General features: G+C 60.0%; 48 protein-coding genes (1 of these 48 running past the window's edge). 25 read left to right on the top strand and 23 right to left on the bottom strand.

What is annotated here, in order from left to right:
* The 6 genes from J2D75_RS04995 to pqqE form a co-directional block, all read left to right on the top strand.
* Positions 1 to 465 carry the 3' portion of an exodeoxyribonuclease III gene (locus J2D75_RS04995; RefSeq protein WP_207853450.1) on the top strand. 309 nt of this gene lie to the left of the window's left edge, so only the last 465 of its 774 coding nucleotides appear in the window; its start codon lies beyond the left edge, outside the window; the stop codon is at positions 463 to 465.
* Between the two features lie 169 nt (positions 466 to 634).
* Positions 635 to 715 (top strand): pyrroloquinoline quinone precursor peptide PqqA, encoded by an 81-nt coding sequence (gene pqqA, locus J2D75_RS04990; protein WP_035370857.1) that lies wholly within the window; start codon positions 635 to 637, stop codon positions 713 to 715.
* 95 nt (positions 716 to 810) lie between these two features.
* Entirely contained in the window at positions 811 to 1,722 is a 912-nt protein-coding gene (gene pqqB, locus J2D75_RS04985; RefSeq protein WP_207853448.1) for a pyrroloquinoline quinone biosynthesis protein PqqB, read from the top strand.
* Positions 1,719 to 2,474: a pyrroloquinoline-quinone synthase PqqC gene (gene pqqC, locus J2D75_RS04980; protein WP_207853446.1), complete on the top strand. Its 756-nt coding sequence runs from the start codon at positions 1,719 to 1,721 to the stop codon at positions 2,472 to 2,474. Before pqqB ends, pqqC begins: the two co-directional genes overlap by 4 nt.
* Positions 2,471 to 2,770, top strand: coding sequence for a pyrroloquinoline quinone biosynthesis peptide chaperone PqqD (pqqD, locus tag J2D75_RS04975; protein ID WP_243428514.1), 300 nt, complete (start codon positions 2,471 to 2,473; stop codon positions 2,768 to 2,770). Before pqqC ends, pqqD begins: the two co-directional genes overlap by 4 nt.
* Entirely contained in the window at positions 2,767 to 3,852 is a 1,086-nt protein-coding gene (gene pqqE / locus J2D75_RS04970; protein ID WP_207853444.1) for a pyrroloquinoline quinone biosynthesis protein PqqE, read from the top strand. The genes pqqD and pqqE overlap by 4 nt, the downstream gene beginning before the upstream one ends.
* Before the next feature lie 2 nt (positions 3,853 to 3,854).
* Here pqqE and J2D75_RS04965 read toward each other — a convergent pair whose 3' ends face one another.
* Genes J2D75_RS04965 through J2D75_RS04955 form a run of 3 tightly spaced genes read right to left on the bottom strand, consistent with a single transcriptional unit; the run spans position 3,855 to position 9,490 of the window.
* Complete coding sequence (locus J2D75_RS04965) at positions 3,855 to 6,959, bottom strand: efflux RND transporter permease subunit (RefSeq protein WP_207853442.1); 3,105 nt, start codon at positions 6,957 to 6,959, stop codon at positions 3,855 to 3,857.
* 3 nt (positions 6,960 to 6,962) lie between these two features.
* Complete coding sequence (locus J2D75_RS04960; RefSeq protein ID WP_207853440.1) at positions 6,963 to 8,168, bottom strand: efflux RND transporter periplasmic adaptor subunit; 1,206 nt, start codon at positions 8,166 to 8,168, stop codon at positions 6,963 to 6,965.
* A complete protein-coding gene (locus J2D75_RS04955; protein WP_265782903.1) occupies positions 8,165 to 9,490 on the bottom strand; it encodes a TolC family protein in 1,326 nt (441 codons plus the stop codon). The genes J2D75_RS04960 and J2D75_RS04955 overlap by 4 nt, the downstream gene beginning before the upstream one ends.
* A gap of 204 nt (positions 9,491 to 9,694) precedes the next feature.
* On the opposite strand from J2D75_RS04955, the gene J2D75_RS04950 reads away from it, so the two are divergent.
* The gene (locus J2D75_RS04950; RefSeq protein WP_207853439.1) at positions 9,695 to 10,219 is read left to right on the top strand and encodes a hypothetical protein; all 525 of its coding nucleotides are present in this window, start codon (positions 9,695 to 9,697) and stop codon (positions 10,217 to 10,219) included.
* Between the two features lie 221 nt (positions 10,220 to 10,440).
* On the opposite strand, the gene J2D75_RS04945 is transcribed toward J2D75_RS04950, so the two are convergent.
* Together J2D75_RS04945 and J2D75_RS04940 are read right to left on the bottom strand one after the other, a co-directional pair.
* Positions 10,441 to 11,445, bottom strand: a complete 1,005-nt coding sequence (locus J2D75_RS04945; RefSeq protein WP_207853438.1) for a ferritin-like domain-containing protein — start codon at positions 11,443 to 11,445, stop codon at positions 10,441 to 10,443.
* Positions 11,446 to 11,590: 145 nt separating this feature from the next.
* Positions 11,591 to 12,277, bottom strand: coding sequence for an ATP-dependent Clp protease proteolytic subunit (locus J2D75_RS04940; protein WP_207853437.1), 687 nt, complete (start codon positions 12,275 to 12,277; stop codon positions 11,591 to 11,593).
* A gap of 128 nt (positions 12,278 to 12,405) precedes the next feature.
* Here J2D75_RS04940 and J2D75_RS04935 point away from each other — a divergent pair, with 128 nt between their 5' ends.
* The 5 genes from J2D75_RS04935 to recJ all read left to right on the top strand — a co-directional run bounded on the left by J2D75_RS04935 (position 12,406) and on the right by recJ (position 19,276).
* The gene (locus J2D75_RS04935; RefSeq protein WP_243428513.1) at positions 12,406 to 13,596 is read left to right on the top strand and encodes a hypothetical protein; all 1,191 of its coding nucleotides are present in this window, start codon (positions 12,406 to 12,408) and stop codon (positions 13,594 to 13,596) included.
* A 204-nt stretch (positions 13,597 to 13,800) separates the two neighbouring features.
* Positions 13,801 to 15,036: an LL-diaminopimelate aminotransferase gene (locus J2D75_RS04930; RefSeq protein ID WP_207853436.1), complete on the top strand. Its 1,236-nt coding sequence runs from the start codon at positions 13,801 to 13,803 to the stop codon at positions 15,034 to 15,036.
* Complete coding sequence (locus J2D75_RS04925; RefSeq protein WP_207853435.1) at positions 15,033 to 16,352, top strand: homoserine dehydrogenase; 1,320 nt, start codon at positions 15,033 to 15,035, stop codon at positions 16,350 to 16,352. The genes J2D75_RS04930 and J2D75_RS04925 overlap by 4 nt, the downstream gene beginning before the upstream one ends.
* A 123-nt stretch (positions 16,353 to 16,475) precedes the next feature.
* The gene (glpX, locus tag J2D75_RS04920) at positions 16,476 to 17,459 is read left to right on the top strand and encodes a class II fructose-bisphosphatase (RefSeq protein WP_207853434.1); all 984 of its coding nucleotides are present in this window, start codon (positions 16,476 to 16,478) and stop codon (positions 17,457 to 17,459) included.
* Between the two features lie 5 nt (positions 17,460 to 17,464).
* Positions 17,465 to 19,276: a single-stranded-DNA-specific exonuclease RecJ gene (gene recJ, locus J2D75_RS04915; RefSeq protein ID WP_207853433.1), complete on the top strand. Its 1,812-nt coding sequence runs from the start codon at positions 17,465 to 17,467 to the stop codon at positions 19,274 to 19,276.
* 34 nt (positions 19,277 to 19,310) lie between these two features.
* On the opposite strand, the gene rpoH is transcribed toward recJ, so the two are convergent.
* Complete coding sequence (rpoH, locus tag J2D75_RS04910) at positions 19,311 to 20,198, bottom strand: RNA polymerase sigma factor RpoH (protein ID WP_207853432.1); 888 nt, start codon at positions 20,196 to 20,198, stop codon at positions 19,311 to 19,313.
* Between the two features lie 330 nt (positions 20,199 to 20,528).
* The gene (locus J2D75_RS04905; RefSeq protein WP_456304229.1) at positions 20,529 to 21,518 is read right to left on the bottom strand and encodes an RluA family pseudouridine synthase; all 990 of its coding nucleotides are present in this window, start codon (positions 21,516 to 21,518) and stop codon (positions 20,529 to 20,531) included.
* Positions 21,519 to 21,710: 192 nt separating this feature from the next.
* Between J2D75_RS04905 and J2D75_RS04900 the strand changes: the two genes are divergently transcribed.
* Entirely contained in the window at positions 21,711 to 22,814 is a 1,104-nt protein-coding gene (locus tag J2D75_RS04900) for a FecCD family ABC transporter permease (RefSeq protein ID WP_207853431.1), read from the top strand.
* Positions 22,811 to 23,638, top strand: a complete 828-nt coding sequence (locus J2D75_RS04895) for an ABC transporter ATP-binding protein (RefSeq protein WP_207853429.1) — start codon at positions 22,811 to 22,813, stop codon at positions 23,636 to 23,638. Before J2D75_RS04900 ends, J2D75_RS04895 begins: the two co-directional genes overlap by 4 nt.
* On the opposite strand, the gene J2D75_RS04890 is transcribed toward J2D75_RS04895, so the two are convergent.
* Positions 23,617 to 25,113 (bottom strand): protein adenylyltransferase SelO, encoded by a 1,497-nt coding sequence (locus tag J2D75_RS04890; RefSeq protein WP_408736742.1) that lies wholly within the window; start codon positions 25,111 to 25,113, stop codon positions 23,617 to 23,619. The genes J2D75_RS04895 and J2D75_RS04890 overlap by 22 nt on opposite strands.
* A gap of 231 nt (positions 25,114 to 25,344) precedes the next feature.
* On the opposite strand from J2D75_RS04890, the gene J2D75_RS04885 reads away from it, so the two are divergent.
* Positions 25,345 to 26,448 (top strand): branched-chain amino acid aminotransferase, encoded by a 1,104-nt coding sequence (locus J2D75_RS04885; protein WP_207853428.1) that lies wholly within the window; start codon positions 25,345 to 25,347, stop codon positions 26,446 to 26,448.
* Between the two features lie 129 nt (positions 26,449 to 26,577).
* On the opposite strand, the gene J2D75_RS04880 is transcribed toward J2D75_RS04885, so the two are convergent.
* On the bottom strand, positions 26,578 to 28,719 hold the full coding sequence (locus J2D75_RS04880; protein ID WP_207853792.1) for a TonB-dependent siderophore receptor: 2,142 nt from the start codon (positions 28,717 to 28,719) through the stop codon (positions 26,578 to 26,580).
* A gap of 375 nt (positions 28,720 to 29,094) precedes the next feature.
* Here J2D75_RS04880 and polA point away from each other — a divergent pair, with 375 nt between their 5' ends.
* The 3 genes from polA to J2D75_RS04865 all read left to right on the top strand — a co-directional run bounded on the left by polA (position 29,095) and on the right by J2D75_RS04865 (position 33,452).
* Positions 29,095 to 31,935, top strand: coding sequence for a DNA polymerase I (gene polA, locus J2D75_RS04875; RefSeq protein WP_243428511.1), 2,841 nt, complete (start codon positions 29,095 to 29,097; stop codon positions 31,933 to 31,935).
* 126 nt (positions 31,936 to 32,061) lie between these two features.
* Complete coding sequence (locus J2D75_RS04870; RefSeq protein ID WP_408736741.1) at positions 32,062 to 32,655, top strand: SCO family protein; 594 nt, start codon at positions 32,062 to 32,064, stop codon at positions 32,653 to 32,655.
* Between the two features lie 17 nt (positions 32,656 to 32,672).
* A complete protein-coding gene (locus J2D75_RS04865; RefSeq protein ID WP_207853424.1) occupies positions 32,673 to 33,452 on the top strand; it encodes a lysophospholipid acyltransferase family protein in 780 nt (259 codons plus the stop codon).
* Positions 33,453 to 33,464: 12 nt separating this feature from the next.
* On the opposite strand, the gene J2D75_RS04860 is transcribed toward J2D75_RS04865, so the two are convergent.
* The 5 genes from J2D75_RS04860 to J2D75_RS04840 form a co-directional block, all read right to left on the bottom strand.
* Positions 33,465 to 34,382 carry a type II secretion system F family protein gene (locus J2D75_RS04860; RefSeq protein ID WP_207853422.1) on the bottom strand — a complete coding sequence of 306 codons (918 nt, stop codon included), beginning with the start codon at positions 34,380 to 34,382 and terminating at the stop codon, positions 33,465 to 33,467.
* Position 34,383: 1 nt separating this feature from the next.
* Positions 34,384 to 35,352 carry a type II secretion system F family protein gene (locus tag J2D75_RS04855; RefSeq protein WP_207853420.1) on the bottom strand — a complete coding sequence of 323 codons (969 nt, stop codon included), beginning with the start codon at positions 35,350 to 35,352 and terminating at the stop codon, positions 34,384 to 34,386.
* Positions 35,349 to 36,782 (bottom strand): CpaF family protein, encoded by a 1,434-nt coding sequence (locus tag J2D75_RS04850; protein WP_243428510.1) that lies wholly within the window; start codon positions 36,780 to 36,782, stop codon positions 35,349 to 35,351. Before J2D75_RS04850 ends, J2D75_RS04855 begins: the two co-directional genes overlap by 4 nt.
* Positions 36,782 to 38,014 carry an AAA family ATPase gene (locus tag J2D75_RS04845; RefSeq protein ID WP_207853418.1) on the bottom strand — a complete coding sequence of 411 codons (1,233 nt, stop codon included), beginning with the start codon at positions 38,012 to 38,014 and terminating at the stop codon, positions 36,782 to 36,784. Before J2D75_RS04845 ends, J2D75_RS04850 begins: the two co-directional genes overlap by 1 nt.
* 155 nt (positions 38,015 to 38,169) lie before the next feature.
* Positions 38,170 to 38,361, bottom strand: coding sequence for a Flp family type IVb pilin (locus tag J2D75_RS04840; RefSeq protein ID WP_207853416.1), 192 nt, complete (start codon positions 38,359 to 38,361; stop codon positions 38,170 to 38,172).
* Positions 38,362 to 38,524: 163 nt separating this feature from the next.
* Here J2D75_RS04840 and J2D75_RS04835 point away from each other — a divergent pair, with 163 nt between their 5' ends.
* Positions 38,525 to 39,289, top strand: a complete 765-nt coding sequence (locus tag J2D75_RS04835) for a glutamine amidotransferase-related protein (protein WP_207853414.1) — start codon at positions 38,525 to 38,527, stop codon at positions 39,287 to 39,289.
* Positions 39,290 to 39,298: 9 nt separating this feature from the next.
* Here J2D75_RS04835 and J2D75_RS14635 read toward each other — a convergent pair whose 3' ends face one another.
* The 3 genes from J2D75_RS14635 to J2D75_RS04820 all read right to left on the bottom strand — a co-directional run bounded on the left by J2D75_RS14635 (position 39,299) and on the right by J2D75_RS04820 (position 43,911).
* Positions 39,299 to 40,279, bottom strand: coding sequence for a helix-turn-helix domain-containing protein (locus J2D75_RS14635; protein ID WP_265782905.1), 981 nt, complete (start codon positions 40,277 to 40,279; stop codon positions 39,299 to 39,301).
* 170 nt (positions 40,280 to 40,449) lie between these two features.
* On the bottom strand, positions 40,450 to 41,346 hold the full coding sequence (locus tag J2D75_RS04825) for a transporter (protein WP_207853412.1): 897 nt from the start codon (positions 41,344 to 41,346) through the stop codon (positions 40,450 to 40,452).
* A gap of 114 nt (positions 41,347 to 41,460) precedes the next feature.
* Positions 41,461 to 43,911 (bottom strand): membrane-bound PQQ-dependent dehydrogenase, glucose/quinate/shikimate family, encoded by a 2,451-nt coding sequence (locus J2D75_RS04820; RefSeq protein ID WP_207853410.1) that lies wholly within the window; start codon positions 43,909 to 43,911, stop codon positions 41,461 to 41,463.
* A gap of 565 nt (positions 43,912 to 44,476) precedes the next feature.
* Between J2D75_RS04820 and J2D75_RS04815 the strand changes: the two genes are divergently transcribed.
* From J2D75_RS04815 to J2D75_RS04800, 4 genes are read left to right on the top strand one after another with little or no spacing between them, the layout of a single operon-like run.
* Positions 44,477 to 45,748, top strand: a complete 1,272-nt coding sequence (locus J2D75_RS04815) for a glycosyltransferase (RefSeq protein WP_207853408.1) — start codon at positions 44,477 to 44,479, stop codon at positions 45,746 to 45,748.
* Positions 45,696 to 46,577, top strand: coding sequence for an LPS export ABC transporter ATP-binding protein (lptB, locus tag J2D75_RS04810; RefSeq protein WP_243428509.1), 882 nt, complete (start codon positions 45,696 to 45,698; stop codon positions 46,575 to 46,577). The genes J2D75_RS04815 and lptB overlap by 53 nt, the downstream gene beginning before the upstream one ends.
* On the top strand, positions 46,574 to 47,779 hold the full coding sequence (locus J2D75_RS04805) for an LptF/LptG family permease (RefSeq protein WP_207853406.1): 1,206 nt from the start codon (positions 46,574 to 46,576) through the stop codon (positions 47,777 to 47,779). The genes lptB and J2D75_RS04805 overlap by 4 nt, the downstream gene beginning before the upstream one ends.
* A gap of 4 nt (positions 47,780 to 47,783) precedes the next feature.
* Entirely contained in the window at positions 47,784 to 48,935 is a 1,152-nt protein-coding gene (locus tag J2D75_RS04800) for an LptF/LptG family permease (protein ID WP_207853404.1), read from the top strand.
* A 17-nt stretch (positions 48,936 to 48,952) separates the two neighbouring features.
* Here the strand turns inward: J2D75_RS04800 and J2D75_RS14630 are convergent, their stop codons facing one another.
* Together J2D75_RS14630 and J2D75_RS04790 are read right to left on the bottom strand one after the other, a co-directional pair.
* Positions 48,953 to 50,116 (bottom strand): glycosyltransferase, encoded by a 1,164-nt coding sequence (locus J2D75_RS14630; RefSeq protein ID WP_207853402.1) that lies wholly within the window; start codon positions 50,114 to 50,116, stop codon positions 48,953 to 48,955.
* The gene (locus J2D75_RS04790; RefSeq protein WP_243428508.1) at positions 50,113 to 51,318 is read right to left on the bottom strand and encodes a glycosyltransferase family 4 protein; all 1,206 of its coding nucleotides are present in this window, start codon (positions 51,316 to 51,318) and stop codon (positions 50,113 to 50,115) included. Before J2D75_RS04790 ends, J2D75_RS14630 begins: the two co-directional genes overlap by 4 nt.
* Positions 51,319 to 51,654: 336 nt before the next feature.
* On the opposite strand from J2D75_RS04790, the gene J2D75_RS04785 reads away from it, so the two are divergent.
* A complete protein-coding gene (locus J2D75_RS04785; protein ID WP_207853400.1) occupies positions 51,655 to 52,587 on the top strand; it encodes a hypothetical protein in 933 nt (310 codons plus the stop codon).
* Positions 52,588 to 52,902: 315 nt separating this feature from the next.
* Here the strand turns inward: J2D75_RS04785 and J2D75_RS04780 are convergent, their stop codons facing one another.
* Both J2D75_RS04780 and J2D75_RS04775 read right to left on the bottom strand, forming a co-directional pair.
* A complete protein-coding gene (locus J2D75_RS04780; protein ID WP_207853398.1) occupies positions 52,903 to 53,592 on the bottom strand; it encodes a quinone oxidoreductase family protein in 690 nt (229 codons plus the stop codon).
* 404 nt (positions 53,593 to 53,996) lie between these two features.
* On the bottom strand, positions 53,997 to 55,145 hold the full coding sequence (locus J2D75_RS04775; protein WP_207853396.1) for an MFS transporter: 1,149 nt from the start codon (positions 55,143 to 55,145) through the stop codon (positions 53,997 to 53,999).
* Positions 55,146 to 55,416: 271 nt separating this feature from the next.
* Between J2D75_RS04775 and J2D75_RS04770 the strand changes: the two genes are divergently transcribed.
* Positions 55,417 to 56,469, top strand: coding sequence for an arginase family protein (locus tag J2D75_RS04770; protein WP_243428507.1), 1,053 nt, complete (start codon positions 55,417 to 55,419; stop codon positions 56,467 to 56,469).
* A 42-nt stretch (positions 56,470 to 56,511) separates the two neighbouring features.
* Here J2D75_RS04770 and J2D75_RS04765 read toward each other — a convergent pair whose 3' ends face one another.
* Together J2D75_RS04765 and J2D75_RS04760 are read right to left on the bottom strand one after the other, a co-directional pair.
* Positions 56,512 to 57,402, bottom strand: a complete 891-nt coding sequence (locus tag J2D75_RS04765; protein ID WP_207853394.1) for a LysR substrate-binding domain-containing protein — start codon at positions 57,400 to 57,402, stop codon at positions 56,512 to 56,514.
* 73 nt (positions 57,403 to 57,475) lie between these two features.
* A partial coding sequence (locus J2D75_RS04760) for a hypothetical protein (RefSeq protein ID WP_207853392.1) occupies positions 57,476 to 57,671 on the bottom strand: 196 nt, incomplete at its 5' end.

The raw sequence follows: 57,671 nt of genomic DNA, 5'->3' as shown, positions 1-57,671 counted from the left end.
TACCTGCCTAACGGCAACTCAGGCGGAGAGGCAGGCTACGCCACCAAGCTGGCCTTTGCCGCGGCCCTGCATGACCGTGCCGAAGCCCTACTGCGGGCGAATACGGATTTTGTGCTGGCCGGAGATTACAATATCTGCCCAACAGCCGAAGACTGCGCCCCCGGCGCACTGGGGCCGGACGATGCGCTGGTGCGCCCGCAAAGCCGCGCCGCATGGCGGCGCCTGCGCTGGCTGGGCCTGACAGACGCCCTACGCGCCCTGCACCCTCAGGGAGCTGCCTATACGTTCTGGGACTATCAGGCCCGGGCATGGGAACGCGACAGCGGCCTGCGGATCGACCACATGCTGCTCTCCCCCCGTGTGGCCGAACGCCTGCACACGGCCACACCCGACCGGGATGAACGCGACAAGACACGCCCGTCAGATCACGTGCCGCTGATCGTGACGCTGTCAGAGCGGCCCTGACGTTCACACTAACGTGATAAACCCCTTCCGACTCCCTGCGTTGCACCGTCAGGGGTTGCAAGGGCCGGTTTTTTGGCCACACTAAACCCCCAACAACGGTGCCAGACACCGGACAGCCGTCCGGCTACGGCGCCGCCGTTGATGCCAAATCGAGACAGGGAGAAGACCCATGGCCTGGAACGCACCGAAAGTTACGGAAATTCCGCTGGGCGCAGAAATCAACAGCTACGTCTGCGGTCAGAAGAAATAAGACGGAACACAGTTCCTTCTGTATTTCAGCCGTCAGCCCCGGACAGGCGATCCCGTTCGGAGCTGACGGTTTTTTTTTGACTGGACTGTAGGCTGATGCTCGATATCGTTGTTCTAGGCGCTGCGGCTGGCGGTGGCTTTCCCCAATGGAACTCCAACGCGCCAGCATGCCAGCGCGCCCGCGCGGGAGACCCCGCAGCCCCGGCCCGCACGCAGGCTTCCATCGCGGTCAGTGGTGATGGTGTTTCGTGGTATGTGCTCAATGCCTCGCCCGATCTGCGTGCCCAGATCAACGCCACACCGGACATGCACCCCAAGGAAGGCCTGCGCTCCACCCCTATCCGGGGCGTGTTCCTGACCAGTGGTGAAATTGACGCCATCATCGGGCTGCTGACCCTGCGTGAACGCCAGCCTTTTGGCCTTTACGCCACGGAGCAGGTGCTCGGCCAGCTTACGGCCAACCCCATCTTTAGTGCGCTGGACAGCAGCATTGTGCCGCGCAACACGCTGGTGCTTGGCCAGCCTGTGCCGCTTGAGCCTGCGGGCCTGTCCATTACGCCCTTTGCCGTGCCGGGCAAGGTACCACTCTACGCGGAACAGGGTGAAAACCCGGCTGAAGTGCTGACCAACGGCGAAAATATCGGCCTTGAAATCACAGATGGCCGCGCCCGCGCCCTGTTCATTCCCGGCTGCGCACTCATGACCGATGCCCTGCGCGCGCGCATTCGCGGCGCGGATGCGGTATTTTTCGATGGCACGCTCTGGACTGATGACGAGATGATCCGCGCTGGGCTTGGCAGCAAAACAGGCCGCCGCATGGGCCACATGTCCATTGCGGACACACCAGATGGTACCATCGAGAGCTTCCGCTCACTCGATGTCAGGCGTAAAATCCTCATTCACATCAACAATTCCAACCCTGTTCTGCTGGCCGAAACGCCTGAACGTGCCGCGGCTGAACAGGCCGGGTGGGATGTTGCTTTCGACGGTATGAAGATCACATTATGAGCACCACAAAAGCCCCTGCCCGCCTCCTGTCCCCCGAGGAACTGGAAGCCGCCCTGCGCGCCATTGGCGCCGAACGTTACCACAACCTGCACCCGTTCCACCGTGCCCTGCATGATGGCAGGCTGAACAAGGCGCAGGTGCAGGCCTGGGCGCTGAACCGCTATTATTATCAGGCGTGCATTCCCGCCAAGGACGCCACCCTGCTCGCACGCCTGCCCACTACGGAACTGCGCCGTGAATGGCGCCGCCGCCTTGAAGACCACGACGGCACAGCCCCCGAAACCGGTGGCGTCGCCCGCTGGCTGAAGCTCACCGATGGTCTGGGCCTTGATCGGGATTATGTGGAGTCACTCGAAGGCTTGCTGCCCGGCACACGCTTTGCGGTGGATGCCTATGTGCATTTTGTGGGCGAGCGCTCGATTCTCGAAGCCATTGCCTCATCCCTGACCGAACTGTTCTCGCCCACCATCATCAGCGAGCGCGTATCGGGCATGCTGCGCAACTATAGCTTCATTACCGAAGAAACACTGGCCTATTTCAAGCCCCGGCTGACACAGGCACCGCAGGATTCGGCCTTTGCACTGGCCTATGTGAAAGAACACGCCCGCACCGCCGAACAGCAGCAGGCCGTGCTGGCGGCGCTGCGCTTCAAGTGCGATGTGCTGTGGTCCATGCTGGATGCGCTGGATTATGCCTATGTTGCACCGGGCCGTATTCCGCCGGGGTCTTTCCGCCCCGACACCACGGCATGACAGGGTCGCTCACCCCGCCTCCGATGACGGAAGACTGCGTGCCGCGCTTTGCGCGTGGCACGCGCCTTCAATACGACCGCGTGCGTGAAACATGGTTCATTCAGGCACCTGAACGGGCTTTTCTGGCCGATGCCATCGCGGTGGAAGTGCTGCAACTGGTTGATGGCGCGCGCGCACTGGCCGTGGTAATCGACACACTGGCTGAAAAATTCGATGCGCCGCGTACGGTTATCACACAAGATGTGCTGACCCTTGTGAACGACCTCGCGGCCCGACAGGTGCTGGTGCGAGCATGACTACCCCCCCTCCCATGAGCCTGCTTGCGGAACTGACTCATCGTTGCCCGCTGCAATGCCCCTACTGCTCCAACCCCCTGCGGCTTGACCCACGCACATCCGAACTGGACACCGCCACATGGCGGCGCGTGATGGATGAAGCAGCGGCCATGGGTGTGTTACAGGTGCATTTTTCGGGTGGCGAACCCATGGCCCGGCCAGACCTGCCCGATCTGGTACGCCATGCCCAAAGCGTGGGGCTTTACTCGAACCTGATTACATCAGGCGTGCTGCTTAACCCGACCTCACTCGCTGCTCTGGCGGATGCCGGGCTGGATCATATCCAGCTTTCCTTTCAGGATGCCTTGCCAGACCCCGCAGATCGGGTGGCCAATATGGCGGGCGCTCATGCCAAGAAACTCGAAGCCGCCCGGCTGATTGTTGCCGAAGGCATGCCGCTTACGCTCAATTTTGTCATCCACCGGCAGAATGCCGAGCGTGTGCCCGCCATGCTGTTGCTGGCGGAGCAACTGGGGGCGCGCCGGGTAGAAATTGCCCATACCCAGTATTACGGCTGGGGGCTGCTCAACCGCGATGCCCTTCTGCCCGACCGCGACCAGCTTGCCCTGACCGAACAGGCCGTGACAGAAGCCCGCACCCGCCTTGCCGGGCGCATGACCATTGATTTCGTCACCCCCGATTATTACGCTGAAGAACCCAAGCCCTGCATGGGCGGCTGGGGCCAGCGGTTCCTGAACATCTCTCCCACAGGGCGCGTGCTGCCCTGCCACGCGGCAGAGAGCATCCCCAACGTTGAGTTTCCCTCCGTGGCCGATGCTTCGCTGACAGATATATGGGAAAATGCGCCGCTCTTTACGATGTTCCGTGGCACGGACTGGATGCCCGAGCCCTGCCGCTCCTGCCCGGCCCAGACACTGGACTGGGGCGGATGCCGCTGTCAGGCGCTAGCACTGGCGGGCAAGGCAGATGCCGCAGACCCCGTATGCCATAAAGCCCCGGATCACGGGCTGGTGGAGCGCGCCATTACCACACGCCCCGCAACCCCTCCGGCCTTTCGTTACCGCCGTTACGGTAACGCCTGACCTTACGCCCGCTTTTTACGATCGCGCCCATACAGGGCGGCATACAGGGTGGGCAGCACCAGCAGGGTCAGGAAGGTACACGACACCAGCCCCCCGATCACCACGGTTGCCAGTGGTTTTTCCACCTCCGCCCCTTCGCTCATGGAAAACGCCATGGGAAAAAAGCCAAGGCAGGCCACCGTAGCCGTAGCCATGACAGGGCGGAAGCGATCCTGCACCGCCGCAACAGCCGCCCGGAAAGGCGTTGCCCCTTCCTTCTTGAGATCGCGCATATAGGACACCAGAACCAGCCCGTTCATGGTGGCCACGCCAAACAACGCAATAAAGCCAACACCGGCCGAAATGCTGAACGGCATGCCCCGCAGATAAAGAGCCAGAATGCCGCCCGTTGCCGCAAACGGCAGGTTGACGAACACAAGGGCTGCCAGCCCAAGCTCGCCCAGCGCCATGACCAGCAGCAGGAAAATAAGCGCCAGCATGACCGGCACCACAACCTCCAGCCGCGCAACAGCAGTTTGCAGGTTACGAAACTGCCCGCTCCATTCCAGACGGTAGCCGGGGGGCAACGGCACCTGTTCGCGCACCGCAGCTTGCGCCGCCTGCACGAAGGAACTCAGGTCACGCCCACGCACATTGGCCTGCACCATGCTGCGCCGCATGCCCTGTTCACGCCGGATGGCAGGAGGCCCATCATTGAGAATAATGTGCGCGACCTGCGAGAGGTCGATGGTTTTATCATCCCGGGTGATAATGGGCAGCGTGCGGATGTCTTCCAGATTTTCACGCGCGTCTGGCTGAATACGCACTTCGGTAGGAATAAGCGCATCATTGACAGCAACCGGCGGGCCGTAATGGCCGCCCAAGGCTTCCACCGCGTCAATCACGGAGGAAGTTTCAACATTCATGCGCGCCGCCGCCGTACGGTTTACGTCGATATGCAGGTACGGAATGGTACCGACATCCTGTGGCGCGACATCCGCAGCACCCGGCACCTTGCTAACAACTTCGGCAATCCGGGTTGAAAGTCTGGCCAGCTCCTTCAGATCCGGCCCGTAAACCCCGATAGCAATCTGTGAGCGCACACCGGAAAGCAGGTCGTCCATCCGCATCTGGATCGGCTGGCTCCAGTTATACAGCGAGCCGGGATTATCGTGTGTCAGGGCGGCGTTAAAGGCTTTAACCAGCCCTTCCTGCGTGGTGGCGGTCTTCCACTCCTCGCGGGGTTTGAGCAGGATATAGGTATCGCTCTGCTCTCCGCCCTGCGGGTCTGTGGGGATCGCCGCCGTGCCGGTCACGCTCACCACCGAACGAATATCAGGGAAACGCCGCAGCGTACGCTCTATGGCCTGCGCCGAACGCAGCGAAGCATCGAGCGAAATCCCCGGCGGCCGGGTGGAGGTCACGATTAGGTCGCCCTCCTGCAACTGGGGAATAAACTCGCCACCCAGCCGGGTTGCCAACCCACAACAAACCAGCAGGAACACCACCGCTATCGCCACGACCTCGCGCGTGTGCTTCATGCACCAGGCAGACGCCGGGCGAAACGCACGCCACAAAAACGCGATGAAACGCGTATGGTGGGGGTCGTCATGGGGGTGTCCGTCGTCATCGTCCTTCTTGGCCGCAACGGATTTGCCCGAGCCAAGCCAGACACACAAAGCCGGCACACAAACCAGCGAATAGATCAGTGATGCCACCAGTGCGAGAATAACCGTTTCCGCCATGGGCCTGAACATGCGCCCTTCCACGCCCTGTAGCGTGAGGATAGGCAGATACACCATGGCAATGATCAGCACCGCAAACACAACCGGCCGCATAACGCTGCGCACGGTGTACAGCACGGTCTGCATCAGAGGCTCGGCGGGTCTGCGGCGGTGCAGCACGTTTTCGACAATAACGAGCGAGCTATCCACCACCATACCAAAGTCAATCGCGCCCAGACTGAGCAGATTGGCCGAAATGCCAAGGTGACGCATCCCCACCATGGCCGCCACCAGCGAGAACGGAATAACGGAAATAATGATGATAGAGGCCCGCGCATCGCCAATAACCAGCAGCAGCACCGCCAGCACCAGAAACGCCCCCACCACCAGATTTTCGCGCACGGTATCAATGGTTTTGGCAGTCAGCGCCGCACGGCTGTAATATGGCTCCAGTGTCACGCCTTCAGGCAGGGTCGCCTGAATTTGTGGTAGTTCCCGGCTGAGAGCCGCAAGCGTTGAGCGCGCACTGGCCCCCTGCTGAAGCAGCACGACCGCACTCACAATCTCGCCGCTGCCATCGCGCGTGACACCCCCCAGACGCGGGCGACGACCTTTGCGCACCGTGCCGATATCACGCATATGGATAACAGCCCCATTTGGCCCGCTTTTGACCTGCACCTCGCCCAGTTCGTTCAGATCATCAATCAGGGAGCGGCCAACAATGACATGCTGTTCGTCATTATGTTCGATCCATGCGCCACCCGCGACCTCGTTGCCCGTATCCAGCGCGTGAAACACATCGCTGACTGACACCTTGTACTGGCGCAATGCCTCGGGGTTGATGGCGACCTCGTAAGTCTGCGATGCGCCGCCATTGACGTTCACATCCACCACCCCATCCACCAGACGCAGACGGGGCACCACGTTCCAGACCATCAGGCGGTTGAGGTCTTCCAGCGCCTGTTCCTTGCCCTTGATCTGCAGGTGCAGGATTTCCCCCATACCCGTTGCCAGAGGGGCCAGATCAATGCTCAGCCCCGGCACGCTCACGCTCTCACGGGCAAGAGGCAGGCGCTGCACCACCATTTCGCGGTCGCGGTAAATATCCGTGCCTTCATCAAACTGCAGATACAGCACGGCAACCCCGGTGCGCGAAACCGAGCGCATACCGCTCAGCCCCACCACACCGGACATGACTTTTTCAATGGGAGCGGTAACGAGTTTTTCGACCTCTTCCGTAGCGAGGCCCGGCGCCTGCACCGTTACCAGCACCTGTGTGGGCGAAATATCGGGCACGGGTTCAACCGGCAGGCTCCACAAATCGGCCAGTCCGGCCACCATCAGCAGCCCTACGACACAGAACAGAAAAACCCGTTTTTCAATAAACCAGCGGAAAAGCGCCATGAATTAGCCCGCCCCGCTCTGAGTGGAAAGAATGACCTGTGATTTGAGAACGAAGCTGCCCTGTGTCACCACCGTCTCACCAGCCTTGACGCCACGCAGCAGAACGATGTTGCCATCAAGCGATGGGCCGGTTTCCACCGGGCGCACCGCGTAACGCCCCGGCGCCACCCGCACAAACACCACCGGCTGGCCGTTCAGGGTCTGTACGGCGGCTTCGGGTACGATAATGCCGTTGACCTCATCGTGGAAAAACAGTCGTGTCCGCACCAGCATGCCGGGCTTGAGCCTGTTGGCGGGATTATCCAGCAGGCTACGCACCAGCACATGCTGGGTGCCGGGGTCCACACTCCCCTCAACCGCATCCACGCGCGAAGCCAGCGGTGGTTCTCCTTCTACAATCCATGTGTGCTGCCTGTTGCCCACCAGCACGCTGCGGGCATCAACATCATTCACCTGCGAGACAACCCAGACATGCGACAGGTCATCCACTTCGATCGGAGGGGGGCCTCCGGCTGTCATGTCCTGCCCACTCACCACCGACACATGGCTCACCACCCCATCAATGGGAGACACCACAACGGACTGCCCGCCTTCCACTTTTTCCATACCGGAACTGTAGCGGCGCACATGCTCGGAAGCACGGCGGGAATCCGCCTCGCGCTCCTGCACCAGTGCTCGGGCCGCACGCCAGGCTTCCTGCCGGCGTTCCACTTCCCCCACCGACAGCGCACCGCCCTTGAGCTGCTGCCCGCGCTCATAAAGCTGGCGGGCGTTACGCTCCTCAGCCCGGGCGGCCCGCAGCGAGGCTTCGTCCGATGTATTCTGAAAGATTTCGTCTCGCAGGGTGAAGTTCTCATACGCCAGCAACGGCTGACCTTTGCTAACCACCTGCCCCGGCACAACCGCTACGGAAATGACGCGGCCATCCCCTACGGGGCGAATACGCACAATCCGCCGTTCATCCGCCGCGACATAGGCTGGCGCATCGGTATGGCGCGGCAGACTGCCCGCAACCGCTGTGGCGGTATGAATATTTTCAGCCTGAAGAGCCTCATCGGAAATATCCACCAGCACCGGAGCAACAACCGCTGGCGCCGCCACAGGTTTGGAAGGGGGTGTCTGAGCCTGAGCCAAAGGCAGGAGAGCGGCAGAAAACAGAACGCAGGATAGCAGGCAGGCCGCAGGCCACGGGAAGGCTTTAAAGGTCATGGGGTCTGCCCTGTCATAAGAATGATACGCGCGATGGTGGTACGCATGGTGGCCTCCGCCTGAGCCTGCCTGTCTGCCGCATCAAGCGCCGTGCGCCGCGCACGCAGATATTCCACCAAGGGCAGTTCTCCTGCTTTCCATGCGCGGGACAGATCCGAGGCGCGCAGGTCTGACTGCTCCTGCCCCAGACGGGCATGCCGCACCTGCGTTGCCGCGGCAGCAAGCTGTGCTCTTAGCTGGCGGTATTCAGCCATAACCTTACGATGCGCCAGAACCTTATCTGCCTCGGCGCGGCTGACCGCCTGCATTTCCTTCATGACCAGCGGAGTGTTGACCGCCTCGCTAGGCAGGCCCACCTGAAACTGTACGCCAACCTGCGTATCCCATGGGCTTTCATACTGCTCCTGACGGCTGAGCATGACCCCCACCTGCGGGTTGGGCATGTAGGAATGACGCGCCACGCTGTAGCTGGCCTGTGCTTTTTTCAGTTGGGCATCCGCCAGCTTGATCCGCGGATCCTGCTCCACATCGAGTTGGTAGCCATCACGCGCCAGACGCCGTCCATCAATAGAGCCGAGATCGGGCAGGTTATCACGCCCTGTCAGGGCTTCCAGTTCTGCCCGCACGCCTTCAAGCTGCTGGCCCATATCAGCCAGCGTGCCATCGACATCCGCTTTTTCAGCAACGGCGGCCTCACGGTCGGCACCGGAAACCTCGCCCGCCGTCCATGCGTGTTCTACATCCTGCGTGGTCTGCTCCAGCACATGGCTGACAGCGGACAGGTTATTCAGCCGGGCGGACAACACCGCCCCCTGCCCCGCCAGATCCACCACCCGTGCGGCTACGGCCAGCCTTTGCACCTGCATTTGCCAGTTGGCGACTTTTTCATCCGCCTTGGCAGCGTTTTCCGTGGCTGTGCCCTGTCCGGGCAACCAGAACGGCACGGAAATGCTGCCCTGATAGGTGGTGTACCCCACCTTGCTGCCGATAAAATGGTCATCATAATACTGGCCAGCGACTGTCGGCCCGCCAGAAAACCAAGACCGCGCGGCAGAAGCACGCCGCTGGGCCGAGGTGCTGTCCGCCATGTAAGCCCCCTGCTCGGGGTCGAACAGCCATGCGGCAACAATGGCATCATGCAGGCTGAACGGAGCTGAAGCCGTGGGCGCGGCCACAACCGTTACATGCTCCGTCAGGCGGGCTGTAACGCTGGCTGTGGCCCCATAAAGTTTCGATTCCGAAACGCATAGGAGAAAGGGAAAAGCCCCAACCCCCACAACAGAACGCCATGACAGGGCCGGAAGCAAAGACGGACATCGCACGAGAGCAGAACCACCCTTGGAATTGTTACAAAGCAGGACAGAAACAAATTAAACCGGACAGATGACGGCTATATGAACGGAAATTTTATAAAAAAAAATTCATATTGTCACGCCGCAATTCCATATTGCCTTGAACTGGCTTCTGCGGCTTCAATATATAAATACATGAGAATGACCCCACGGGGATCACAGGAGCGCAACGCCATGACGGAAGAAAGAGAGTGTAAACGCCTTGGCGTCCACACCCTGTTTTCGGCCCTTCTGCTGTTATCCGCCCTCTTCGCTGGCACGCCTCTTGCCGCGGCGCAGGATTATAAAATGACCTGCCCGAACGAGCACAAGAGCATGCGCCTATCGGTATCGGGTAATTATCATGGCTACCCTTTTTCCGAGGTGGAAAAAGCCGCGCTGCAAAGTGTCGCCTGCCCGGATGACACCGCCTCCCGCAAGGCATTGCGCAATCTGGCCGCCGAGAACCTTCAGGTCAATGTCACCATCCAGCGTTATGCAGGCCAGACCCTGCGCGGCTTTGTCGCTGTCACACTTCGTTCCGGTGGGGCAACGCTTTCCAGCAGCTCATCATCCCTTTCGCAGTTTGCCAACAGCCTGCCGCCCAGTGCGCTGAGCGATAATATCTACACCACCATCCAGCGCGTATGGGACAATCTGGAATACCAGCAGGAACAGGATCCTGCGGCTACCCAGAAAGCACTCGAACACGTTTCGTAAACAACCCGCCTCTGTTTTACGGCCTGCCGTCATGGTTACAAACCGTACCCCATGCACGACACCCCAGCGCGTGATCACTTAATAAAATACGGCAGAACAGACAGCCAGTGACAGATTTATGTCACGCCCACGCAGCCCTGCCGCCAGAGCCAGTGTATAAAAAAACGGCCTCCCCATCACTGGAGAGGCCGTTTTTTACTGGCTGACAAATCTGAAACTGTTCAGCGCCGGTTGGCTTTCACCACTTCGCTGGCAAACTCCCAACAACGCCCGGCACCACGCAGCATACGCGCGATAAAGGGAGCAGATGTCGGGCGGAGCAGGCGGGAATCATAGCCAGAAAAACGCCGCTCATCTTCCTGCAGGCACAAGTCCATGAAATCGGGCAGGGTAATGTCGATATTGGCGACATCCTTGGTGCCCGTAACGGTAAAGTTGTTGTCCTGCGTATGCACCTCACCCTTGTCATCAACGGTGCGGACAAGGCTGATGCGCTCATAGGCCAGAAAACCCCAGACCGCCCACACCTTGAGTTCGAAATACGGACGACGCCACCAGGGCATGGTTGCGCGATACCAGGCCAGCCAGTTGGCGAACAGAAGGATATGGCGACATTCTTCCTGCATGATCGGCTCGAACGTGTCCGTCAGCTCCTGCGGGAAAAACCCGGAGCGCTTGGCCAGTTCAAACATGCCAAATGCAAAGAAGCTATCCACACATTCCGAAAAACCGGTGACAAGATAAGCCCACTCAGGGTCCTTCGGCTCGATGTACGGCGGTTCGGGAGCCATAGGAATGTTATAGGCGGCCACCATCTTGGCCAGCACTTCCTTATGCCGGTTTTCTTCCCACGCATTACGCGAGATGGCGTCCTTTACATCCGGGTCGCTCACCAGCGCGGCATAGGCCGCCATACGCAGCCGGGCCTTGCCCTCGGTCTGTACGGCAATATCCCAGATCGGCAGGGAGACAATCTTGTGCAGCGTCTCGGGATCGAGCTTGGGCCACTCAATTACGGAGGGCCGATACGGATTGAACGTGTCACGGAACATCTCAGCCATGGCGCGTTTATGTGCATCAGACCCCGGCTTGAGCCGCCCCGTAACAGGGCTTTGCCAATGACGCGCACGGTAATCCGCCTGCGCGACCGCTTCCGCGCTGGGCGGCGGGGGCAGATCGTCCATGCTGTCGGGGAGTTTGGAGTAAATCTCGCTCAGAGAACCCATAGTGAGGAACCTGTCTTTTATTGAGGAACCCCCGGCAGGCTGGCCCAGCCCGAAGCAGCCGGACCACGCGAGAGGTTCATGACCCTAAACAGGCAGCGCCTCCCCGCCGTTTAAAAAGCGGGAATGGCGCGGCGCTGGTTCCGCCTTAGTGCAGATCGGAAAAGCGGGAAATGATCTTTGTCACTAAACCGTATTCTATCGCTTCCTGAGCGGACATCCAGTAATTGCGATCGGTGTCCTTGGCGATCTTTTCGTATGTATGGCCGGTTTCCACCGCAAAAATACGGTTGAGCCGCTCACGCATCTTGAGGATTTCGCGGGCTTCGATGTCGATATCGGTTGCAGGCCCACGTACGCCACCCATCGGCTGATGCAGCAGAAAACGCGTGTTGGGCAGGCAGAATCGACGATCCTTGTGCCCGGCTGCAAAAATGAGCGCACCCGCAGAGGCAACCCACCCCGTACCGATCAGGTTGACCGGCGCAATCGAATCGACAAAGCGGATCATGTCATGGATCGTGTCACCACTTTCCACATGACCGCCGGGGGAATTGACATAGACATTGATGGGCTTGTCGGATTCCCCGGCCAGCGCCAGCAGGCGGCCCGTTACGTCACGGGCGATCTTGTCATTGATCCCACCGAAAATCAGCACTGTCCGCCGCTTGAAGAGCTTGTGCTCCAGTTCGCCCTGCGGTGCGCCGGAAGACTTTTCCTCGTTTTCCTTTTCCGGGGTTTCCGGGTTTTCGGGTTCGTCGTCCAGTCTGATGGCGTCACGGGAAAAAATACCCGGCATGGCTGTCTCCGCGCATTGTTCTGTGTCTGTGTTCATGGCCCTATCCTGCGCCGCTGTCGCCTGCCTGCCAAGGGGCAATCACGCAGCGTCTCGCCACGGATGGGGTAAAAGGCTAAGGTGCGGGCCATTTCCGCACGCGTTACCAATGGAGCACGCGCCCGACCATGCCCCAGACCGGCCCCCAGCCGCATGGCCCCTACCAGCCAGCCAGCCCCGAACCCGCCCCCTGCTCTGGCCTGATACAACGGCCTGCGCGCGCCGGAGCGGCCCTGCTGGCCCTGTTGCTGACCACGGGTTGCCACCACCGGGGCTTCACCGACAGCACCGTGGAGCTGCTACAGAGTATGCGCGGCGGGGTTGTGGCAGGGCAGCGCCCGCCACCACCCGGGCAGTATTCCCCTTACCCACATGTCGGGCTGACCCCCACAACACCACCAAGCCTGCCTTCAGCCGGGGCCCGCGCCCTACTGACCAGCAGGCTTATCAGCAACCGCAACCTCACCTACCGCACCATGGCGGCCAATGGCAGCCTGCTGCCTGTTATCCCGCCCCTGCCCTCCGCCGCACCTGCAGCATCTGCCCCACCTGCTACCCCTGCCGCACCCGCTACATCTGCCCCACCTGCTCCCCCTACCCCACCAGCGACACCCGCTGCACCTGCCGCCGCACAGGGCGCCCCGGCAAAGCAGAAGCCCGATACCGCGCCGGCCAACCAGCCAGCCACCCTGCCCGAAGGGGTTAATGGCGCCATTATGGATGCGGCCACGGCCCCACCGCCGCCGCCGCCGCCAGTGCCCAGCAAGCCCAGTGTACCCAGCAAGCCCAGCCCGGGCACAAAAACAACCGGTGGCACCAAGCCGCACGGCAAAGGCAAGGCCGACCCGGCAGCTCAGGAGGTCGCCATGCCCACGGTATCGGAAAAGAACAGCGTGGATTCCTTCCCCGCCAACCTCATTCCCCCCATCCCCGATGCCCCGCCTCCTGTGCCTGACATGGAGGGAGCATCCATCCCCTCCCCCCCGCCAAGCACAACCTCGGCACTCCCTGCCTATGACCTGCGCGACATACCGGGCACGGGCTTTCACTTCCTGCCCCAGTCCGACGAACTTTCCTCCGGGCAGGACGATGCGGTGAACAAGCTGCTGGGCAGCACACCCAACGGCCCGTTCTATATCCGTGGTTTTGGCAATGCGGCCTCCATGAGTGCGCAGGATCAGGCCGATGCGGTGCGGCTGGGCCTTCTGCGCGCCACGCGTCTGGCCCATGTGCTGCTCAAGCGCGGCGTGCCTGCCTCGGCCCTGCACGTGCGGGGCGATGCCTTTGGCACGGGAGCAAAAATCGCCAGCACGCCCTGATCCCGCCCTCTGCATCGGGCTGCGGCACCGGGCGCGTCACTTTCAGGGATCAGACGCGCCCATGTCACGGCCCCATGCCAAATTCGCATGCCATGGCAGAGATTTCCCGCACGGGGAGTTGCCTGTTCCATTTTGCGGATTACTATACCCGTCCCGCAGCAACTCAGGGGCATTTCCCCTCCAGTTCCAGAGCAGCACACGTCCATGACCGAAGAGTTCCACCGCATCCGTCGCCTGCCGCCTTATGTCTTTGCCTCGGTTAATCAGGCCAAGGCCGCGGCCCGAGCCCGCGGAGAGGATATTATCGACCTCGGCATGGGCAACCCGGACACCCCCACCCCGCCGCATATCGTGGCCAAGCTGATCGAAACCGTGAACGACCCGCGCTCGCACCGTTATTCGGTCAGCAAGGGTATTCCGGGCCTGCGCAAGGCGGTGGCCGGGTATTATGAGCGCCGCTTCAATGTGACGCTCAACCCGGAAAAAGAGGTTATTGTCACTCTTGGCTCCAAGGAAGGTCTGGCCAATCTGGCATCGGCCATCACCAGCCCGGGCGACACCATTCTGGTGCCTAACCCCTCCTATCCCATTCACCAGTTTGGCTTCATTATCGCCGGGGCGAGCGTGCGCTCCATTCCTGCCACGCCGGATGAGGACATGCTGCGCGCACTCGACCGCGCGGTGCGCCACTCCGTACCCAAGCCCACGGCGCTGATCGTCAACTTCCCGTCCAACCCCACGGCCTATCTGGCCGACCTTGATTTCTACAAGGAACTGGTGGCTTTCGCGCGGCGCGAGAATATCTGGATTCTCTCCGATCTCGCCTATGCCGAAATCTATTTTGGCGACAAGGTGCCCCCCTCCATTCTGGCGGTGCCGGGTGCGCGGGACATTGCGGTGGAATTCACCTCCCTGTCCAAAACCTATTCCATGGCTGGCTGGCGCGTGGGGTTTGCCGCCGGCAACGAACGGCTGATCTCTGCCCTGACACGCATCAAGTCCTATCTGGATTACGGGGCGTTCACTCCCATTCAGGTCGCGGCGGTAACCGCGCTGAACGGCCCGCAGGACTGCGTGGCAGACCTGCGCAACATCTACCGTGAGCGGCGCGATGTCCTGATCCGTGGCCTGCATGCCGCAGGCTGGGACGTTCCCTCCCCCGAAGGATCGATGTTCGCCTGGGCGCCCATTCCCGAGCCCTTCCGGGCAATGGGGAGTGTCGCCTTCTCGAAACTGCTTTTAGAAGAAGCGGGCGTTGCCGTGGCCCCCGGCCTCGGTTTTGGTGAATATGGCGATGACCATGTCCGTATCGGTCTGGTCGAAAACCCCCACCGCCTGCGTCAGGCCCTGCGCTCCATCAAGGGCTTTTTGTCCGCACATGGAATCAGTGCGCCTGTTCTTCCTTCCTCAGCCAAAAAGCCGGAGTCTGCTGCACCGTGACATCCACTACCCCTACCACACCCCTGCGCCTTGGCATTGCCGGACTTGGCACGGTTGGCGCGGGCACCATCCGGCTGCTGCGCGCCAATGCCGATCTGATCCGCGCACGCGCCGGACGCCCGCTTGAGGTGGTTGCCGTCAGTGCGCGCGACCGTACCCGCGACCGTGGGGTGGACCTGTCGGGCCTGAACTGGCACGACCGGGCCGAAGACCTCGTAAACGACCCTAGCGTGGATGTGGTTGTGGAACTGATCGGCGGGGCAGAAGGCACGGCCCGCGCCGTGGTGGAAAGCGCGCTGAAAGCAGGCAAGCCGGTGGTAACGGCCAACAAGGCGCTGCTGGCCCTGCACGGCCCGGCCCTTGCACGCCTGAGCACCGAGCATAACGCGCCGCTGCTGTTTGAAGCGGCTGTGGCAGGCGGCATTCCCGCCATCAAGACCGTGCGCGAAGGGCTGGCCGCCGACCGGCTGACCCGCGTGGGCGGTATCCTGAACGGCACCTGCAATTATATCCTGACCGTCATGCGTGAAACCGGGCAGGCTTTTGCCTCCGTGCTGAAAGACGCACAGGAGCTGGGCTATGCCGAGGCCGATCCTTCCACCGACATTGACGGGCTGGATGCCGCCCACAAGCTGACCATTCTGGCTGGTCTGGCCTTTGGTCGCCCGGTCGATTTCAGCTCCGTGCATGTGGAAGGCATCCGCCATGTCGATGCCGCCGACCAGAACTTTGCCCGCGCTCTGGGCTACAGCATCAAGCTGCTGGGCCTTGCGCGCATGACCGAGCAGGGTCTGCACGCACGGGTAACGCCCTGTCTGGTGCCGCAGCAGTCGCCGCTCGCACAGGTCAATGGCGTGTTCAACGCCGTGGTGGCCGAAGGCGAGTTTGTCGGCCGGATCATGATTGAAGGACGCGGTGCGGGCGCAGGCCCGACAGCCAGCGCCGTTACGGCGGATCTGGTGGACATCGCCCGCGGGCAGACCATGCCAGTATGGGGTGTGCAGGCTGATGAGGCCGCCGATACCGTGCTGCGCGCCCAGCCCATCACCAGCGGGCAGGGTGCGTTTTACCTGCGCCTGCGCGTGGAAGACCGCCCCGGCGTGATTGCCGATATTACCGCCGTGCTCCGCGACTGCGGCGTATCGCTACGCAGCATGCTGCAACACCCGGCGGAAAGCGAATCCGCCCCGCATGTGCCGCTGGTTCTGGTTACGCATCAGACATCCGAGGCCGCCATGCAGGACGCACTGGCGCGTATCGGTGCGCTCAGCGCCGTAACGGATACCCCCGTCATGATCAGGATCGAAGCAGCCTGAACATGACCGGGCCATAACAGGCCCACCCCGGCCCCGGCATAATGCCGGGGCCACCTGAACACCCGGCAGGCCCACCCCACCGCCGGACCGCGTTTGCCGCACCACAGCAGGAGCCCTCATTCCATGCCCGCTTTCCCCATTATTTCTGACCGTAACCTCGCCCTTGAACTGGTGCGTGTGACCGAGGCCGCAGCACTGGCCTCTTCACGCTGGACGGGGCGTGGCCGCAAGAACGATGCTGATGGCGCCGCCGTGGAAGCCATGCGCGCCGCCTTTGATACCGTTGCCATCAACGGCACAGTCGTGATCGGCGAAGGGGAAATGGACGAAGCCCCCATGCTGTATATCGGCGAGCAGGTCGGCGCAGGCGGCCCCGCCATGGATATTGCCGTAGACCCGCTCGAAGGCACCAACCTGTGCGCCAAGGACATGCCCAACGCCATTACCGTTGTCGCTCTCGCCGAGCGCGGCAATTTCCTGCATGCGCCTGACATCTACATGGACAAGATCGTCGTTGGTTCGGGCCTGCCCGAAGGCGTGGTGGATCTGGATGCCAGCATCGAAACCAACCTCAAAAACCTCGCCCGCGCCAAAGACCGCGATGTGCAGGACCTGGTACTGTGTACGCTCGAACGCGACCGCCATGCCGACATGATCGCCCATGCGCGTGAAGCCGGTGCGCGCGTGCGCCTGCTGACTGATGGCGATGTAGCAGGCGGGATCGCCACCTGCCTGGAAGACAGCGGCGTGGATATTTACGTTGGCTCCGGCGGGGCGCCAGAAGGTGTGCTGACCGCCGCTGCCGTACGCTGCGCCAATGGCCAGATGCAGGGCCGTCTGGTGTTCGAGGACGACGAACAGCGCGCCCGCGCCGCGAAAATGAACCCCGGCAAAGACCCCGCACGTAAGCTGGGCCTGCATGACATGGCCGCTGGCCCGGTGCTGTTCTCGGCCACGGGTGTTACCACCGGTGCGCTGCTGCGCGGGGTGCGGTTCTACCCGCATCAGGTTGTCACGCATTCGCTGGTCATGCGTTCAAGCTCGGGCACATCGCGCTTTATCGAAGCCCACCACAACCTCAACACCAAAGTCTGGCCTGCACAGTAAACCCCATGCCTGACACCACGCTCTCGCTCGCTCCCCTGCCCCCTGCCGTGCTGGGGGTGGAAAACAGTCTGGGTGGCAGACGCTGGGCGTGGCGTGGCGCTGCGGAAAATCCTGCCGTGGCGCGGGCCGGGGCAGCACTGGCGCAGCAGCTTGGCATCAGCGATATTGCAGGCCGCCTGCTGGCCCTGCGCGGCATTACCCCCGAACAGGCCGCCCATTACCTCAAACCCCGGCTGAGCGCCCTGCCCGACCCGTCCTGTCTGGTGGACATGGATCGCGCGGCCGAGCGTCTGGCCCGCGCCGTGCAGGCTGGCGAATGTGTCGGCATTTTTGGCGATTACGATGTCGATGGCGCATGTGCCAGCGCTGTTCTGGCAGCTTTTCTGGAAGAACAGGGCTGCACGGTCGTAACCCATATTCCCGACCGGATGACCGAAGGTTACGGCCCCAACCAGCCAGCACTCGAAACGCTGGTGGCACAGGGAGCCAAGGTGCTTGTATGCGTGGATTGCGGCACGGCCTCAGCCGATGTGCTCAATCCCCTGAGCGCACAGGCCGATGTGATCGTCCTCGACCACCACAAATCGGAAGACGCGCTGCCTGCCATTCTGGCAACGGTCAACCCCAACCGGCCAGACTGCCGCTCGGGCCTTGGGCATATCTGCGCTGCTGCCCTGAGCTTTCTGGCTACAGTCGCCACCCGGCGCACCCTGCGCGCGGCAGGCTGGTTTGATACCCGCCCCGAACCCGATCTGCGCCCGCTGCTCGATCTGGTCGCTCTGGCCACGGTCTGCGATGTCATGCCCTTGCACGGGCTGAACCGTGTTTTTGTGGCCAACGGGCTGGAAGTCATGGGCCGCCGCCAGCGTATTGGCATTGCCGCCCTGCTGGACATTGCGGGTGTGACCAAAGCCCCGGATGCCTCCTCATGCGGGTTTGCCATCGGACCACGGATCAACGCGGGTGGACGCATAGCCGAGGCCGCACTGGGCCTGCGCCTGCTCCGCTGCGCCGACCCGCTGGAAGCGCGCCAGATGGCCGAACGGCTCGATGCCGTAAACCGCCGCAGGCAGGGGGTTGAAGCTGAAATTCTTGACCGCGCCATGCAGCAGGCCGCCGCCCAGAAAGAGGCCGGGCGCGGGGTTATTCTGCTGGCGGGCAAGGACTGGCACCCCGGCGTTGTCGGCATTGTGGCGGGCCGGATCAAGGAACAGTTCAACCGCCCGGCACTGGTGGGTGCGGAGCAGGAAGATGGCACCATCAAAGGCTCCGGGCGGTCTGTTACCGGCCTTGACCTTGGCACGGTCATTATCGCGGCCCGGCAGGCAGGCCTGCTGAAAACAGGCGGTGGCCACGCCATGGCAGCCGGTTTTTCGCTCGAAGCCGATCAGCTTGAGGCATTTCACACTTTTCTGGATACACGCCTGCCCGATGCCGCCACCCTGCCCGACAGGGTAGATCTGATGCTCGATGCCGTGGTGTCTGTTGCAGGGGCAACCGTGGAACTGGCACAGGACATGGCCAGCCTTGCCCCATTTGGCGCAGGCAACCCAGAACCCGTTGTGGCTCTGTCGCATGTTACGGTTATCCGCACCGACCGGATCGGGCGGGACGGAAACACCCTGCGGGTTTTGCTGAAAGGCGATAACAATGCCCGGCTGAAGGCTCTGCTATTCCGGGCCGAGGACAACCCGCTCACCCCCACGCTGGAAGACACCACCCGCCCGCCGCTGCATCTGGCAGGCACCCTGCGGGCCGAGGCGTGGAACGGGCGCACGGATGTAACCTTCTTTATTCAGGATGCGGCGCGGGCCTGATCGCCCGCCCGTGCCTGACGCCCCGAAAAAAAACTTAGCCGCCGCGCGCGGCGTCACGCCGGGCTTCGACTTCTTTCTTCATGGCTTCCTGAACCTTTTCAAAGGCCCGAACCTCGATCTGCCGCACCCGCTCGCGTGAAATGCCGTATTCATGCGCGAGGTCTTCAAGCGTGGAAGGATCGTCCTTGAGCCGCCGTTCGTTGAAAATACGGCGTTCGCGCTCGTTCAGCCCTTCCAGCGCCGATGCCAGCAGAGCCTTGCGACCGGACATTTCCTCGCTCTCGGCGTACAGCTCTTCCTGATTATGCTGCTCGTCCACCAGACGATCCTGCCACTCGCTGTCCTGATCTGCCCGCATGGGAGCGTTCAGGCTGTGGTCGGGAGCAGCCATGCGGCGGTTCATGTCCACCACATCCTGTTCCGACACACCGAGTGTTTTGGCGATCTTGTCCACCTGCTCAGGCCGCAGATCACCATCATCAATGGCCTGCATCTGGCCTTTGAGGCGGCGCAGGTTAAAGAACAGCTTTTTCTGCGCAGCCGTGGTGCCCATTTTAACCAGCGACCAGCTATGCAGGATGTATTCCTGAATGGCGGCGCGAATCCACCACATGGCATACGTGGCCAGCCTGAACCCTTTTTCGGGGTCGAAGCGGCGTACGGCTTGCATCATGCCGATATTGCCTTCGCTGATCAGCTCGTTCACCGGCAGGCCGTAGCCGCGATACCCCATGGCGATCTTGGCAACCAGACGCAGGTGCGATGTCACCAGCCTGTGGGCGGCCTGTGTATCGCCGGTTTCCTTCCACCGGCGCGAGAGGGAAAGCTCCTCCTCCGGGGTAAGAAGGGGGAATTTACGAATTTCCTGAAGGTACCTTGAAAGATTGCTTTCAGGCCCAACATCAATAACGGAAGATACCATGATCCTGACACTCCTCCCGCGCTGAAAACTCCCTTGGGCGTGTCGAGGTTCCCGCATCGTACGGAAATTACGCCAAAATAAGGCAAGCTCAGCGCCCGATGGACGTTTATCTGACCTGCTGACCGCCCTGCACATGAGCAACGGTCAACCCGGCCCGCCGCGCGCCCCGTCTGTTACGGGATCACGAGCCTGATGCGACAAGCCTGCACTTGATGCGCCGGGCCTGTCAAGGAAACAGCACCCCGGCATGACTGCCATTCAGCCCTGTCATTATCGGGGGCGTTTTATTGTGTCTTTCGCCCTGAAATAGCCTTTTTTCAGGCTCGGAGGCTAATCGTTCCCGGACTCGGCCAGTGCGTGTTCGAGTGCCTGCATATCGGCTGGCATGGGGGTTTCAAACAGCAGTTCGGCCCCTGTGCGCGGGTGGGTAAACCCGAGCCGGGCCGCATGCAGCGCCTGACGCGGAAAATCCAGCGCCACATCCCGTGCGGCCGCAGGCAGTTGCCGCGCAATAGCGGGCAGGCGGCGCAGATAGAGCGGATCGCCCATAAGCGGGTGACCATGAGCCGAAAAATGCACGCGGATCTGGTGCGTGCGCCCTGTGGCCAGACGGCACTCTACCTTGGCCGCAGCCGTGCCAAAGGCCCGCAGGGTGGTGTAGCGTGTCAGCGCCCATTTGCCGCCGCGCTCTGTCAGGGTCATGCGCTTACGGTCGCGCTTATCGCGGCCGATCGCCCCTTCATACTCCCCCGCAGCCGGGGCAGGCAGGCCCCAGCAAAAAGCCAGATAGGCGCGGTCGATCCGCCGGGCGGCGAAATCTTCCGACAAAGCAAGATGGGCTTTTTCCGTTTTGGCCGCCACCATCACGCCCGATGTATCCTTGTCCAGCCGGTGGACAATACCCGGACGGCGCTCCCCGCCGATTCCCTTCAGACTATCCCCGCAATGGGCGATCAGCCCGTTAACGAGCGTACCAGTCTCGTTACCGGGGGCGGGATGCACCACCAGCCCGGCTGGCTTGTCCAGCACGATCAGGTCATCGTCCTCAAACAGAACGGTAAAGGCAACCACCTCGCCCTCCGGTGTGGCAGGGGCCGCAGGCGGCACCTCCAGCACCAGCGCCATGCCTGCCCGCACAAGGGTTGCGGGCTCACGCACACAGGTCTCCCCCACGAACAGGCACCCCGCCTCAATCAGCCCCTTGATGCGCGAGCGCGACAGCGCGGGCAGGCAGGCGGCCAGATAGCGATCCACCCGCTCACCCGCCTGCGCGGCCTCCACCACGCAGGCCAGACGCTCTCCACCCGCAGGGGTATTCAGCACGGTATAACCGGGTTTGGCATCGAAATCCTGATCATGAAGGGAGCTGGCAGGGGCGCTGGACATAGTCATAGGCGGAGCCATACCGTACCGGTGCGCTGGCCGGAAGAAAAACAGCGCGTGGAATGCCGCACGCCTGTGCATCAGCAGTCTTTGCCTTACGGGCTGATCTGCGCCATTCATTAAGGCCACATGCCTGAACCAGCGCCCACACACCCTGCCCTGCCCTCCGCCCTGCCTTCCACCGCGAAGGCGCAGGCAGCCTGTGCGGCATTAAACCGGCGGCGACAGCTTGTGCTGGCCCTGCTGGCAGCGGGGCTACTGCTCTCCATTCTGGCGGATTGCGCCATTGGCCCGGCCTCGCTTTCGCCCCGTGCGCTGCTGCATGCCCTGTTAACCCCCGATACCGCACCACCGGGTGCGCGCCTGATCCTGTGGCGCATCCGCCTGCCCTACGCGCTCATGGCCGCCTGCGTAGGGGCCGCACTCGGGCTGGCCGGGGCAGAAATGCAGACTGTCCTTGCCAACCCGCTCGCCAGCCCGTTCACACTCGGCACGTCTGCCGCCGGGGCATTCGGGGCCTCGCTATCCATTGTGCTAGGCTGGCATATCAGCGGGGTGCCACAAACATGGATTATCGCACTGAGCGCCTTTGTGTGCTCCATGCTCTCGGTCTGGCTGCTCGAAACCCTGACCCGCCTGCGCCAGACAGAAACAGGGCGGGCAGAAACCAGCACGGTGGTGCTATGTGGCGTAGCACTGGTGTTTTCGTTTCAGGCTCTTGTCGCCCTGATGCAGTTCATCGCCAGCGAAGACACCCTGCAAGACCTCGTATTCTGGACACTGGGTAGCCTGACCCGCGCAGCATGGCCCGCCATCGGCCTGCTGGCCCTTGCACTGGCGGGTACCCTGCCTTTTGCGCTTGCGGCTGCCTGGCGGCTGACCGTCCTGCGCATGGGAGAAGACCGCGCGGCCAGCCTTGGTGTGGATGTACCCCGCCTGCGCCGCGCCGCCCTGTTGCGGATCAGCCTGCTGAGCGCACTGGCCGTGGCGTTTGTGGGGGTCATCGGCTTTGTAGGGCTGATTGCGCCGCATATCGCCCGTGGCCTTGTGGGGGAAGACCAGCGCTACACGCTTCCAGCAAGCCTGCTGAGCGGTGCGTTCATTCTCTCCACCACCGCCCTGCTGGCGCGCGTGCTGGTGCCGGGTGTTGTCGTACCCACAGGGATTGTCACAGCGCTGGTGGGTATTCCGTTTTTTCTGACCATTATCCTGCGGCAGAAACCCGGCGCATGAACACCGTGCCGACAGCCCCCCCAAAAACTGCCACAGGACTAAGCGTGCAGGGGCTATCCGTCCGACACGGGCACCATACCATCCTGCATGACATCACCCTTGGCCCTTTTCCGCCCGGCGTGCTGTGTGCCGTGCTTGGCCCCAATGGCAGCGGAAAATCGACCCTATTGCGTGCCATGGGCGGGCTTGTACCCGCACGCGGGCGGGTTTTGCTGCATGGGCAGGCGCTGGACGGGTTACCCCTCAAGGCCCGCGCACGCCTGTGCTGCACCCTGCCACAAAGCCTGCCGGAACCCTTGCGCCTGAGTGTGCTTGAAACCCTGCTGGCCGCCCGGCGTGTCGCCCACCCCGCACAGGCGGATGACATACCCGCAGCCTTAGGCTGGCTGGAGCGTATGGGGATCGCATCCCTCGCCCTGCGTCCGCTCAATGAACTCTCGGGCGGGCAGCGCCAGCTTGTGGGGCTGGCGCAGGCGCTCAGCCGCCACCCGCGTGCACTCCTGCTGGATGAACCGCTCAGTGCGCTCGACCCACATTACCAGTACCGGGTGCTGGCCCTGCTGCGTGAGGAGGCGGCCCGTTCAGGTCTGGTTTGCATCATGGTGCTGCATGACCTCAATCAGGCACTAAACTGGTGCCAGACGGCCTGTATCCTGCACGAGGGGCAGGTGCGCGCCTTCGGTGCCCCCCGCACAATCCTGACGCCAGCCCTGCTCCATGCCATCTACCGTATCCATGCCTGTGTGGACACAGGCACACAGGGCCAGGCGTTCATGAGTGTGCAGGGCGTGGAAACAGCGGATCAGGTGCCGCAGAAAGTATAACGCACCCGCTCATCCGCCCCCGGTGGCAGAGCATACCGCTCCCGCCCCGGCTGTTGGGCATAAGGGTTGGACAGCACCGCCAGCAGGGTTTCGAAGGGGGTAAAATCACCCTCCTCCACCGCGCTGCGGATCATGGCCTCAACCAGATGATTGCGCGCAATATAGCACGGGTTGACCGCCTGCATGGCCTGCGCGCGGGCTGCGGGTGACAGTGCGCCATCGTGCCTGAGGCGTTGCTGCCAGCGCTCAAGCCACGGCGCAAAAGCTGCTGGCAGGGCGGACACATCCTCCCCCGCCAGCACGGCGGGCTGGCTGAGTGCGCGGAAGGTGCCTGTCATATCCGCACGGGTCTGATGCATGGTTTCAAGCAGGGCGGCAAAGAGGGCTTCATCCCCCTCCTGCGGGGTTGTCAGGCCCAGTTTTGCGCGCATGCCATCAAAATAAACCGCATGAAAGCGGGTATTGAACCCCGCCAGCGCCTGCCGGGCCAGCACCGGGCGCGCGTCCTCGCTGTCACTCAGCAGCGGCAGCAGGGCTTCGGCCAGACGGGTCAGGTTCCACAGGGCGATGGTGGGCTGGTTCGTGTAGGCGTAACGCCCCTGCTCGTCGATAAAACTGAACACCGTGGCCGGATCGTACTCATCCATGAAGGCGCAGGGGCCGTAATCAATCGTCTCGCCCGAAATGGCCATGTTATCGGTGTTCATCACCCCGTGGATAAAGCCCACCAGCATCCAGCGCGCCACAAGGCTGGCCTGCGCCGCCACCACGTTTTCCAGAAAGGTGAGTGCCGGTGTCTCACTCTGCCGGGCCTGCGGATCATGTCGGGCAATGGCGAAATCCAGCAACTGACGCAGGGCGGCGGGGTCACGCCGGGCGGCTACATACTGAAACGTGCCAACCCGCAGATGGCTGGACGCCACGCGCGTCAGAATCGCACCGGGCAGCATTGTTTCACGTTGAACGGTCTCGCCCGTGCTCACAGCCGCCAGCGCGCGGGTGGTGGGGATACCCAGCGCCGCCATGCTTTCGCTTAGCAGGTATTCGCGCAGCACAGGCCCGAGCGCTGCCCGACCATCGCCCCGGCGGGAAAAAACCGTGCGCCCGGCCCCCTTGAGCTGGATCTCGCGCACATGGCCAGAACGGTCGCGCACATCGCCCAGAAGCAGCGCCCGGCCATCGCCCAGCGCCGGGTTGTAATAGCCGAACTGGTGCCCGGCATAGGCCGTGGCCACCGGCTCCACTCCCGCTGGCATGCTGTTGCCCGCCAGCATGGCCAAGCCCTGCGGCCCGGCCAGCCAGTGCGCATCCAGCCCGAGTTCGGCTGCCAGCGGGGCATTGAGCCGGATCAGCCGGGGCGCCACCACGGGCGACAATGCGCCCTGATTGTACATCCACTCTGGCAGTTGCGTGAAAGCCTGCGCCATAACCGGGGGTCTCGGCGCTCCAGATGCGCCCTGTTGCTGCTCATCCATGGCGTAGCGCCCTCCCTTGATCTGATGATCGCTCTCACCCGCCTGTCTCTGTTCAGGCCGGTGGGGCATGCCGCCCCATCTCTGGCACAGCCCCGCCGAACATGATAGGGAGAAGCACCGCCGCGAACAGCCCGGACAGGCCGTAAAACCCGTGCCTGCCGCTCTGAAAACCATGACACGGAGAACCGGCCCACTGGTCCTGACACCAGCGCCACGGAGACGCCAGAACCGATGACCACAGCCCCCGACACCCTTTTCAAGATCACACGTAAAACAGACGGTATCAGCCCCGCGGAACGCGAACGCATTGTCGCCAACCCCGGTTTCGGTCGCGCGTTTACCGACCACATGGTTGTCATTACCTATACGGAAGGCCGGGGCTGGCATTCTGCCGAGATTACGCCGCGCCAGCCGCTGGTGCTCGACCCCGCGGCCTCGGTTCTGCACTACGCGCAGGAAATTTTCGAGGGCATGAAGGCCTACCGCGCGCCTGATGGCGGTATTTTGCTGTTCCGCCCCGAAGCCAATGCCCGGCGCTTTCGCAAGTCAGCCGAGCGTATGGCAATGGCCGACCTGCCCGAGGATCTGTTCCTTGAAGCGGTGAGCCAGCTTGTCAGCATCGACCGCGACTGGGTGCCCGCACCTGAGGTCGGCACGCTGTATATCCGCCCTTTCATGATCGCGACCGAAGCCGCTCTTGGGGTCAAGCCCGCATCGGAATTCAAGTTCATCGTGATTGCCTGTGCGGCGGGGGAATATTTCTCCAAGGAAGCGGGCAGCGTAAACGTATGGGTGGAAGAAAACTCCGTACGCGCCTCACGCGGGGGCACGGGCACGGCCAAATGCGGTGGCAACTACGCCGCCAGCCTGACGGCCCAGATGGAAGGCAAGGCCCACGGCTGCCAGCAGGTTCTGTTCCTTGATTCGCAGGAACGCCGCTGGCTGGAAGAAATGGGCGGCATGAACGTCATGATGGTGATGGAAGACGGCACGCTGCTGACCCCTCCGCTCGATGGCGGCACCATCCTGCACGGCATCACCCGGGACTCGCTGCTGACCCTCGCACGCGATCAGGGCCTGACCGTGCGTGAAGAACGCTATGCCATCGACCAGCTTTACAGCGATGCGGCATCCGGCAGGCTGAAAGAAGTCTTTGCCTGTGGCACGGCGGCGGTTGTGACCCCCATTGGCGCCTTCAAGGGTGCGCATGGCGACTGCACCATTGGCGATGGCCAGACGGCGGGCCCTGTCACCAGCCGTCTGCGTCAGGGCCTGTGCGACATTCAGTTCGGCCGGGCGCCTGACCCGCATGAATGGGTCAAGCGCGTTCTGTAAAACCCACAGAACCACAACGGGCCGGGCGGTTTTACCGTCTGGCCCGCGCGCGTTAGCGCCTGCTCACAAAACCCAGCGCAAAGCCGTAGCGCCACCAATGCGTGGCCACCATGCCCCTTTTCCCGGCTTTTACCAGCTATAGGCTACGGTCGCCTGCGCGTTGCGGCGCTCGCCATACCAGCACCACTCGCTATAGGCCGAGCCATAGCAGCTTGCGATATAACGTTTATCAAACAGGTTGCGCACGCTGGCAGAAAGTGTCCACCCCCGCAGGGCAGCGGATGCGGCGGAAAGATCGTATCGAAGCGCCCCGTCAAACACGACATAGCTGGGGATTCTGATATCCTTGATCGATGCCGTGGAGCCACCATAGGCACTGGCCTCGTACCGTAGCCCGCCGCCAAACCCCACACCTTTCAGCCGCCCGCTTGGCACCGTGTAAAATGCGAACAACGACGCATTGCCCCGCCCCGACTGCACCAGCGCCTTACCGGTGGAATCATCATGCACGTGCTGGGCGCTGAATGCGGCTGTCACCATAAGGTTACGGTGGACATCCATATGGGCTTCGAACTCGAAGCCATCCGCCCGCACCCGTCCACTTTCGGTGCTGTAAACCGCATCTCCCACCGACACCAGCACGTTGCTCTGTTCGATATGAAAGCCTGCCGCACTGAGCAGAACCGATGTGCCGGGTATCTGATATTTTACGCCCCCTTCAAGCTGTCGGCCCACGGACGGATCAGCCTGATGTGTGGTGCGCCCACCATTTTCAGACACAATGCCCGCCTGTGGCTGAAACGAGGTTGAATAGCTGATGTAAGGGGCCAGCCCGAAACTGAAATGATAAAGCCCCGCCACCCGGAAGGAAATTTGCGAAGGGTGCTGGCTGTTGCTGGTATTGGCCACATATTCCTGCTGGCGTGCGCTGTACCAGTCATTCCGCAGGCTTCCTGTCAGGTAGAGCGAGCCTATCTGCATTTCATCCTGTGCGTACACACCAATCTGCTGCTGGCGGGTATTGTAATCAGAGGCAAGCGACGGCACAGGAATAGCCCCGTCATACACCGGATGCAGGACATCGAGGCTCGGCGCCGTGCCTTTGCGCGCCAGTTCTGTGGCGTGGGTGTAATCGTAGTCCACCCCCACCATCAGGGTATGATGGACAGGGCCGGTCTGCACATGACCCAGAAGCTGCGTATCCATCGCCACCCGGCGCAGTTGCTCGTCGCTCCCGAACGTGGCGCGCTGCACCGTTGTGGGGGAAAGCCACTTGCCTGTCGTGTAAACGCTTTCGTAATCGGTTTTAATATCGTCATACCGCGCACGAGACACCAGCTCCCATGCGTGGCTGAAATGGTGGGTCAGGATATAGGTAAAAGACCCCTGCTTGCGGCGGTATTCCTCAAAGGCCTTGTCTCCATCATAAAAGTCACGGGCAATCCAGCCCGAAGGCCCCTTCACGAGAGACCCTATAAGCGGCACCGAACCGTATGAGGCATTGGTGGGATCGTACTGGTAATTCCCCAGCAGTGTAAGCGTTGTGGGGCCATCACCCCCGAAGGTCACGGCCGGGCTGATACTGAAGCGGCGGCTGCCGGTCTGGCTAAGCTGGCTGTGCGAACCATTGGCTGTGCCATAAATCCGGTAGCGTATCTTGCCATTATCCGTGGCCCAGCCGCCTACATCCGCATCCACGCGGTACAGGTCAAAACTGCCACCGGTTGCCGCAATACTACCATATGAGCGGGTTTCTTGCGGTAATTTGCTGGACATTTCGAGCAGACCACCAGGGCTGGACTGGCCATACAGTGCTGAGGACGGGCCTTTGAGCACCTCAACCCGATCCACCCGGAACATGTCTATCTGCGGCGTGGCGTAGCCGGTGGGGCTGGCCTCGAGTTTCAGCCCGTCCAGATAAGCCGGAACAGGAAAGCCGCGCAGGGCAAACATATCATACCGTGTAGCCGTGGCGCCGCGCTGGTCCTGCGTGATACCGGCCACATAACGCACGGCCTGACTCAGGCTGAGAACACCGCGTACATCCATTTCATTGCGGGTAATGACCGTGACAGACTGCGCGGTGTTCACCACCGGATGGTTTTCCGTTTTGGTCGCGATGGACGCCGTGGTGGAGGTTCTGTGCCCATGCACCATCAGCGGTCTTTCCCCACGCCCGCCACCCGGCCGGTGCGTGCTGTCATGCCCGGTTTCGGCCACAGCGGCACAGGACAGACCTGCTGGCTCCAGCACGGCAAGAGCCAGCACCATAGCCCCCCGCTTGACCCTGTTGTGGATGATCCTGCTGCCAGAACGGCCCGTTTTGGCTGACACACGCTCTCCCCCCGCTATGAGCAGGGCGAACTATGGTTGCTGACCGGAAACGGGGCAATGGGATTTTAAAATATTTTTTAATATGCAATTCAGCCCTGCGCTCAGCCAATCCCTCATGCCCTCCCAGAGCAAGCGAGCAGCCACGTGGCCGTCGTGGCAAAATAAAACACCCCCGCCCCCACCCGCTTACAGGCTGCACTGACGCGCACCGGCGTTCGGGCACGGCCATACACCTGTGCAGCCAAGCAAAAATCCACGGGGCGAAATGCTGGACAACCCGCCGCAAGGCGCATATCCCCAGAAACATGCTGAATGACCTGTTGGCCTGACCCCATGACAGACCTTACGCCCCAAGCGCCCCATCTGGTTCTGGTGGATGGCAGCGGTTTCATTTTCCGCGCCTTTCATGCTCTCCCCCCTATGACCAGCCCGGACGGCGTGCCTGTTAACGCGGTCTATGGCTTTGCCACCATGCTGGCCCGGCTCCTGCGCGAGCATGCGGGCACGCACCTGGCCGTGCTGTTTGATGCCAGCCGCCTGACATTCCGCTCCGAACTGTATCCGCAGTACAAGGCTCACCGGCCCGAACCCCCCGAAGACCTGCGCCCGCAGTTCAGCCTGATCCGCGATGCAACGCAGGCTTTTGGTGTCCCCGGCATAGAACTGCCCGGCTGGGAAGCGGATGATTTGATCGCCTCCTACGCCGTAGCCGTGCGCGCGGCGGGGGGCACCTGCACCATTGTTTCGTCCGATAAAGACCTGATGCAGCTTGTCGGCCCCGGCGTGTGCATGCTCGACCCCATCCGCCAGACGCCTATCGGCCCGACCGAGGTGGAAGCCAAGTTTGGCGTGCCGCCCGAAAAGGTGGTGGATGTTCAGGCACTCATGGGCGACCCCACGGATAACGTACCCGGCGTGCCGGGTATCGGCCCCAAAACCGCCTCGGCTCTGGTCAACGAGTTCGGCACGCTTGAAGCCGTGCTGGACGCAGCGCCGGACATGAAAAAGTCCAAACGGCGCGACAACCTGATCGAACACGCACAGGCCGCCCGCCTGTCGCTCCAGCTTGTCACTCTGGCGCGGGATGTCCCGCTGCCTGTCCCGCTGGAAGAGCTGATCACGCGTGAGCCTGACGTGCCCGTTCTGGCCGAGTGGTTTGCCCGCATGGGCTTTCGTTCCATGCTCAGCCGCATGGGCATGGCCCAGCCTGCCAGCGCTCATGCCCATCGCACTGCCCGCGCCACGGCCCATGCCAGCGCCAATGGGCTGCCTGACCCTATGGCACAGGATACGGCCCCCACGCCTGCGCAGGCGCCTAACACCGCGCCTTATGCCGGGTATGAAACCGTCCGCACCGCACGCGAACTCCAGAAATGGGTCAGCGCGGCGCAGGAGGCCGGGCTGTGCGCGGTGGACACCGAAACAGACGGGCTCGACCCGCTCAATGCCGGGCTTGTGGGTTTTTCCATTGCCACAGCACCGGGCAAGGCCTGCTACGTACCACTGCGGCATGAAGGCACGCTGGAAGCCCCCACCGGCGAACAGCTTGACCCCGCCGCGGCACTGGATCTGCTCCGCCCGCTGCTGGAAGACGACGCCACACTAAAAATCTTCCACAACGCCAAGTTCGATCTGCTGGTGTTTGACCATGCCGGGTTGCCGGTAGAGCAGGTTCGCGCCGTGGATGACACGATGCTGATTTCCTACAGCCAGTCAGCCGGGCTGCATGGGCAGGGCATGGACGAGCTTTCCACCCTGCATCTTGGCCACACCCCCATTCCCTACGACAGCGTGACCGGCACGGGCCGCGCGCGCATTCCTTTCGCACAGGTGCCCGTGGACAAGGCTACAGCCTACGCTGCGGAAGATGCCGATGTAACACTACGGCTGTGGCATGTGCTGCACCCTACCTTGCGTACCAATCAGGCGCTCTCGCTCTATGAGCAGATCGAACGCCCGCTTATTCCGGTTCTGGCGGATATGGAAAAGGCAGGTATTGCTGTGGACAGGGTGGAGCTGGCCCGCCTGTCCGCCGATTTCGAAGCGCGCATGAAAGATATGGAAGCCGGGATTTACAGCGCCGCCGGACGGGAGTTCAACATCGCCTCTCCCAAACAGCTGGGCGAAATCCTGTTTGATGAAATGGCGCTCAAGGGCGGCAAGCGCGGCAAGGCGGGAGCGTGGGGTACGGATTCAGCCGTATTGCAGGATCTGGCCGATCAGGGCCACGACCTGCCCGCCCGCGTGCTGGAATGGCGCCAGCTTTCCAAGCTCAAATCCACCTACACCGATGCCCTGAGCCGTCAGGCCAGTAGTGCTGGGCGGGTGCATACCTCCTTCCAGATGGCCATCACCACCACCGGTCGCCTGTCTTCCACCGACCCGAACCTGCAGAATATTCCTGTCCGCACGGAGGAAGGCACGCGTATCCGACAGGCCTTTATCGCCCCTGAAGGGCGCAGGCTGATCTCGGCCGACTATTCACAGATCGAACTGCGGCTGCTGGCCGATGTGGCCAATATTCCAACCCTGCGCGAAGCCTTTCACATGGGGCAGGATATTCATGCCCGCACCGCGTCAGAAGTGTTCGGCATTCCTATTGAAGATATGGACCCGCTGACACGCCGCCGCGCCAAGGCTATCAATTTCGGTATTATTTATGGCATTTCGGCATTCGGGCTGGGGCGGCAGCTTGGCATCCCCGCTGGTGAGGCCCGCGCCTATATTGATGCATATTTTGCCCGCTATCCCGGTATCCGCGATTACATGGAACGCCGGAAAGCCGAAGCGCAGGAACATGGCTACGTCCTGACCCCCTTCGGGCGGCGCTGCTATGTGCCCGGCATTGCCGAAAAAAGTGCGGCCCGCCGCCAGTATGCGGAGCGGCAGGCCATCAACGCCCCCCTGCAAGGTGGCGCGGCTGACATTATCAAACAGGCCATGGTGCGCCTGCCCCGCGCCCTGCACGAAGCCGGGCTGCACTCAGCCCGCCTGCTGCTACAGGTGCATGATGAACTCCTGCTCGAAGCCGATGCCGATGAGGCCGAAGCCGTGGCACAGGTTGCCAGAGACGTCATGCAGGCGGCGGCAAGCCTCTCCATTCCGCTGGTTGTTGAAACCGGCATAGGCCAGAACTGGGCGCAGGCCCATTAGCGACACACCACCGGGCGGGCCTGAACGCCACGCCCCCACGGAGGTTGGAAAACCATGACAGGCCCAGAACAGCAGACACAACCCGGCCACTCGCCCGCGCCTTCAGGCCGCGGCCGACATGTGCTGATGGCCACTCTGGCCATTGTCGTTCTGGCAGGAGCCGGAGGCTGGGCCGCCACCCGCTATGCCCTGCACCACAGTGTCACGCTGAGCACCTACGGCAATGCTGTGGGCGGGTCTTTCCGGCTGATGGATTCCACAACCGGCACCATGACCGACCAGACCTTCCGGGGCCGCTGGATGCTGGTGCTGTTCGGCGCGACACACTGCACCGACGAGGCCTGCCGCCCGGCGCTCAAGGCCATGTCCGACACATTGGACACGCTAGACCCAAGCGGGCGCAAGGCGGTCATTATTTTCGTGAGCCTTGACCCTGATCGGGACGATGCCGAGCGGCTACGCCAGTATGGTGAAAGCATCAGTTCACGGGTGGTCGCTGGCACGGCGGCTCCCTTCGCACTGGCTGATCTGGCGAAAGAATACCAAGCCCCCATAGACCGCAAGGCCGATCCTGAATGGACGTACACCATGCGGATGTCTCCTCAGTTTGTGGTCATGGACCCGGACACACGCTATCGCGGCACCATTGACGCCACCGCCAATGCGGCCTCCATGGCTACGGATCTGCGCCGGATCATGTCCGGCACGCCTGACAACTGATCTGCTAACCGGCAGGCATGGCGCTTCTGTCCTCCATCCGGGTGTGGCGACCCTTTACGGCGTTGCGTTTTTACGCCTCGCTGGCGGTCACCGGGCTGATTTTCGCGGCACTGGATGCAGGCTCTTTTCTGCTGCGCCGCCTCCACCCGGAGGGGATCGCCCGCAGGAAAGCGGGGCAGCGCTGGCTCCATGCCCTGTCCCGGCTGGCTGTGCGCTACCTGCATACCGCCGGTATTCTGGACTGCGACATGCGCGCACTGGCCCCCCTTCAGCAAAAGGGGGGTGCCCCACTAGTGCTGGTCGCCAACCATCCCTCGCGCCTCGATAGCCTGCTGCTGGCCGCCGCCCTGCCGGGCATGACATGCGTGACCAAAGCCTCCATCTGGGATCGTGGCGTGCTGGGCAGCACCCTGCGTACAGCAGGCTACATCCGCCATGATACGCTGCTGCGCGTCATTGGCCCCGCGACAGAACGCCTGCGCGAAGGCGGGCCGCTGCTGCTGTTCCCCGAAGGCACACGCGCACGCGCCGGTGCAGCTCCCGGCCCGATCCAGCCGGGTTTTGCCGCCATTGCCCAGCGCACGCGCCTGCCTGTGCAGGTTATTCTGATTGAAACGGACTCACCCTATCTCTCGCAAGGTTGGCCCTTTCTCAAACGCCCCCCCCTGCCCATGCGCTACCGCATTACGCTTGGCCCATGCCTGCCCGCCCCTACAGATGAAGTCAGTGGCCGCACACTGCTCTCACAGGTTGAAAAACTGCTCGCCAGCACAGGCATACGCCCACCCGTAGCGTAAAAGGCTGCGGCCTTACTGCCCCATAAGGGACAGGGCCACAGGCCCGATCACCACAATAAAAATAACTGGCAGAATAAACAGAATCATCGGCAGGGTCAGATAGACCGGCAACTGTGCTACGCGGGTCTGGTAACGCAGCATGGTATCGGCCTGCACATCTTCTGACAAAATCCGCAGATCCTGCGCTATGGGCGAACCCACCTCGAAAGACTGCGTCAGCACCGTTGCCACCTGCCGCATAACGGGCAGTCCCGTACGTTGTGCCATCTGCCTGAGCGCTTCCTGCCGGTCGGGCATCAGGCTCATATCGCGTGCAGTCAGGCGCAGTTCATTAGCGACACTCGCATTAATCCGCAGCATATCATGGGCAACACGCTGCATGGCCGCCTCTATCGGCATGCCCGCATCCACGCAGATCGTCAGCATATCCAGCGCATCGGCCATACCACTTTCAACCGCACGCAAATAACGCTTGCGCCGCGAGGCCAGAACCATATCCGGCAGCATCATCCCACCAATGGGCAACGCTGCGGGCAACACCAGATGGCTAATAGAACCGGCATTCAAACTCATGAATGCGACAAAACCCAGAACCAAGCCCACACCGAACAGGATGGTTTTGGCGCCAAGAAAAACAGGCAGAAACTGGTCAGGCTCCTGCGTTGCACGCGCAAGCGTACGGAACAGTTCGTCCAGCGTGCGACGCGACAAAAGATGCCGCTGTATCAGAAATGATCCGGTCTCATACGCCACCCGCGCGGGCGAAAAGCGGGTACCGGGCCTGTCTTTACTTTCCGCCACCCGGTACTGGCGCAACTGCTCCAGTCGGACACGCCGCCGCCCCTGAGTAAAGCGCGGACGCAGAACAGCCACCCAGACACCCACCAGACCCAACACCATGAGAGCAATGAAAAAAAATGTCGCCATCATGCTATTTCAAAACTCTGGCTGTAATAAAGCGAATGGAAAACAACCCAAGGCACCACAGCCCTGCCGCCAGAGCCAGCACGGCATAACCACGCGGATCCGCCAGCAGGCCATTGAAATAGGTTGGGCTCTGTATCGCCAGCAGCAGAATAACAAGCAACGGCAGGGCTAACAGCACATAGGATGTGAGACGCACCTCGCCCGAGGCCGCAATAGCCTTTTTGCGCATAGCCCTGCGTTCACGCAGGGTTTTTTCCAGCATGGCCATGATATGAACCAACGCGCCACCCGTTGCCGCCTGCACCTCTATAACCGTTGCCATAAAGCGGTATTCCGCCACATCAACCCGCTCGGCCATATTGGCAAACGCCTGCGGCAGGCTTTGCCCTACGGCAATATCCTGCACCAGTCTGGTAAACTCAAAAGCTGTCGGCTGACTGGCCTCGCGGCAAACCAGATCAAGAATACGCGGCAAAGGCACGCCCACACGCAAGGAACGCACGATAATGCTGATCGTATCAGGCAACTGCTCGTATAGCCGGGCATTGTAACGCCCGCCGATAGCGGTATAGAGCGCGCGCACGGCCAGTACCCATGCCAGTATTTCCGCAATAATCCCACCAAACCCCAGAAGGGCGAATGATGGCCAGGCCAGCAGCAATAAAGCAGCCAGCGCGCCGAACACGACGTAATCATTTTTCCTGATGGCAGCCCGCGCCGCACCATAATTAACAATAGAATAGAAAAAATTTCTTACATGGTCAGCAATAAAGGAAAAAACATTTGAGACTCTGCGGGCAAATACACCCCGCGCATCAAGCGGCCCGCGAAAACGCCCCAACAACCGCACAATACGTTCGTTCCGCCGCTCCTGCACGCGTATGCGCCGGTAAGCGACCCGCCCCCACCAGCCCGCAAGCCCCAGCATAGCCAGAACAGCCACACCAGACAGCAGGCCCGGCGTCACCATCATGCGCGGCTCTCCGCCAGGGTGGCGTTCCATAGGCCATCCAACTGGCAGTATTCAAGTTTTTCAAGAAAGCTCGGTCTGATATTCAAAACCTCATAATGTGTAAGCAGACGGCCCCGGCTGTCCTCGCCATCAAACACCAGCCTGAACAGATCGTTCATGACCACCGTGCCGTTTTCAACCCCGGCAACATCCGTCACCTGCATGATGCGGCGCACGCCATCGCGGTTGCGCCCGATCTGCACGATCAGATCCACCGCCCCGACAATCTGGGTACGGATTGCATGGGTAGGCAGGCCAAAACTGCCCATCTGCACCATGCTTTCCACACGCGTAATGGCTTCGCGCGTGTTGTTGGAATGAATGCTCGACATGCTGCCATCATGGCCGGTGTTCATGGCCTGCAACATATCAAACGCTTCTGCTCCACGCACTTCGCCCACAATGATACGGTCTGGCCGCATCCGCAGGGCGTTACGCACCAGATCGCGCTGTGTCACCTCGCCTTTGCCTTCAATCGAGGGCGGGCGTGTTTCCATCCGCACGACATGCGGCTGCTGGAGCTGAAGCTCGGCGGCGTCCTCCACGGTGATGACACGCTCGGAAAAATCAATGAACCGGGAAAGTGCATTCAACAGCGTGGTTTTTCCAGACCCTGTTCCGCCCGACACGACAATGTTCAGCCGCACGCGGGCCGCCATTTCCAGTATGGTTGCCACCGCGGGCGAGCAGCTTCCGTATTCGACCAGCTTCTGCAAATCTATTTTATTTTTTGCAAATTTTCTGATGGACATATACGGCCCATCCAGTGCTAGCGGCGGAAAAACGATATTGACGCGTGAGCCATCACGCAGGCGCGCATCCACCATCGGACTGGCTTCGTCAATCCGCCGCCCCATTTCAGACGCCACACGCTGGCAGACAGAAACAAGGTGCCGCTGATCTCGAAACTGCGCTGGTGAAATCTCGGTTTTTCCATGGCGCTCAACAAAGATACGCTTAGGCCCGTTAATGAGAATATCGCTAATACTATCATCATCCAGCAAAGGCTGAACCGGCCCCAACCCCTTGATATCGTTAACCAGTTCCGCCGCAATTTTTTGCTGTTCACGCAGGTTCAGGCGAATACGCTGCTCACTTGCCGCCTGATCCACCACCCTTTCCACTGTTCCGGCCAACTGTTCGGGGGCAAGTGCAAGAATAACCGCAGGATCGAGCCGCCCCAGACAGAGCGCCCGCAGTGACAAGATCTGCTCGCTGGTAAAGCCGCGTTCCGCAGCCTCGCCAGCCGGTGTGAGAGCTTGCTCCGCCTGTGCGCCATCCTGCGTACCCAGCAAGGAAGCACTGGCTCCGGCAGATGGCAGAACATGCGCCTGCATGTCCTGCAAACGCTGCAACCGGGTGGTGCGCCCGGCTGGCTGGGTGTCCTCCATCAACGCGCACCCAGCAGGGTATGCACGACCCTGCCAACCAGCCCTTTTTCCTCACTTCCGCTGCGTGCAACCCTGTGCAGGGACAGGCTTTCATGCGCGATCCGGGCAATCGCATCGTGATAGGGTTTGCACTCCTGCGCCACCGGCACGCCGTTGATTTCGGCCTCTCCACATTCGCGCGGCAGATAGGGAATAACGATATCCGGCGCACAGCCAAGGCTTTTGCTAACCTCGTCCATGGACAACGTGCCGGGGCGGCCAAACTGGTTCAACACAAGCACCGGCTTGGTGGGCAAATGCAGGTGCGGCAGCATAGCCAGCAGCCGTAGCGTATCGCGCATGCAGGCAAGGGTGGGGTCCATCACCAGCATAAGCTGCTGAGCCTGCCCGGCCAGACTGGAAAAGGTTTCTCCCTCGCTCCAGTCCATGCGGGCCATGATAAAATGGAACTGCCCGCGTACAAACCCCAGTAGGGAATTGAGCGTGGAAGGAGCCAGACGCGGCCTCTGCCCCACCGGCCCAAGAGATGAAAGCAGTTTCAGCCTGTCCGAAACACTCTGAATACTGCGCTCGACCAGCAGGCTGTCCATGCGTTCTGGCTCTTCCAGCACGGACAGCAGGCCCAGATTATCTTCCGCATTAAGCAGCACGCCCAGACGGCTTGCCTGCGTATCAAAATCAACCAGCAGCGTATGCCGCCGCACTTCGTTCGCGACATACCAGCCCAGATTGGCCAGCAGTGTGGAGGCCCCGACACCCGGCCGCACCCCGCAGAGTGCAACCAGACTGCCACCGCCTACGCTCGCCGCCTCTTTTTGCCCATGCAGGATGATATCGCCAAAAAAGCGCACCAGCAGGTTACGGTTGAACGGCGGGTACAGATACTCCGCAATGCCGTAGCCGTGGGTAATGGAGCGGTAGAAATTCACATCATCCCGATCGCCGATCAGCATGATGGTGACATCGGGCGGCACCATGCCCTTGAACTGGCGTACACTGGCCAGCGGATCGGTGCTGCCGCGGATATCAAGCACCAGAAAGGGCGGGCAGATATTGTTGGACAGGTAATGCCGGGCCTGCTCAAGCCCCAGCCTGAGAAGCCGCCCCTCCTTGGGGCAGACCGTGTTCAGGAAATCGGCCATAACGGCCTCGGTTTCCATATCCTGAACAATCACCAGAACCCGGGCTGTCTGCTCCGTGGTTTCTATAAACCGCCTACCGTTTTCCGCCATGGCCTGTCAGCCCCTGCATGCGGCTTGCGGCCGCGACAGACCTCTGCGCGTCTGGCAGCGGCCCCGTTTGCCGGGCAGGACCGCCCGGCATACTCCTGCAGACCAGACCGCGTGCGCCAGCCACAGGCATGGCGTCACCCGGCCCGGCCAGATCTTCAGTTTGAAGGCAGGGAGTTGGCGACGTGCTGGAAGGTGTATTGCAGCTTCTGCCCCATCGTGGTCACAGCACTGATAATGACAACGGCGATCAGCGCTGCAATCAGCCCGTATTCCAGAGCGGTGACACCGCGCTTATCCCTACGCAGCCGATATATAAAAGAACCAACTGCCTGATGGATTTTCAGCATGCCCTGCTCTTCCTTCAAATAGGACTTATCAGTAATCAAACGCCTTTTCCCCATAAAACAAAGTGGGAAAAGATGGAATATGTTTATAAAATGGCAACCATTCGCCCATGGCGGGTGAGGCTACACCATCCCCCCTTATCAACTGCTGCAAAGCTGGTATAGGGTGCGCCCGCGCGCGTGCGCCCTGCACGCGCCCTGCACCCTTTCTCTCTACATGATGGACATCATGCGTATCGGCATTCTCCAGACCGGCCGCCCGCCAGAGGCACTCTGCGCACACGCCATGGATTACCCGGATCTGTTCCGGGCCAGCCTTGCCCGGCCGGGCGCCACCTTTACCACCTACCGCGTCATGGATGGGCAAATGCCCTCCGGGGTCGATGCTGAAGAGGGCTGGCTTGTCACCGGCTCTCCGCATGGTGTTTATGAAGACCATGCATGGATTCCCGGTCTGGAGGCGTTTGTGCGTGAGGCGGATCGCCAGCACGTGCCCATGGTGGGGGTCTGCTTTGGCCATCAGCTCATTGCTCAGGCACTGGGCGGGAAAGTGGAAAAATTTCCCGGCGGGTGGGTTGTCGGCCCACAGGACTATACGCTGGATGATGGCAGCACCCTGACACTTAACGCATGGCATCAGGATCAGGTCATGGTGCCACCGCCGCAGGCCCGCACCATCATGCACAGCCCGACCTGCGCCCATGCCGCCCTGCGTTACGGCACACATATTCTGACAGTGCAGCCACATCCGGAATTTACGGATACGGTTTTCCGTGCCCTGTTCCATGAACGCGGTCATACGCTCCCCCCCACCATCCAGCAGGCGGTGGAACAGAAGACCACGGGCGCACCCCCGGCCTGTCAGGCGCAGTTCGCGCAGTTACTCTGGCACTGTCTGTCAGGTGGGCAGGTGGGAACAGCCGAGAGCTGACCCTGACCCTCACCCCCCGCCAGCAGGGGCCGGAACCTCCAGCGCTTTGAGCTTGCGATACAGCGTAGCACGGCTGATCCCCAGATGCCGGGCCGCTGCGGAAACATTGCCCCGCGCCAGCCCCAGGGCAGTACGGATCACATGCTCCTCTGCCTCGCGGAAACTGATCGCCCGCTCCACACCAACCGGGCGGGCGGCGAACACCCCGGCCCCATTCACGTTTTTACCCGTATGGTCTGCCACTGGCCCCTGCTGCCCGGCACCCCACCCCAGCATGGTGCGGGCCGCATGGGTGGCCCCTACGATATCGCCGGCTTCATTCACCGCCACCAGCGGGCCTGAACTCCCCCGTGCGGGCCCCAATGTCACGATCCGCTGTCCGGGATAACTACCGCGCAGCAGTTGCTCCTCCATCCGGCGGGCAGCCTGAAACAGCGCCTCGCGCAATAGGGGCGCAACCGGCCGGGTGGTTATGTTGCCGAACGATGCCAGATTGAGCGCGCCCGCCAGTTGCCCCTGCCCGTCAAAAACTGGCACGGCATGGCTTTCCAGCAGCGCGAAACAGAAACGCCAGTGATCGCCACGGGTCAGCGCCACGGAGCAGCCTTCACGCAGGGCTGTGCCGACACCATTGGTGCCTGCCAGCCCTTCATCCCAGACTGCGCCTTCCTGCAGGTGCAGCCTGCGGCATACAGCGCGGTGGCAATCACTGATACAGCGCGCCAGCAGCACGGCCCGCGCATCCGACAAAAGCACCATCAAACCCAGATCGCGCACAAGGCTGAACAACGACTGCATTTCCGGCAGTCCCACTCGCAGCAGAGGCGCCGCGCAGTCGTTGATCTGGCGCAGTTCCGTGCTGGACAGCACCTCCGCGCGCCATTGTCGGGAGGGGTCCATACGATACAGGGACTCGCAGCGCTCCCACGAACGGGCCACTTCATTGGAGCCCGCCCGACAGGCCGCATGAGCCGCTGTTTCATGCCGCACCGTGGTGTTTCCTTTCCGTGGTTGCTGCTCCACCCCACGCACTCCCGCCTATGCAGGCTGCCCAGCTTTCCGACGTAACGGAAACTACCTGCCTGCTCTATATTTTATATTGAATTTTCGAATAATGATCGAGACAGAGAGGCCCTCAGGGTAGGCCTGCCCCAGACACCTTATTGCCAAAGATACAGGAATTTGAGGTAATAAGCATCCGTCTCCGGCGTATTGCGCCCTTCGACAGAATGGCTGTACCGCGCGGTTACACTGACACTACGGCTGATATTGAACATGACACCCAGCCCGGATGCCACCTCGCGGCTGCTGGTATCGCTCACATCCTGCCTGAGTGTCTGGTCATAGGTGCCACCGGCATTTTGCCAGTCGAAGGCAAAAAACGGTTCGATCAGCTTTGTGGCTTTCCAACTGAAACGCAGGTTGCTGTAAAAGACCACCCCCGGTGAAAAAGCGTGCTGGCCCGGCTCATGCTTGGTAGAGGCAACCACCGTACCCAAGTCACCATCAAAACTGAAATGCTTCCACTCGTAATCGAAGATAAAGCTAGAAATATTCGACCAGTAATGGCTGGCCAATGCATCACGCGAGCCGGAAGGCGTGACCATAAAGGTCTGAAAACCAAAGGTGCTGTGTGAATTGGGCTTGAACCACGCCGCAGGCCCGACAATAGTCCCCCCCAGCCCGCCGTAATTCTTGCCATCAGCCAGAGAGTAGCTTTCTGTCTGGATCAGCTCGAAGGCGAAACCCACATGGGGAATGGCGTCAAACGTACGGAAATGGACATATTTGGTCATACCCGACCAGCTATGCCCTCCGCCATGCGCCGCAACGCGCTGGCCTGAGCCGTTATAGGCGTTGCCTGCCTCGTTACCATCACCATACTGCACCAGCACGTTGAAGGGTTTGAAATCAACCGGCAGGTCGTATTCATGCGGGCCGATAATCCCCAGCGTGATGTCCGCTGCATGGGTCGGCCGCGCCCCCGCCCCCAGCAGCACCGGCACGCACAGCCCGGACCATAGAAAGAACTGCCGCGATTTTCTGGCAATGTTCATGTGAAATCTCCACCATGGAGGCCACCCCCAAGACAAGCCGGGGGCGGCAATACGCAGAATGTTCCAAGGGAAATGAAAAGGCCGACCGGGAATAAACCCCGGTCGGCTCCGGGCTTACTGCGCGGGTGCGCCCTGTGCACCATCGAGCGTATAGGCCACGATGTAGTCACCGCTGCGCGTGCCAAGGCCGCCATGGCCACCAGCCGCGATCACCACATACTGCTTGCCACCGCTTTCATAGCTGAGCGGGGTTGCCTGTCCGCCCGCAGGCAGACGGTCGCTCCAGATGACATCGCCCGTGGAGACATCGAAAGCCCGCAGGTAGTCATCCGCTGTAGCGCCCATGAACACCACACCACCGCGCGTTACGATATTACCGCCAATGTTATACATGCCCGTGGGCAGCGGAATATTGTTGTGCGTGCGGAAAGGCCCGGTATCGCGGGTCGTACCCACAGGGTGCTGCCAGACGATCTTCTTGGTCACCAGATCGATCGCGGTCAGCGTGCCCCATACCGGCCCTTTGCAAGGGATCTGGAGCGGGTTCAGCCACGGGTTGGTATAAGCCACGTACGGCGTGCCGTAATCGGGAGAAATGGCCAGAGCATTCCCCTTGGCAGCCGGTTCGTTGCCTTCGCCCGTCCATTTGGGCAGCACGCCTTCCTGTTCAAGCTGGGTGCGATGATCAAGCTTGATACGGAACGGCAGGTAGCTGGCATTGGCAAACATCAGCTTGCGTGCCGGGTCGATGGTAATGCCCTGCCAGTCAATCACGCCATAGAATGCGGGATAGACGATGGTGGTCTTGCCCACATGCGGCGGGGTAAACTGCCCTTCATAGGCGGATTGACGGTATTCGATACGGCAGATCATCTGATCCAGCAGGGTTGCGCCCCACATATCCGTTTCTTTCAGATCCGGCGGAGACAGGCTGGGCATGCCGGTCGGATAAGGCTGCGTAGCCGAAACCCGGTCGTCAGGCGCATGTCCGGCGGTGGGTACGGGCCGTTCTGTAACCGGATAACCGGGCAGGGGCTCACCCGTGCGACGGTCGAGCACGAAAAATTCGCCACGCTTGGTGCTCTGCACCAGAGCAGGAATGTTCGCACCATCGGGGCCGGGCAGGTCAACCATGCTGGGGCCGGAGGGAATGTCCATGTCCCACAGGTCATGATGCACGGTCTGGTGCAGCCAGCGCCGCTCGCCAGAGACAATATCAAGAGCGACCGTGGCGCTGGAGGTTGCATCGTCAAACGGACGGCGCGAACCACCCCAGTTATCCGGCGGCGCGTTGCCCGTACCCAGATAGACCAGCCCCAGTTCGGGATCGGCCGTATAAACGCCCCATGCGTTGGGGGTGTCACGTGTCAGTTCATCACCGGGGCCGGGCGTCCAGGTTTCGGGGTTATGCCCCGCATCCCACACCCATGCGATCTTGCCGGTTGTCGCGTCAAACGCACGCACCGCGCCAGACGGTTCGAAATTGGCCTGATTGTCGAAAATCCACCCACCCGTGATCAGACGGTTTTTCATGACCATCGGCGGAGAGGTAATGAAGTGAAAGCCCAGCGGCACATTGCCCATGTAATCGCGCATGGAAATGAAACCGTGGTCGCCAAAATCCTCGCAGGGCTGGCCGGTCTGGGCGTTAACCGCCACAATCCGGGCATCTGCCACGGGGGAGTAGATACGCTCACGGCACGAGGTCTGGATTTCGTCGGGGATACGGTAATAAGACACCCCACGGCACGCCAGATACACGTTGGAATCGAGGTCCGCCTTGGCCGGGTGCGGGTCGTATTTCCATTTGATCCGGCCGGTCGCCGCATCCATAGCCATAACCCAGCTATGGGGCGTGCACATATACAGCGTGTCCCCTACCTTGATAGGCGTCAGTTCCAGATTGAACTCATGCCCCGCGTCAGGCCCGGCCACCACGGCTTCGCCCGCCTGCTGGGTATCGCCGGTCTCGCTCATCCATGCACGCTTGAGGTGGCTGATATTGGCCGGAGTAATCTGCGCCAGCGGGCTGTAGCGCTGCCCCTGCGCGTTGCGGCCATAATAATGCCAGTCTCCTGCGGGCATGCCGTCCTTGAGGTCGGGCATGGCGGCGGCCATGCGGTCAGCCGGCACGACTCCATTAATCGAGTAGGACGAAAAGCAGCTTGCCACGAGTGCGACACAGGCCACGGCAAGCCCGGCCAGCAGCGGCTTTTTGTCATCCAGCCAGGAAGCACCGGTGCGCCAGATACCCGGCAGCAGCAGCCAGACGCCCAGGCCCACCAGTGTCAGCAGGCGGACTTCCAGCCCCCATATATTCAGGCCGGTTTCAGCCAGCGCCCAGAGGGTCGCCACCACCAGCAGGCCAGCATAGATACGGGCCGCCAGTTGCGGCTTACGAAAACCCGCAGCCGCCGTGCCCAGAAGCACCGCGCCCACCAGAGCATAGAACCACGAACCGCCCAGAACGAGCAGTTCGGCCCCACCCAGAAATAGAAACAGCCCTGCCGCACCAAACAAAAGCGCGGTTATGATGGACCATAGTCGTGCATGACTTTGTTGCATCTCAATCATTCCCTGAAACGCTCATGACACACCCGCAGAGGCCACGCCTGCATGGCCACGCTCCGGACATGCCATGAGCCATGCGTGTTCTTTCAGTAAAGTTAGTGAATTCTTCAAATCAGGAATGGGCCGTCTCACCACAGTGTGTAGGAAACGCACCCAACTGTATCACTCTTGATACAGCCTAAGCGTCATTCCGCCACCCAGGCCCTCCCGGCATCGCATGCTGGCATGGGTGAGCATGAACAGGCCCGCCCCCCTTAAACCCCACCCATATCGTAAAAAAAATCACCATGAAAAACGCAGCACCCACCCCTTCGGGCAGAAATGAAATGCCAAAAGCAGGTATTCATCATAAACATATTGAAACATACTGTGTTCGTATCCCGAACAACCGGGCCATGTCCGGCCTATCTTCGTGTTGCCTTAACGCCTGACAATAAAATATAAAGCCTCCGCACCATGCGCCCTCATGCGGCAACTGGGCGGGCCATCAGCATTGTATCCCGTCTGTTTCGCAGGGTTTGCACCTACAAGACCCTAGCGCCGGAACACTGCCTTTCCCATGTCCATCACCCCCAACCCTGCCGCACAGCCAGAACCGATCCGGGTGCTGTTCATTAATGATACGTCGCGCAATGGCGGGCCGGGAAAGACGTTGCTGTGCCTGCTGCGCTTTCTGGACCCCGCACGGATCAACCGCACGGTACTGCTCCCGCGTGAAGATACGGTCAGCGCGGATCTCCGCAGCCATAACGCCGCGGATACCCTGATTATTGAACCTGCCCTGCTGGAAAACGTGCAGCAGCCCATAAACCGCGCCATGACGCGCGAAGATTTTTCTGCCCCCCTGCCCCTGCGCACCGGCCGTTCGGTATTCAATGTGCTGCGGGCCACGGCTGGCCTGTTCCGGCTGATTCGCCGGGTGCGCAAGGAGCGCTACCAGCTTATCTTCTGCAACGGCACCACGGCCAATCTCGTCGGGGGTGTTGTGGCAATGGCCACCGGGGTTCCGGCAATCTGGCATGTTTTCTACCCCGATGTACCTGCCCCCATTCGCGGCCTGCACCGTTTTCTGGCCAAAAGTGCGGCCGTTCGGGCTATTTTCTGCGTATCGGCCGCCGTATCAGGCCAGTTCGCCCAGTGCCGCGAAAAAACAAGCCTGACCCACGATGCCCTTGATCTGGAAGAATTCCAGCCCACAGCAAGCACCGACCGCCTGCGTCATGAACTGGGGCTCCCGCCTGAAAGCGTGATTTTTGGCGCGCATGGGCGCGTTATCCGCCGCAAGGGGTTTGTGGAACTGGTGCACGCAGCACACGCAACGCTCGAACGCCTCAGCCCTGAAGAAAGGGCTCTGTGTCACTTCGTTATTCTGGGCGACACCCCACAGGACATGGCGGAAGACCACCTGCGCACCTGTCAGGATCTGGCCCGTTCGCTTGGGCTGGAAAAGCAGGTGCATTTTCTCGGCTTCCGGGCCGATGTCATTCCCTATGTGTCGGATTTTGATGTGGTGCTGGTGCCCAGCGTCTATCCCGACCCCCTGCCCCGCGCGGTTATGGAAGCCATGGCGCTCTCCCGCCCTGTTATCGCGTTCGACATGGGCGGGATTGGCGAAATGATTACCGATGGCGAGCAAGGTAGGCTGCTCTGCGGGGCGCCGCCCGATGTCGCTGGCATGGCCGAAGCCTGCGTGGCCTATTTTCGCTCTCCCGCCCTCCGTCTGGCGCATGGTCAGGCCGGGCGTGCGCGTGTAGAGCGTGAGTTCGAGGCCCGCACCCATGCCCAAAGCATGCAAGCAGCCATGCTCCGCTTTGCCCGGCCCGCACCGTGAACCACCAGCCCAACCCCGCCAGAGTGCTGCCAGAGCGGCCAACACCCGCCTGTGGCCCCGCGCCGGAAAACGGGCGGCCCATAGCTGCGCACAAACAGGCGGGCCACTGAGCATGCTGCGGGTTCAGGACATACAAAAAACCGTCAACGGCAAGCATATCATCAAGAACATCAGCCTGCATGTCGGGGTTGGTGAAATCGTGGGCCTGCTCGGCCCTAACGGTGCAGGCAAATCCACCACGTTCCGTCTGCTGACAGGCATCCTGCAACCGGATATGGGCACGGTCACGCTCAATGGCGTTGATGTCACCCGCATGCCTTTCCATCTGCGGGCGCAATATGGGCTGGCCTATCTACCACAGACCTCTTTTCTGCCCCGCACACTGTCCGTGCAGAACACCATCGACCTTGTGCTGGAAACCCGCCTGTCTTCACGCAAGGAACGCGCGGCACGGCGCGATGCGCTGCTGGAGGAGTTCAGCCTCGAAACCGTGCGCCACCGCCGCACGGCACAGCTCTCAGGCGGGCAAAGACGCCGGTGCGAAATTGCCGTCTGCATGGCGTGTGATCCTGTCATCGCCCTGTTTGACGAGCCCTTTGCCGGGGTAGACCCGCTCAATACCGGCACGGTAACCGGCCTTTTGCGGCATCTGGCAGACAAGGGCCTGTCCGTACTCATTACCGACCACAGCGCCATGGACATCCTGCGGCTGGTGGATCGTGCCTATGTTGTTGAATCCGGTCGTGTTCTGGCCGAAGGCGACCCGGCCACACTCTCGCATGACCCGGATGTGCGCCGTGTCTATCTGGGCGAGGGAAACACCCTGTGACACACGCCGCCTCCCTTATGCTCCGCTTCCGAAACTGGCTCAAAACCCTGTATGTGCGCCAGTTCCTGCGCATGGTGCTGTTACAGGCGGCTATGGCTATGGGCGTGATCGAAGCCATTTTTCTGGCCGAGCGCGTCCCCATGATTTTTCGTGATGTCATTCACAACCATGTCTCCGTGCTGGATACAGGGTTGATATTCCTGCTCAGCGCACCGCAAATTCTCGACCTCGCCCTGCCTCTGGTGCTGACGGTCGCGGTGTACCGTACTGTGCTGACCATGCGCGAAAACCGCGAATTGCTGGTGCTGTGCGCCAGTGGCCAGAGCCCGTTCGCCTGCATGCGCCCGCTTGGGCTTGTCACTGTGGCGGCGCTGACCTTCTCCATCGCCTCATCGGGTTTAATCAACCCTCTGGCGCTGTACAGCCAACGACTTGTGCTGTTCAATGCGACCTATCACTACCTCATTAACCCATCGCCCCAGAGCCAGCTTTTTCTTTCGCAAAAACGCATGCTCTACATTCCAAGTCGCATAGCCGCCGACCGCGCCCAGAAAACCCCCACAGGGCATGAAGAGCTGTTCATTCATGAACCCGTGGACAAGACGCATTTCCGCATTATTCAGGCCGAAGGGCTGCACGCTACGGGCTTCCCGCCCGAGAAGCTGCTGGCCGTCAACCTGAACCAGATGCTTTCGCGGATTTTCACCATTACCGACAAACCCGAATCAGAAACGGCCTGCTGCACCGATACGCAGGACAACGTTTCAGCAGATAAGGTGTACAAGGCGCTGGGACTGGATGACATCCTGCCTTTTGCACCACGCTCTGCCGATGGTGCCGAACTGACCCTGCCTGAGCTGTATTTCCCCAGTATCAAAAAAATCGAACGCACTACCGCCACCCGCCTTGCAATGGAGCGCCTAGCCCGTGCGCTGCTCTGCCTGCTGGCCCCTCTTGTGGCACTCGTTGCCCTGAGCCAGACAACCCAGCGCAACAACGCCCTGCCGCTGCCCGCCGGGTGCCTGCTGCTGATGAGCTGCAACATCGTTACCCAGTGGCTTATGGGGTTTGTCATTCCGCACGGAGTATGGGTATCCACCGCAACCCTGCTGGCCTGCACCGCCGTAATCAGCGGGCTGCTGCTGCTGGTGCTCCGCGCGACCAGCAGCCGTCTGCTGCTGCCTCAGCTTTTCCGGGCGTGACCGCATGACCACCTCCTCCACCTCTGACACGCAGCGCAAGCGCTTTCATCTGGCCCCCTTCGGCCTGTACACCCGCTTTGTCCTTGTTGCGTATCTGCGCAACTTCGCCATCATCGCCAGTGTGCTGCTGTCCGTCGCACTGACCATAGATTTATGGCCCCAGATGGATGCGGTCATGGAAGCCGGGGGGCATGGCGCCGCGCGAAACCTGCTGGTTTTCTGCCTGCTGCGCGCACCGGGGCTAATGGCGCCACTCATGCCCTTTACGACCTTTCTGGCCGTATGGCTGACGGAAATGGCTCATACCCGCTCGGGCGAGCGCCTGTTTGTAGCCAATGCCGGGCGTTCACCCCTCAAAAGCCTTTGCCCTGTCATACTGCTGGGACTGTTGGCCGGCCCGGCAACGTTCGTCATGGATGGCTGTCTGGGGCCTGCGGCCATCAATGAACAGATGCGCGAGCACATAGGCCGCGATGCCCAGCGCCTCGACCGTAGCCAGACCAGCAGCACAATCTGGATTGAAAGCCGCAAAGGGCTGATTTCCACCCGCATCGCCTACGGCCCACCCGCGACGCTGCACGATCTGAGCTTCTATCGCTTCGATAACAATTTCCAGCTTGTGGAAATTGATATGGCTCCAATCGCGCAGTACGACAGGGCCACGGGCCTGTGGCATCTGATGAAACCAAGCACATGGTCGGGCGATGCCTTTTCCCCCACACTGGTCACCCCCCTGCCCGATGCAGAGATATCGCGTGATCTCGGCATTTTTCCACCATGGCTGAGTGCGTATGGGATTGAGGTGCAGTATCTGCCCATTCGCACGCTCCGCACCCTCTCCCGTCATGGTGGCGAGGGCTATGATGCCGCCCCGTACAAAACGCGGCTGGCCACACTGTATGCGGCTTTCCTGCTCCCGGGTGCTATGGCGCTCATGGCTTATGTGTTGAGCGCCACCCTTATCCCCTACACAGTAACCGCCAACAGGGCAGCCAGAGTTCTGGCATGGGGATATGGCGCACACGCCACAACACGGGTTTGCGTGCTACTGGGCCAGACCGGGGTTATCCCCGCATGGCTGGCTGGCGGCTTCGTGCCCTGCGCGGCACTGGCAATCACGGCCTATACGTTATGGAAAACAGAACGCGCGGCATAAACGACCATGCGCCAGAGCTAGCGCCTGCTCTCCACCAATGTCTGGTAGAGCGCGAACAGCCTGTCAAAATGCCGGTCTATGTCCCCTACCTGCAACCCGGCCTCATAGGCTGCGGCTGACAGGGGCGGACGCTCACGCGCAGCAAAGCGGACAATGGCCCGAGCGGCATCCTGTGCATCACCCGGTTTGTAGGTTTCGGCATAGGCCGGACGGGCAAGATCACCCGCACCGCCAGCCGCGGGCACAATCAGCGGCGTGCCGGAACACAGGGCTTCCGCCACCACAAACCCGAAAGTTTCCGCCGTGGAACCATGGAACAGCGCATCCGCGCTCGCCATCATCCGGGCGAGTTTGATGCGATCTGTTTCCGCTCCGGCAATATGAACATGCGGCAGGTCTGCCGCCAGCTTGCGCACCTTGGCATGCTGCAGGCCATCACCGATGACATACAGGCCAACCGGCTGCCCTTTAGGCACCATGCTGATCGCACGCATCAGCATAGGCACGCGTTTTTCCGGGTGATGCCGTCCGACCGTTACCAGCAGGGTGGCGCTACGCTCCAGCCCACAGGCCGCCAACATGGAGGCACGCAAGGTTTCATCGCGCAGGTCAGGACTGAACTCGCCGCCCCGAATACCGAAAGGCACAACCTCGATCCGCTCCAACCCCTGTCGGGCAAAACGATCCGCCAGCCACTGGCCCGCCACCACACAGCAATCATAAGCCGAATCAAGACGGCGCAGATAACGCCAGAACCAGCCAAAAAAACCATCAATGGTTTTTTCAGACAAAAAACCGCCCAGAAGGGTTTGGGGATACACCGCAACCGGGTCAGCATGCATGAACAGCGCCCGAGGAGCCTTACCCTTCCATTGCCCGGCAAGCCAACCGCCACGCCACGGAGAAGATCCCTCCACCATGTCGGGGTTTTCCTGATCCAGCACACGCCAGACCGGCTCGGCTTTCCAGAACATGCGGTAACGGGGGTCGGCTGGCATGGCCGGGCTTTTTACCCAGACAATACGCCCACCGGGGCGAGGCTCCACCCGATCTTCCGGGCCGGGAGCGATAACAACCAACGTATGGCCAAGTCTATCCGCTGCACGGAACTTGGCCTCTACATAGGTTTTTACCCCCCCACCCTGAGGAGCGTAAAACTCTGAAACATCAGCAATCTTCACGCCGCTGGCCCGTTGATCAGCCTACGATAACGATTGAGCAGCATTTCCATGGGAACAGACCATGAAAAGCTTAGGCTGCGCTCGCGGGCTGCAATACCCATACGGTGCCGCAGGTCGGGGTCTTCCAGCAGGCAACGGACATAACCGGTAAAACTATCCGCATTGCGGGGCGTCGCCAGAAAGCCGGTTTCGCCATCCACCACCAGAGACTGGCTGCCCGGAGCACTCGCACACACACAGGGCAGGCCAGAGGCCATCGCTTCCAGCGTGACGTTACCGAAGGTTTCCGTGTCACTCGGAAAGACAAAAATGTCGCCCGAAGCATAAGCCCGCGCCAGTTCCTCGCCCTGCAAGGTGCCGGTAAAGATCGTATCCGGGCAGGTTTCTTCCAGCATCTGCCGCTCGGGGCCATCGCCCACCACCAGACTGCGGAAAGGAATACCCTGCGCCTTCAGGCGGGTAAAAACCCCCGCCAGCGTTGCAAGCTGCTTTTCCCGCACAAGACGCGAGACGAACAGCACAACCACTTCGTTGGGGGCAATTCCTAGCGACTCCCGCCATGCCATTGAACGCTGGGCGGGGTTGAACAGATCCGCATCAACGCCGCGCTGCCACAGAATAAAGTTATCGTGCAGCCCGTCCTGTCGCAGTTCATCAATCATGGACTGCGTGGGAACGTACACTTCCTTACAGGTGGCGTAATACGAACTGAGATAGTTCTTCAGCAGGCGGGTAAAAAGATTGGCCACACCATAATATTCGAGATATTTCTCGTAACAGGTATGGTACGAGGCCACGAGCGGCACACCCAGCTTGCGGGCCATCCGCAGGGTGGAATAGCCCAGCCAGTCCGGTGCCAGTGCCACATGAATGAGATCAGGCTTGAAAGCCTCGATTTCGGCCTGCGGCAACCCGAAAGCCAGCCGATAATCAGAACGGCCAGGCAACGGAATGGATGGCACAGGCACAATCTGCCCGTAATGCTTGAAAGCCTGCCGTTTTTTATTAACCGGCGTGAAGACGCGAACCTCCACTCCTGCTTTGTCCAAATGCTCCACCAGACGGTTTAACGTCAGGGCAACACCATCTCGGATGTAATTGTAGGAACTGGCGACAATAGCCACGCGCATCCGCCGTCCATTCGGCAGAAGGCCGGGCTCACCAGACAGGGTAAACGCCTTCGACGTTTTGGACGCCTTCAAGATACCACTTCTACCCTCGACATCCTCATTATACGATGCGACCTGCATATTAACGTCTGCTCAAGCTCCCTACAAAAATTAACGGTTTAGGTTCGCCGCTTTTGACACAAAACGGCACCCTGAGGAATATAAAATTATCTTTGGCCCCGTTTATGAACCAATAATTTAGTACCCTGACAATTCCTCCGAAAACCATTCTACCGCGCACCACTTATACGGCATTGATGCTGCACAGTATGCCCAAATATAGCAGCTTTAACCTGTCAAATTTTATTACAGTCTTTTCCAGCCCTTATTCATCGTTGACAGAGAACCTTATATTCAGGAGAAAACACCATGCTCCTGAACAACCCTACCGCGACCAGAATTTTCCAGGTCATCAAGCAGATATTTCTCTATGTCTTCCCGCTTATATTCATTGCACTGATTGCGGTAAAACTTAAGAAAATCGGCTGGCACGCGCTTATTCACGCCCTGCCCACCAACCCGCTTTTTTACGCGCTCCAGATCCCTGCTTTTTTTCTTCTGCCCATCACAGAAAAAATGATCTTCAGGACTCTACTGGGGACAAAAAATTCAATTCCTCTGGTTATCCTGTTCAGAAAGCGTGTTCTGAATACCAATGTTCTGGAGTATTCAGGCGAAACATACCTGTTCAACTGGATGACAAAAAACCGCTCTGTCACCCGCGCCCAGCTCTTTCATGCGGTCAAGGACTCTGCCCTGCTCTCCGGTGTCGCAGGTTTTGTGGTTTTTCTGGCGGTGGCACTCTATCTGCTACTATCATCCCCGGCCATCAGCGGGATTATTGCCCAGAACATGAAAGCGGCGACCATTCTGGTCATCCTGCTTCCTGTTATTCCTGCTCTTTTCTTTCTCAATTCCGGCAAAAAAGAAGGCAGCTTTTCAAAGCAGCAACTCGCGGGGGTTTTCTTTATTCATCTATTCAGGTCGGCTGGTGCACTCACACTGGATATGCTGATCATTTTTTACGCCTCATCGCTGTATTCATTTTATCTGTCTTTTGAAATCGTAGCTTTACGTCTTTTCATTACACGCATTCCGTTCCTTCCCTCCAAAGATCTTGTTTTTATCTGGCTGGGCATTAGTGCAGCAAAGGTTCTGAACGTGCCCCAAGCTGGGCTCGCAACAGTGCTCATGATCATGACCAGCCTGCAGCAGATATTGGATTATCTTCTGATCGGACTACCCTGGCTGGCCGAATATATCAGCCAGAAACATCTGGGAAAAAAGAAACCCAGAGAATAGCCACCAACCATACTATTACGATCGTGGGCTTAGTATTTTAAAAAAGCCCCCTCACCGATAGATTTATCATTTCATATCAATCAGTTATTTGCTATCCGCGGGATTATAGGCTGTTGTAATGAACTGTTTTTGGCACGTGCATGACCCCGTACTGAAATAAATGCCCCCAACCCTCATCAAGCGTAAAGCTTATACATTGCTTCCGCCCTCGTGCCGGACATACCTGCTTCTGAATAGCCTTCCCCACAGCAGACGTGCTTCAATTAGTCTGAAAAAAAACAAGTTTGACTTGAAAACCCTTAGAGAACTTTATTTTTATGCTTTGAGAAGAATAGTCCCTATAGCCTGTCGGGACGCGAGACGCTCATAAGCTTTCTCAAATTCCTCCAGTGTCCATGTGCTATCGATAACTGGACGAACAGCACCCTTCTCAACAAAAGACCGGACAGCACTAAACGCATTGGACACGGCCTCGTCCGTTTCCAACCATGCATCGTATCCGAGAAGGCGTTTTTCATGAACGACGATTTCAGCCAGATCCAGGCAGGATTCAGCGCCGCCAGCAAACCCGATGGACACAATTGCACCCCGTTCACGCACCGATTTTATCAGGTCTCTGAGCAAAGAGCCTCCTACTGGATCAAATGCGAGGTCGGCTCCCTGACCAGCCGTAAGGGAAGACACAACATCCGACAGAATCTCAGTTGAGAGGTCTACAACCGCCGCCGCTCCACTCTTACGGGCAGCTTCTGCCTTCAGGGGACTGGAGACGACAGCAATGGGCTTCGCTCCCAGAGCGCGCGAAAGCTGGATCAAGGCGTGACCGACTGCCCCGGCCGCTCCTGAAATCAGAACCGTCTGCCCCGCTTCAATGCGTCCGACGCGGGTTAAGGCCTGATACGCAGTCACATAATTGATAGGGAGCGCGGCACCTTCGTCCAAACTGATCGTGTCAGGCAATGCGAAAACATGGCTATTTCTGACGGACACATATTCCTGTTGCAAACCGTCTTCCGTAATCCCTAATTGGCCACCGCCGTAAATTGCAACACGTGTTCCAGATTGAAAGAGGTCACTATCCTCTACCGTACCTGCGCCATCATTACTCAGAACGAGAGGCGTTTTGGCTTTATCGAAAAGACCTCGACGAATTTGCCCAGAAAGTTAATTGACGGTCGCGGCATGGATTTTGATCAAAGCATAACCTGACCGAGGCAAAGGCTTAGGGCGTTCCTCAATAACCATTGAAGGAGTTGCCCCAAAAGACGTACAAACCAAAGACTTCATGATGTTTCACTCATGCAAAAAACATTTGATGGTGACAGGCAGACGTCCGTGATTGTTTTCGTAATTTTTGATTTGTATTCTCTTAGTCGCGCATTTTCTCTCAGAGAATGATACTCACACAATCACTCTACTTTTCTGTGGGTCGCCAGATAGAAAGCGCTCATCCAGAAATTGGCTCTCAGCCCGAAATGATCGACTATCGCGCCCCCAAGACTTGAACCGACTGCAATGGCAACCTGTGCGGTAAAAGTGAACATGGCAGCGGCAGCTTCGGAATGTTCGGTCTCGATACTACGGTGCCAGGTATTCAGGCACAGTGGCAAAGCCCCCCAGGCAATTGCCCAGAGAAGAATGAGCACCGTTTCAAATTTTGGAAAAATCAGCAGCACAGGCAGGAGCAGAAAAGGTATTGCCAGCGATACTTTCGAAGCAAAAAGCGTTGCTTTGAGGTTATTTTCCAGAAAGCGGCTGGCCACGAGGTTAGAAGCAAACCCAATAGCGCCATAAGCCAACAACAAGACCGTCACAGCCGCTGAAGGAATACCTGCTTCATGGATGAGAGGGGTCAGGTAAGTATAAGCGGCAAAATGTGCCGCAAAAACGGCAGTAATCATAACGATACTTTTCCGTGCTTCGGGCAGCCGGACAAATGCTTTGAAGTCAGTGAGCCGGACATGGCTTTCAGCAGGAACAGCCGGAAGCATTCTCCACTGCATGAGTAAAGCGGCAATGGCTATGATTGCCGCAGCCACGAATGCTCCGCGCCAGGATGAATACTCGGCTACAAGAGATCCCATTGGAACCCCAAGAATCATGGCTGCCGTGACCCCCGCAAAAACAGCCGCGGCTGCCTTATGCGCTTTTTGCTTGGCAACTAGTTCTACTGCGACAGAGAGGCCCATGGCCCAGAATGCGCCAAGACTGATACCGACCAGTGCCCGACTGAGCAACATCACTGCAAATGTCGGTGCCATGGTGGCAATCAGGCAACCTGCGAGCAGAATAAGGGAGAGCCATAAAATAATCCTGCGACGATCTGTACGTCCGGCAAATAGCATGACTCCAGGGGCAGAAAGTGCTGCCATCATTCCAGGGACTGTCATGGTAAGCCCGGCCGCTCCAGAGCTTACAGAAAATGTTCTGGAAATATCAGGCAGGATACCTACAGGAAGAAATTCTGTAGTGACTGACGCAAAGGATCCAAACGCCAGAGACAGGACAGCCAGTCTCTGACGATCAGGAGAAAGCTCCCGAGAAATCAAATGCTGCATGATGAAAGCATTTTTTCTGAAATTTCAGGTTGGCAAAATACATTCCGAGGTTCCGCACTAAACATGCAAACAAAAAGGAAGTGAGTATTTACTGAACATGAAATAACTATATTCATTTATGGCACCCATTTCCATATGAACTCAGATAGGGCCACTCCACACGACGTGGATACAGCCTTGGCCTTTTTTAGAGATTTTTCCGTCTGTAAGACCGAAAGCTTTGCATGACTATAGAGTTTTTCATCAAAATGTTTGTGAATAAATTTCAGTAATGATTGTCTATCAATTTCATCCTCCTCATGAAATACTCTATTGTATGAAGTGGTTCGAAAAATCTCGGATTTTTTACGAAAGAAGAAAGATAATCGCCCTTACAACTGGCGTGATGGCGAGCTGTCTGATCGGTGCCGAGATAGACCGCTTGCACTTACCTGACAGGAGGTCTTCCATGGCGGATCAGAATTCCCAAACTTTGAGACTTATTTTCCCTCAGTGGCAGGGCGGCGATAATCCCCCTTATTATCTTGGATCAAAACTTCTGGCCTGGCTGGCTCCTCCTTCTGCGGGTCCTGTTGAGGAAGTTCCGGTGGACGCTCCGACTGACGTCCATCTGCCAGTCGAGAATGAAATGCGTGGACGCAGTGTTCTGCTGAAACAGATACAGAATGCTCGGAAAATCATTGAACGCCATCAACCGAAGTCACTGGCAGTTCTGGGCGGAGACTGCCTTGTCTCACTCGCGCCTTTTTCGTGGCTTTCAGAGCGTTATGGCGACAGGCTGGGCGTGCTCTGGATTGATACCCATCCAGATGTTCAAACCCCAAAGCAGTATACAAACGCACATGCACACGTTTTAGGGGCTATGTTAGGCCATGGAGACCCCGACCTGACGAAAGCCGTAACAAAGCCGGTTCCCGCCAAGAATGTGATGATTGCGGGCATCCATGATCCACTTCCGTTCGAAGCCCAGTTTATTGCGGATCATGGATTGCGGACATGTTCACCTCAGCAGGTGCGTGATGGCGCACAGCCGGTCATGGAATGGCTGAAAGACAGTCAGATCGAAGTACTTGCCATTCATCTGGATCTGGATGTGCTGGATCCGCACAACTTCCGTTCTCTACTGTTTGCAAAACCGGGCCGTGGCAAGCATGATTTTGGAGATGTTGCCGAAGGCAAGCTCAACATTCCTGATGTTCTCAAACTGATTCAGGAAGTAGCGACCGAAAAAGAAGTGGTCGGCATGACAATTGCCGAGCACATGCCCTGGGATGCGCTAAACCTGCAGGAAATGCTCAAACAGCTTCCTCTTATCGGCAGTTAAACCTTCGCGCCAGAAAGCCTGTCTTTTCTAAGACAGGCTTTCTCATTTTACTTTCATTTCCTCAACGAACAGCGACAGAGGCATCGAATGGCGATGGTGTCGGGGGTAGAAAAGATGAAACCCCAGATGCGTCGGACAGAAGGCGTCCAGAACTGATATCAGTTCGCCATTCTGAATGTGTTCTTCTACAACAATTTTAGGAATATAGGCGAGGCCAATGCCATCCAGGCAGGCATCCCGTGCACCGAACACATTATTGCAGATAAATTGGCCGACAGGCTGAAGCTTCAGCTCCTTTCCCTTCTGTCTGAAGCGCCATGGATAAATCTTTCCATGGGTTGGCAGGCGAACGCCGATACAGTTGTGTTCTTGCAGGCGGGCCGGGATTTTGGGGATAACATGATTTTTGAAATAGGTTGGAGACCCAACAACCGCAAATTGGATGTCAGGCGATACAGGCACTGAAATCATACCCTGTGTCACCAGTTCTCCAAGGCGCACGCCTGCGTCGAAACCTTCATCTACAATATCAATCAGGCGCAAATCCGTTGAGATCTCCAAGGAGATTTCCGGATAGTTCTTTAGAAAATCTGCAATGCGGGGCCGAAGAAAGAAGCCCAGAGATTCATCTGTTACGGTAATCCGGAGGTTGCCTCTGGGACATTTACGGAACTCATCAAGACTAGCCATCCGGTTCTCGATTTCATCGAAAAGCGGCTGAATATTTTGCAGCAGATAGTCTCCCGCAGGCGTGGGAACGACACGACGTGTTGTTCTCGTCAGAAGGGTGACACCCAGTCGTTCTTCCAGAAGGCGCATGGTATGGCTTATTGCGGATGGCGTGACGCCTCTGCGGGCCGCCGCCTTTGTAAAGCTCCGTTCCTGAGCAACTGCCAAAAAAGAAAGCAGTTCACTAAAATTTTCTCGTGACACTTGCTAACCAGAACCTTGTTTTATCTCTGGAAACCTTAACACCAAATGCCTTTTGGAAGCATGGTTTATCCTGTCATGAATGACCCGCGACAATCGCCCCACCAGCGGATAGAGCGCCGGTGTCGTGAACATGGTCTGGGCCTGACTGACTTCCTCGCCACTGCCGCCCCTGCTCCATCCGCAGATGGCGGAGTTCTACCACCGGCAGCTCGCTCGCCTGCACGACATGCTGCAGACGCACGCACAGCGCAGCCGAAAACATACAGACA

It is taken from the genome of Acetobacter suratthaniensis (assembly GCF_017377745.1).
GTDB lineage: Bacteria > Pseudomonadota > Alphaproteobacteria > Acetobacterales > Acetobacteraceae > Acetobacter > Acetobacter suratthaniensis.
The sequence above is the reverse complement of the archived record's forward strand: the minus strand, read 5'-3'. Positions and strand labels throughout refer to the sequence as shown.

Coding starts and splice junctions, on each gene's coding strand:
- pqqA (WP_035370857.1), top strand. CDS start 635: ATGGCCTGGAACGCACCGAAAGTTACGGAAATTCCGCTGGGCGCAGAA.
- pqqB (WP_207853448.1), top strand. CDS start 811: ATGCTCGATATCGTTGTTCTAGGCGCTGCGGCTGGCGGTGGCTTTCCC.
- pqqC (WP_207853446.1), top strand. CDS start 1,719: ATGAGCACCACAAAAGCCCCTGCCCGCCTCCTGTCCCCCGAGGAACTG.
- pqqD (WP_243428514.1), top strand. CDS start 2,471: ATGACAGGGTCGCTCACCCCGCCTCCGATGACGGAAGACTGCGTGCCG.
- pqqE (WP_207853444.1), top strand. CDS start 2,767: ATGACTACCCCCCCTCCCATGAGCCTGCTTGCGGAACTGACTCATCGT.
- J2D75_RS04965 (WP_207853442.1), bottom strand. CDS start 6,959: ATGGCGCTTTTCCGCTGGTTTATTGAAAAACGGGTTTTTCTGTTCTGT.
- J2D75_RS04960 (WP_207853440.1), bottom strand. CDS start 8,168: ATGACCTTTAAAGCCTTCCCGTGGCCTGCGGCCTGCCTGCTATCCTGC.
- J2D75_RS04950 (WP_207853439.1), top strand. CDS start 9,695: ATGACGGAAGAAAGAGAGTGTAAACGCCTTGGCGTCCACACCCTGTTT.
- J2D75_RS04945 (WP_207853438.1), bottom strand. CDS start 11,445: ATGGGTTCTCTGAGCGAGATTTACTCCAAACTCCCCGACAGCATGGAC.
- J2D75_RS04940 (WP_207853437.1), bottom strand. CDS start 12,277: ATGAACACAGACACAGAACAATGCGCGGAGACAGCCATGCCGGGTATT.
- J2D75_RS04935 (WP_243428513.1), top strand. CDS start 12,406: ATGCCCCAGACCGGCCCCCAGCCGCATGGCCCCTACCAGCCAGCCAGC.
- J2D75_RS04930 (WP_207853436.1), top strand. CDS start 13,801: ATGACCGAAGAGTTCCACCGCATCCGTCGCCTGCCGCCTTATGTCTTT.
- glpX (WP_207853434.1), top strand. CDS start 16,476: ATGCCCGCTTTCCCCATTATTTCTGACCGTAACCTCGCCCTTGAACTG.
- recJ (WP_207853433.1), top strand. CDS start 17,465: ATGCCTGACACCACGCTCTCGCTCGCTCCCCTGCCCCCTGCCGTGCTG.
- rpoH (WP_207853432.1), bottom strand. CDS start 20,198: ATGGTATCTTCCGTTATTGATGTTGGGCCTGAAAGCAATCTTTCAAGG.
- J2D75_RS04900 (WP_207853431.1), top strand. CDS start 21,711: ATGCCTGAACCAGCGCCCACACACCCTGCCCTGCCCTCCGCCCTGCCT.
- J2D75_RS04895 (WP_207853429.1), top strand. CDS start 22,811: ATGAACACCGTGCCGACAGCCCCCCCAAAAACTGCCACAGGACTAAGC.
- J2D75_RS04890 (WP_408736742.1), bottom strand. CDS start 25,113: ATGGATGAGCAGCAACAGGGCGCATCTGGAGCGCCGAGACCCCCGGTT.
- J2D75_RS04885 (WP_207853428.1), top strand. CDS start 25,345: ATGACCACAGCCCCCGACACCCTTTTCAAGATCACACGTAAAACAGAC.
- J2D75_RS04880 (WP_207853792.1), bottom strand. CDS start 28,719: ATGGTGCTGGCTCTTGCCGTGCTGGAGCCAGCAGGTCTGTCCTGTGCC.
- polA (WP_243428511.1), top strand. CDS start 29,095: ATGACCTGTTGGCCTGACCCCATGACAGACCTTACGCCCCAAGCGCCC.
- J2D75_RS04870 (WP_408736741.1), top strand. CDS start 32,062: ATGGCCACTCTGGCCATTGTCGTTCTGGCAGGAGCCGGAGGCTGGGCC.
- J2D75_RS04865 (WP_207853424.1), top strand. CDS start 32,673: ATGGCGCTTCTGTCCTCCATCCGGGTGTGGCGACCCTTTACGGCGTTG.
- J2D75_RS04860 (WP_207853422.1), bottom strand. CDS start 34,382: ATGATGGCGACATTTTTTTTCATTGCTCTCATGGTGTTGGGTCTGGTG.
- J2D75_RS04855 (WP_207853420.1), bottom strand. CDS start 35,352: ATGATGGTGACGCCGGGCCTGCTGTCTGGTGTGGCTGTTCTGGCTATG.
- J2D75_RS04850 (WP_243428510.1), bottom strand. CDS start 36,782: ATGGAGGACACCCAGCCAGCCGGGCGCACCACCCGGTTGCAGCGTTTG.
- J2D75_RS04845 (WP_207853418.1), bottom strand. CDS start 38,014: ATGGCGGAAAACGGTAGGCGGTTTATAGAAACCACGGAGCAGACAGCC.
- J2D75_RS04840 (WP_207853416.1), bottom strand. CDS start 38,361: ATGCTGAAAATCCATCAGGCAGTTGGTTCTTTTATATATCGGCTGCGT.
- J2D75_RS04825 (WP_207853412.1), bottom strand. CDS start 41,346: ATGAACATTGCCAGAAAATCGCGGCAGTTCTTTCTATGGTCCGGGCTG.
- J2D75_RS04820 (WP_207853410.1), bottom strand. CDS start 43,911: ATGCAACAAAGTCATGCACGACTATGGTCCATCATAACCGCGCTTTTG.
- J2D75_RS04815 (WP_207853408.1), top strand. CDS start 44,477: ATGTCCATCACCCCCAACCCTGCCGCACAGCCAGAACCGATCCGGGTG.
- lptB (WP_243428509.1), top strand. CDS start 45,696: ATGCCCAAAGCATGCAAGCAGCCATGCTCCGCTTTGCCCGGCCCGCAC.
- J2D75_RS04800 (WP_207853404.1), top strand. CDS start 47,784: ATGACCACCTCCTCCACCTCTGACACGCAGCGCAAGCGCTTTCATCTG.
- J2D75_RS04785 (WP_207853400.1), top strand. CDS start 51,655: ATGCTCCTGAACAACCCTACCGCGACCAGAATTTTCCAGGTCATCAAG.
- J2D75_RS04775 (WP_207853396.1), bottom strand. CDS start 55,145: ATGCAGCATTTGATTTCTCGGGAGCTTTCTCCTGATCGTCAGAGACTG.
- J2D75_RS04770 (WP_243428507.1), top strand. CDS start 55,417: ATGATTGTCTATCAATTTCATCCTCCTCATGAAATACTCTATTGTATG.